Raw genomic sequence first — 56,106 nt, forward strand, 5'->3', positions numbered from 1 at the left:
TCGATCACCCAGCAGCCGCGACGGACACCCGGGCCAGGAGGTGACGGTGATATCCATCGCCTAGCTCCCCATCGTTAGTCTGGCGCACATGCGAACCGCGGTAGTGCGCGTCAACGTGGATCCTTCCGGCGTCCTCACGGCCGAACAGCTAGGACACGGCATGACCGCACTCCTCGAGCTTGCCGGCGAGCTGGGCCTGCAAGTCGTCGAGAACAACCTCTCGGCCATGCCGGCCGGCCGGCGCGAGGTGGAGGTGCTCGTCGCCGGCGAAGACGCCGATGCCGTCAAGCGCGTCGGACTTGAGTTGTGCGGCAGAGCTTTTGGCGGTTTCAACGTCGCGCCGGTGGCCGGCGTGGTGACATTCATCAGCCGGGGAACCGACGACGACGCGCACGGCGTGCTGTCCGGTTTCGGGCTCACCGGCGAGATCGTCCGGACGCCCGGCGACGACGGTTTAGACATCATCCACGTGACCTTGCGCGAGGCGGATCTGGATCGCGTTCCGGAAAGCCGGATTCACACCGCCCTCGAGGCGTCGCTCAACTGCGAGGTTCGCATTCGCACCGTGTGAACGCATCAGGAGCCCAAGAATTCGAGGATGGCGGGGGCGGCCTGCACCCAGGTGTCGAACATGTTGAAGTGCTTCACCCTGCCCGCCGCGCGGTCTTCGGACGCCCGCTCCCAGGCGTCCTCCGGCCAGGGCGGGTCGATCAGCTTGGAGCCCTTGATCAGGCAGCTGACCTCCAGCGACGTCCGCTTCGGGTGATCCATGTCGTTCTCGCCGCCACGAATGATCAACGTGGGGACCTTGATTCGATCGAACATTTCGTCCTCGACACCCGGAATCGTCTGTCCGGGCTTGGAGACGAACGCATTGAGCCAGCGCAGCATCACCTTGAGAAACTCGTCGGAGTCGAGGTCAAGGAACCGCTGCTTGTTGGCGGGGTTCTGCTCGATTCGCTCGCGCCATTCCTGCACTTTCATCACGCCGTCCATTCCGGTGCCGCGCACCGCGAGAATGCTCGGGATGATGTAGAAGGAGCCCAGCACGAAAGTGCCGTAGATGCCGCCGACGATGTTCCACACCACGAGTTTGGTGACCATCTCGGGGTAGAGCATCGTCGTCAGCATGGAATCCCTTGCGCCGCCGGAGCCCCCGGCGAGGATGCAGCGCTCGAAGCCCAGACCCGTCACCAGCTTGTGCAACGTCTCGGCCCGCATGTGCGACTCGCTTTGGCCGTAGAACTGCACATCCGAGGCCCCGCAGTTGGGCCGGTCCCACAGCAGCACCCGATAGCCGCCGGCGGCCAACGCATCGGCCAGCGGGCGCAGGCCCTCGATCTCCTTGCTGAACCGCCCGCCCGGCGTCAGGGCAATGAGATCGCCTGTGTCACCGAGGATTTCGTAGACAACGTTTCCGCCATTCACCTCGAATGTCGACACAGATGCTCCCGTCACGCCATCACCAGAACGTCGTTGCCGACGACTCGCACCGGGTAGGTGCGGATGCTCCACTCCGGCTTGACCGCGGTCGTGCCGGTCGCGAGCTCGAAACCCCATTGATGCCAGGGGCAGTAAATGAACTCCAGGTCGCGCACCATGACCGAGTCGCCGGCGGCGGTCTCGTCGACGATCGTGCGTCCGCGGGCGCGCCCCGAGCACAGCGGACCGCCCTGGTGTGGGCAGTAATTCGCGATGGCGTAGAAGGCGCCGTTGACGTTGTAGACGCCCACGCCGTGTCGCCCGATGGGCACCAGTTTGTGGGTGCCGGGGGGGATTTCGTCCACGGTTGCCACGACGTGTTCGCGCCCCTGAGCGAGGCGGGGCTGGGGCGGCCTGGTGGTTGCCCCTTCTTGTTCAGACGCCAACTCAGAACACCCGGGTCTGACCCTCGAGGACCGGCACGGTCTCCGGGAGGTGGTAGGTCGCGATCCCGTTCTTGTACATCACCGCGTCCCGGGCCGCCTTCGGAAGGTGCTTGACCAACCAGCGCGGGTCGTCGAACGTCCAGTGCGGGTAGTCGGAGGAGAACAGCAGGATCTTGTCGCACTCCATCCACTCCAGGGCGCGGGTCAACTCGGTCTTGTCTTCCGGGTAGTCGAGCGGCTGGGTGGTGAACTTGATGTGTTCCTTGACGTATTCCGATGGCTTGCGCTTGATCTCGACCCGCGACTTGCGGGCTTCGTAGAGCGCGTCCATCCGCCACATCAGCGGCAGGATCCAGGAGAACGCGTGCTCGACGAACACGATGCGCAGCGTGGGGAAGCGGTCGAAGACGCCGTCGAAGATCAGGCTCATCACCTGGTTGGCGGCCAGCAGCGAGTAGGTCACCATGAAATCGTGGTTGTAGCTCGGCAAACCCACCGGCGGCGTCGGCAGCATCTCGTAGTTGCTGCGCGACAGGTGGCAGCTCACCGTGATGTCGTGCTTGGTGGCGGCCTCCCAGATGGGGTTGTACTTCGGGTGGCCCCATGACGGTCGCGGCTCGGCCTTGATCAGGATCTGCGCCATGTACGGATGGCCGGCCCACGTCTCGATCTCGCGCGCCGCCCCCTCCGGATCCTCGATCGCCGCGCAGATCGAACCGCGCCAGCGCTCGTGCCAGTTGTTGTGGCTGTCGAGCCAGTGGTTCGCCTGCCAGTGGTTGAGCGCGGTCGAGAACGCCTGGTGCGCCTCGGCCAGCCGCGGTGTGCGGCCGCCCGGTTCCAGGATCGCGATGTCGGAGCCCGCTTGCATGATCAGTTGCCGGAAAGCCATGTCCGGGTCGCTGCAGGCGAACTCGCCGTCCGGCGGGAAGGCGTCGGCGCGCATCGCGAAGGTGTGCGCGTAGTCGGGGGCGTCGTAGTAGATCAGCTCGCCGACCTTGTGGTCCAGGAAGAACTTGCTGCGCCACGGCTCGGGGATGTACTGGGTGAGCTCGCCGCGCCGGGGCACCGGGTGGATGTCGGAGTCGACGCACCGGACGGCTATGCGCTCGGCGGCGGGAACCCGTTCGTGTATGTGAGTCAGCGTCATCTCTGTCTCCTCAGTCTCCCCTTGTCCCTATTCTGCGACTAGCCCGCTGCCAGGTCGACCGAAATGTCGATCCCGTACAAGTTGGCCGCGTTGCGCCAGCACAGCTTGTCGCGCTGTTCGGCGGACAGCGATGCGGGCACCCGGCCGACGTCGTTGCTCTGCCAGTGCGGGTAGCTGGAGCCGAACATCACCATGTCTTCCTTGCCGGTGAAGGCGAACCACTCGCCGGCGAAGTCGGCGTCGGGCGGACCGTCGAGGCTGCCCTGCACGAAATAAACGTGGCCGGGGATGTAGTCGCTGGGGATGCGCGGTGCCCAGGGCGTCTGTTCCAGGTGGGGCCGGCCAAACGTGTCCATCCGCCAGATGAATGGGGTAAGGAAGTCGGCGGCGCCGTCGGCCCAGACGAACTTCAGGTTCGAGAAGCGCTCGAACACACCCTCGGCGATCATGTTCATCAGGTGATACAGGTAGTTCAGCGCCATGAAGCTGACGTACTGCTCGTAGGTCAGGGTGTGCCCGGACGGCGTCGGAGGGAAGCCGATGCCCTCGCCCGTTTCGATGTGCACGGCGACCGGAAGCCCCGCGTCGGCGGCGGCCTCCCAGAGCGGCCAGAACTGGGGCTTGCCGTACAGCTCGCGGGATTGCAGCGGGACGCCGATCTGGACGATGCGGGGGTCGGCACGCCATTTCTCGATTTCGCGCAGGGCGCCTGCGATGTCGTCGGGGTTGACCCGGATGGTGCCGCGGAAACGCTCGCCGAACTCGGCGGAGTCCAGCCAGCGCGACACCATCATCTCGTTGTGGGCGGCGTGCAGCGCGGTGCCCAGGTGACGGTCGGGCATGATGCCGCGCCCCATCGGATGCAGGATCGCCACGTCCACACCGCGCTTCGAAAACAGTTCGTTGCCAACGAATTCCGGATCCGAGCCGGGATACTGGCGGTCCGGCCCCTCGGTGTTCGGCGCGTATTCGCCGCCCGGCGCGCCGTACCAGTCCATCTCGTAGTCGGGGAAGCCACGGCTCTTGAACGGCTCGCGCAGGAAGGAGCGCAGGTCCTTGTTGGACGAAAAGAAGACGTGCACGCTCGCGTCGATCAGCGGGGTGCGGGTTCCGTCGGCGTGTTCGATCACGTAAGCCGCCCCCCGGCTCGGGAAGCCAAAGTGAGCCCGATGAGGGCATCTGATAGATAAGCTAACATTCTCGGCGGTCGCCAATCAACGGTATTTCGGTAAGCATTTCGGTTAAACATCGGCCCTGGTAGCCATCGGTATTGCCGTTATCCGGGTAAGTAGCGTTCTTGATTGAGGATAATAGCATTCTCGCTCTTGTCGGTGAATGCCGACCGGTGCCCGCCGGACGCCGAACCGATTCTGCAAACGGCCGGTACGATCCGTCGCGTGGTGAGGGCCGTGCACGCGTCCATGGTGCGCTGGATCGGCCTCCTGTTCGTGGTCGGCGCGGTACTGTTCGCGCTCGGCGTCCTGCTCTCGCTGCTTCCCGCGTCACCACCGCTGCTCTCGGCGTTGACCTACGCGGTGGGGGCGGTGTTCTTCACCGCCGCCGCAACGCTTCAGCTGATCCTCGCTCGCCGCGAGCTGCCCGAGGCCGAGCAGCACTCCCTGCCGTTGCGGGCGCGCACCACCGACTGGCTGGCCGCAGCCATTCAGTTGGTGGGCACGGTGCTGTTCAACGTCAACACGATCGACGCCGCGGTGACGATCGGTGCCCGCCCGGAGCTCATCGACGTCGACGTGTGGGTGCCCGACATCGTCGGCTCCGTCGCGTTCCTGGTCTCGTCGGCGATCGCGATCGTTCCCGAGGTCCGGGCCCGGCGGCACTCCCACGTTGCCAGCGCCTCGCAGCGCATCGCGTTCCTCAACTTCGCGGGATCCGTCCTGTTTTTCGCCTCGGCCGTCGGCGCGCTGGTGCTGCGCTCGGGCGCCGACGTCAGCCTGGTGTGGGCCAACATCGGCACGTTCTTCGGCGCGCTGTGCTTCCTCGTGGCGGCCTGGCTTTTCGGCTGGCCCCCGCGCCAACCACAGAGCCAAATTCAGTGATCGCCAAGTGGATTCAAGCGCTAGCCGGGCCTTCGGGCGTCGCGTGTGAACTGTGCGCCTGGCCTGTGAATCGTGGCAGGAGAAATCGCCGAATTCCCTCCGCCGGTACACAATCAAAGCCATTACTGCACACTCAACGCGATTAGCCCGGAAGCGGCTTCACCGGACCCACGGTGACACCGGCGGCCCTCTCGAACGGCTTGATCACCGTCGTGAAATCGGAGTCCGGGCCCTCCTCGAGCGCGGCCGCCTCCCAGAGCCGGGCCACCGTTTCGGCGACGTCGGCCGGGGCGCCGAGCGCTTTCGCTTCGTCGAGATACAGCCGCACGTCCTTGACCATCAGCCCGGTGGCGAAGCCGTAGTCGAAGGTGCGCGGCAGGATCGCGCGGGGGAACTTGTCGCGGCTCGCGCTCGTCGCACCCGAACCCGCGTTGAGCACTTCGATCATCACGCCCGGGTCGAGACCGGCCTTCACGCCCATCGCGACGACCTCCGCCGTCGCGATCAACACGTTGGCCGCCAGGATGTTGTTGGCGAGCTTCATCGTCTGCGCCGAGCCGGGTTTCTCCCCGATGTAAAGCGGTCGCCCGATCGCCTCGAGAACGGTTCGTATCAAGCCGAATTCGCCGCGCGGCCCGGACACCATGACGGCGAGCGAACCCTTCTCGGCTCCGCCCACGCCGCCGCTGACCGGGCTGTCGATCGCCACGATGCTCCGTTTCGCCAGCGCGTCGCGGATGTGCACCGCCGTTCGGCTGCCGACGGTTGAGAAGTCGACATAGCGCTTGACGCGTGAACCCTCGATCACGCCCGCGGCCCCGGTGGCCACCTCCACGGATGCGGCCGGCGTCGGCAGGCTGGCCATGACAGTCTCGACCCGATCGGCGACCTCTTTCGAGGACGACGCGCCGTGCGCGCCGGCGGTGACGAGGCGATCCAGCGCCGCGGCGTTCATGTCAAAGGCGACGACGTCGTGGCCTTGTTGGATGAGGCGACGTGCCATGGGAAAGCCCATATTTCCCAGCCCGATGAATCCGACCTCCATCGCCGACCCCTAGCCCTGATCCACTTCGGCGAACGCCTCACGCGCGATGCGGAAGCTGTCGACGGCGGCCGGTACGCCGGCGTAGATCGCGACCTGGAGGAATATCTCGCGGATCTCGTCGCGCGTGACACCGTTCGTCAGCGCCGCCTTGACGTGCGTCCGTAATTCGTTGGGGCGGTTCAGGACCGAAATCATCGCTAGGTTGAGCATGCTGCGGGTCTTGAGGGCCAGGCCGTCGCGGCCCCAGACCGCACCCCAGCAATACTCGGTGACGAGGTCTTGCAGCGGCTTGGTGAAGTCGTCCGCGTCCGCCAACGCTTGGTTGACATACGCCTCGCCCAACACCGCCGAGCGGATCTCGAGTCCGCGCTGGTACATTTCGCCGTCCAATGGTCTTCTCCTTTACGCCGCGTGCTCCTAATAGACCCTCCTGATAGACCTTGTGTAACAGCCCAGCCTCGAGGGAGACGCAATGACCGGTGCAAGCAGTGACGTCTGGGAAGTCATGGCGACCGCCCGGACGATCCGGCGGTTCACCGACGAGCCGGTCGACAATGCCACCCTCACGCGTTGCCTCGAAGCGGCCCGGTGGGCACCCTCGGGCGCCAACGCGCAGGGCTGGCGCTTCGTCGTGCTGCGCTCGCCCGAGCAACGGGCCGTCGTGGCCCAGGCGGCCGCCCACGCCCTGGAGGTGATCGAACCCGTCTACGGGATGAGCCGGCCCGCCGACGGCGACAACAGCCGCCGCGCCCGAACTTACCGCGCCATGTACGAATTGCACGATCGTGCAGGCGAGTTCACCTCGGTCCTGTTCGCGCAGCAGCACTATCCGACGGCCTCCGAGCTGCTGCTGGGCGGGTCGATCTTTCCCGCCATGCAGAACTTCCTGCTGGCCGCGCGCGCCCAAGGGTTGGGGGCATGCCTCACCAGTTGGGCCTCTTACGGCGGCGAGCGGCCGCTGCGCGAAGCCATCGGCATACCCGAGGATTGGTTGGTCGCCGGCCACGTCGTGGTCGGGTGGCCCAAGGGCAAGCACGGGCCGCTGCGCCGACGACCGCTTTCCGAGTTCGTGAACCTCGATCGCTGGGGCCAGCCGGCCGATGCACTGCTGGGTGCCGGCTAGGCGTTCGGACACCTCGTAACCGCTTTTCGAGATTATTACTTCCGACAGGGAGAATGCTATTCTCGCGATTGGCGGTGACGACAGGAGGCGGCCCGGATGCTGTTGGAGTTCGATGCTGATCAGCGGCTGTGGCAGCAGACCGTTCGCGACGTCGTCGCCAAGCAGTGCCCGCCGTCGCTGGTGCGCAGCGTGGCTGAGGACGGCGTGGATCCGAGCCCGCTGTGGAAGTCCTATGTCGACCAGGGCTGGACGGAGCTGAACGATCCGGCCAGCGCCGTCGAGCTGGCCATCGTGCTCGAGGAGTTGGGGCGCGCGACCGATCCCACCACGTTCCTGGCGACGATGAGCCAGTTCGCCCCGCTGGCCGAGGATCGATTCGACCCGCACGAGGCCGGAACCGCGGTGTACGGCGGGGTGTGGGCGCACCGGGACGCCGACGGCTGGGTGCTGGACGGCACGGCGCGACATGTTCTGGACGGCGATCGCGTCGACCGGCTGGCGGTGGTGACCGACGCCGGGGTGTTCATCGTCGCGGCCAACCAGGTTTCGGCGCGCCGCTCGGCGGTGTTCGACCCCCTCCTGCACGTCGCCGACCTCTCGTTCGGCGAGGTCCGGGTTCCCGACAGCGCGCGGCTCGCCGTCGACGCGGAACGGGCCCAGCACGTCGCGCTGACGGGCATGGCGATCACGATGGTCGGCGCCTGCCAGCGCATCCTCGACCTGGTCCTCGAGCACGTCCGCAGCCGGCAGCAATTCGGGGTGCCGATCGGTTCGTTCCAGGCCGTCCAGCACAAGGCCGCCGACATGCACGTCGCGGTCGAACGCGCCCGGGCGCTGGCCTACTTCGCCGCGCTGACGATCGCGGCCGACGATCCGCGGCGCCGGCTGGCGGCCGCGATGGCCAAAGCGTCCGCGGGGGAGTGCCAGTCGCTCGTATTCCGGCATGGCTTACAGCTTTTCGGCGCGATGGGCTTTACCTGGGAGAACGACCTGCAGTTCGCGCTGAAGCGGGCCAAGGCGGGCGAGCTCATGCTCGGCGGCGCGGCGCAACACCGGGCGCGCATCGCAGAGGAATACCGTGCAGCTGACTTTTGATCCCGACGTCGAGGCGTTCCGGGCGGAGTTCGCGGCCTTCCTCGACGAAAACCTGCCCGACGCAAGCGAAACGCTGGAGCGCCCGCGGTCGGTGTCGCACATGCCGCAGTGGGCGCGCGACTGGCAGCGGCTGCTTTTCGACAACGGCTGGCTGTTGCCCAGCCAGCCGCCGGAATTCGGTGGTCGCAACGCGACGGTGATTCAGCAGTTCGTGTACCTCGAGGAACTCAGCCGCCGCCGGATCTATCACAGCTTCAACCCGCAGGGCGTAAATATCGTTGGGGCGTCGCTGCTTTCGTTCGGCAGCGACGATCAGAAGCGCCGCTGGGCGGTGCCGATCCTGCGGGCCGAGATCACCGCATCGCTCGGGATGAGCGAACCCAGCGCGGGCTCCGACCTGGCGTCGTTGCGCACCCGCGCGGTACTGGACGGCGATCACTTCGTGGTCAACGGGCAGAAGGTATGGACCTCGGGCGCCCACGATGCCGACGTCCTGCTGACGTTCGTGCGCACCAACCCGGATGCGCCGAAACACAAGGGAATCAGCGCGCTGATCATCCCCACCGACACCCCGGGTCTGGTGCGCCGGCCTTTTCCCTCGATCTGCGGTGCCGACGACCTGGATTTCAACGAGGTGTTCTTCACCGACGTGCGGGTGCCGGCCGAGAACCTGGTCGGTGAGCTGGACCAGGGCTGGCGGGTGGCCAACGGGTCGCTGGGGCACGAACGCACGATGATGTGGCTGGGTTTCGCCGACCGACTCGACAACATGATCGACGACTTTCGCCCGAGCACCGAAGTCGAGCGCGACCAGTACGCGAGCACGATCATGGACAAGCAGGCGCTGCGCCTGTTGGGTTCGGTTGCCCTGGCGCGTGCCTCGCGCGGCGAAGACGATGTGGCCGCGATCTCGGTGCTCAAGCTGCTCGGGTCCGAGGCCGAGCTGCGCGGCATGGAGCTCGCGCTGACGTCGGCGGGATCGGACGGGCTGATCCACCCCGGGCAGACCGGCCCGTACGCGCACATGAACCTGGACCACTACTTCGCCAGCTGGTTCGAGCGTTATGCCCGAAGCTTTTCCGGCACCATCGCCGGCGGCACCTCGGAGATCCAGCGCAACATCATCGCGCAGCGCGTGCTCGGCCTACCCCGCGGCTAGGTTTGTGCGTCGAGCGTGCGGCCAGCCGCACGCTCGTTGTCGAATGTGCGGCCAGCCGCACGTTCGCGGGACTAACCCACTAGCTCTGGTCGTGGCCCACCACCTCGGTGTGGTTGGGGTGTGCGGTGCCGGGCAACGGGATGCGGGCCACGTCCGGGGTACCCAGCCGGCCGGCCAGCCAGGGCAACGCGGTGGCGAAAGCTGCGCTGGCGGTGGGCCAGTCGTGCCTGCCCGGCTGGGCGACCACCGCGCAGTCGATGCCGTTCGCCCGGCCGAGGCCGCACAGGGCTGCTGCTGCGGCGGCCTGGTTACCCGGGTCGGTGGCGGCGCCGCGACCGGCGACTGCCATCGCGGTGCTGTCGACGACGGTGAGATCGCGATGGGGCGCCGGGGCACCGCCCGACGTGATCGCGAACCAACCGGACACGCCGGTGTAGCGGCCGTGGCGGCTGATCACCGTGGTCGGGTCGAATGCCGCCCAGGCGTCGGCATTTCCGCCGAACAGCCCGGCGATGGTTTGCGACTTGCTGCCCGTGTTGGGGGTCAGGTCGCCTTCGATGTCGACGAACGTGCTGAACAGCGTGGGGTGCATGACGGTCAGGTCCACCGCGCAGGTCCCGCCCATCGAGAAGCCCACGATGCCCCAGCGCGACGGGTCGGGGCTGACTCCGAAATTCGAGACCATGTAGGGCACAACGTCTTTGGTGAGGTGGTCGGCGGCGTTGCCGCGGCTTCCATTGACGCACTCGGTGTCGTTGTCGAATGCCCCGCCCGGGTCGACGAACACCAGCACCGGCGCGTTGCCTCCATGCGCGGCAGCGAAGGCGTCGATGGTGTCCACCGCGTTCCCGGCGCGCACCCAGTCGGCGGGCGTGTTGATCATGCCGCCGATCATCATCACCGTCGGCAGCTGCGGCGGCGGAGAGCTCGAGAACCACGCCGGCGGCAGGTACACCAGTTCCTCGCGATGCTTGAAATGCGACGCGTCGGAAGGGATTTGCACCGGCACCAGGCGGCCGCGGGATGGCCTGGCGCCGCTCGCCGCCATCGCGGTGACGGTGGCCTTGTCGGTCTGGCCGGGTAGCGGAGCGGAGGTGAGCTGGTCCCACCCGCTCTGCACCGTCTGCACGTACCCGAACCACTGGTTCAGCACCAGCAGCGAGCAGAGCGCACACAGCGGCAGGCACAGGATCGATACGGCGCGGCGCCACCAGCGAGCGCCGCGCCAGCCCAGGATCACGACGGCCGCGGCCGTGCCGGCCAATGCGATCCACACATACAGCGCGGCCGGCGCCGGCTCGGTTGCCACCCGGCCGATGTACCAGTGCGCCCCGAAGGCCGCCACGCCGCCCGCGACGACGGCCACGGGCAGCCAGCACAGGAGCCAACGGCGTGATCGTCGCCCGATGGCGAGCCCCAGCGCGAGAGCGGTGGCGGCATCGACCGTCAACGGCAGCCAGCCGTGCATCAACGAGATGTGGTTACTCAGGAGCTGCATCGTGATTCCTCCTCCCGGCGGCCAGCGATCGGCGCGTGTGAGAGAAGGATTAGACGTCGGCCTCTACGAAGCCTCTACGGATTCTTGGAGGCGCGGTCCAGACGGCGAGCAGACACAAAAGCCCCTCACCACGCGGCGTGTCGGGGGCTTTTGCGTCTGCTCGCGAGGGGAACGGGGCCACCTAGTCGATGACGGCGGCTTCCTTGCGCTCGGTGATCGGCCTGGCCAGCTCCTGCTCGTCGCAGATGCGTTGCAGCTTGTCCAGCGTCTCGTCCAGGCCGGCGCCGACCCGTCGGCCGGGCGTGAAGGTGGCCGGCAGCTTCCGCATCCCCTGGATTACGCCGATGGTCTCGTAGTGGACGGTCCCCTCGGGGTCGCACGTGTAGTCGGGCATCCGGTCCAGGACCGCGGTCAGCATGGACTTGAACACCGTGCGCGCCACGTTCGATCCGGCGCAGCGGTGCACGCCGAGCCCAAAGCTGAAGTGCCGGTTGCCTTTGCGGTCGAGGATGATCTCGTCCGGGTCGTGGAACACCGAGCGGTCGCGGTTGGCCATGGCCCACGAAATCCACAGCCGCTCGCCCTCTTTGAAAGTGGTGCCGTCGAGCTCGACGTCATCGGAGAAGGTCCTGCCGTCGCCAGGGGCGGGGGTGAAGTAGCGCAGGAACTCTTCGGTCGCGGGATCGAGCAGCGTCTCACGCTGCTTGCTGAGCAGCTCGCGCTGATCGGGATGCTGCGAAAGCCATTCCAGCGAATGGGCCGTCAGCGCCGTGGTGGTGTCGAAGCCGCCGCCAATGATCAACCCGAGATTTCCGATGATTTCCAGATCGGGCGCGGGCTCGCCGTCGATCCGCATTTCGAGCAGGGCATTGACCAGGCCGGGCCGCGGATTTTCGCGGATCTCGATCATGTTGTTGATCAGGTCGATCCCCATCTGCCGGTGCATTTCGGTGACCCGCTGGATGTCCGGCGAATGCTCCGGGGTGTACACCGCGGCGTGGGTCGGCTCGCTGTACATCTGCCAGTTCTTCAGCGGGATGCCCATCATCGCCAGCGTCAGCACGGCCGGCACGATGTTGGCGAGGTCGTCGACGAAGTCGATGCGGCCCTCCTCGATCTTCTCGTCGACGCAGGCGCGCGTCACGTCGTCGATGAACGGCTCCCAGCGCTTGACCGCGGCCGGTGAGAGGTAGGGGTTGAGCACGGCGCGGTAGGTTTTGTGCTCGGGGTTGTCCATCTCCAGGATGCCGCCCCGGATGCCGTTGATGCGGCTGGCGGTCGGGATCGAAATGCCTTTGTAGCCGCGGCGTTCATTGTTCACATCGTGGTCGTTGGACACCGCCGGGCAGCGGGCGAGCTCGAAGACCTCGTGGCTGCCGGCCGCCACCCAATGTCCGCCGTAGGTGTCGCTCCAGGCCATCGGGCACCGGGCGTGCATCTCCTCGGTGATGTCTTTGAACCGCGACCGGTACTCCGGGGAGTGCCGATCGAAGTGATACCGGTTCCGCTTACGGTCGCTGTCGCTGACCTGGTCATCAACGCTGTCGTCGACGCTCAAGGCACTGTCTCCCTTTACGTTTCATCCGTGATGATGATGGCCTGCTCAGGGCAGGAGTGGACGGCTTCGCGGACCTGATCCTCTTTGTCGGCCGGCACCACCTCGTCGATCGCCGACGAACTGCCGTCGATGTCGCTGAGCTGGAACGAATCCGGCGCGATCATCGCGCAAAGGGTGTGGCCCTGGCAGCGTTCCGAATCGACCCAGACCTTCACGGTGTCTCCTTGCGAGTTGTCTTAATTCTCGTAGTCGTACCACTTGAGGTAGCCGCCGGCATCGACGCGCAACTGCACGCCGGTGACGTAGCGGGCCTCGTCGGAGGCCAACCACAGGACGGCGTTGCTGATGTCCTCGGGTTCGACGTAGGGGATTTTCATCGCCTGCTGCACGCCGAAAACCGGCTCGGCGTCGGCCCGCGTCGGGCGCTCCAGGTCCGGCCGGAACGAGCGGTACATCGGCTCGCTCTGCAGCATCGGGGTGTTGGTGTTGGTCGGGTGGATCACGTTGGCGCGGATGCCCAACGGCGCAAGCTCCGTTGCCAGGTCGTGAACGTAACGCGACAGCGCCCGCTTGGAGTGGATGTAGGCCATGCCGCCCGGGTCGGTGCCGGGGTTGTCCTTCTTGGCGGTGTCCATCAGCGCCGCGGTGGATCCGGTGGCGACGATCGAGGCGCCCTCGCGCAGGTGCGGCAACGCGACCTGGATGGCGTTGATGGTGCCGATCAGGTTGGTGTTGATGACGTCGCACCACGCCTGCAAAGGCGGCTGGCCCTTCATGCCGGCGACTCCGGCCTGCGCCACGACGATGTCGAGCCTGCCGAACTCCGCGACCCCTTGCTCCAGGGCCGCGCTCAGTTGCCCGGCGTCGCGCACGTCGGCCTGGGCGATCACCGCGCCCTGCCCGGTCTTCTCGATGAGCCGCGCGGTCTCCTCGAGGTCCTCGGGTGCCGCCATGGGGTAACCGATGGTGTCGAGGTCACGGCACAGGTCGACGGCGATGATGTCCGCGCCCTCCTCGGCCAGCCGCACCGCGTGGCTGCGGCCCTGCCCGCGCGCCGCGCCGGTGACGAAGGCGACCTTTCCCTTCACGCGCCCTGGTGCGCCGTCTGCCACACTCTCTCCTTTTGTGTCGCTGCTCAGGTGTTTCGGCCGCCGTTGACGCCCAGTATCTGACCGGTGATGTAGCCGGCCTCCTCGGAAATCAGAAAGGCGCACGCGGCCGCGATGTCTTCCGGCCTGCCCATCCGGCGCACCGGGGTCCGGGCGATGGTCGCCTCGATGTCGCCGAGGTATCCGTGTTGTTCCGCGGCGCGCAGCATCGGGGTGTCGATGAACCCCGGCGGTACGGCGTTCACGGTGATGCCGTTGGGCCCGTATTCGAGTGCCAGCGACTTGGTGAGGCCATTGACCGCGGACTTGGCGGCGACGTAGTGACTCATGTAGGGCGCACCGGAATGGGTGCTCGACGACGAGATGTTGACGATCCGTCCCCACCCGGCCTCGACCATGTCGGGCAGCACCGCCTGGGTCACGTGAAAGACGCCGTTGAGGTTGACGTCGACCACCCGCCGCCACTCCTCGAAGGTGATGTTGGTGAAGCGCTTGAAGCCGTCCAGCCCGGCCGCGTTGACCAGGACCGTCACGGGGCCCAGTTGGGCGCGGATGGCCGCGAGCGCGGCATCCACCTGCGGCCGGTCGGTGACGTCGGCGGTGAAGGCGAAATCGGCTTCCGACGGCCTGAGGTCGATCGTGGCGACGTCAAGGCCGTCGGCGCGCAGGCGCTGCGCGACCGCTTGACCGATGCCGGATCCGCCGCCGGTGACCACCGCGGTCTTCACGTCGAGGCCTCGCCTGCAAATGGGGCCGTCTCAGTCACAAAGAATCTCCCTTACAATTATGAGAACCTTACTCTCGCGGCGAAGCGCCGTGCAACATGGCCGTGAAACCGCGCGCGGCCTGCGCTGAGACGCTCGTTACCCCGACACATGCGCAACAACGCCCCTGGTCGGCGGCCCGGTCCCATTCCTGAGACTTTCTTGAATTATCGAGACCCGAATGTAAGATTCGCCGGGGAAGAGAATGAAATTTTCGTGACCGTCACCACATGAGGGAGTAGGCGATGCCAGTGCAGGACACGGCAGAGACCACCGCGAAGACGATCGCGGATGCCGCGCCCGAGTCACAGGTCGATCGCCGACTGCTGATTGACGGCCGGCTCGTCACCGCCGACAAGACGTTCCCCTCGATCAACCCCGCCACGGGCGCGGTCATCGGGCACGCTCCAGACGCCCGCGTCGAGCAGGCCGAAGCGGCGATCTCGGCGGCCCGGCACGCCTTCGACACGACCGACTGGTCGACCGATGTGGAGTTGCGGATCCGCTGCCTCGACCAGTTGCACACGGCGCTGGTCGAGCACGCGGAGGAGCTGCGGGAGCTGACGATCGCCGAAGTCGGCGCGACCCGGGCGCTCACCCAGGGCGCTCAGCTCGACGACCCGATCAAGATCGTGCGCTTCTACGCCGACCTGCTGCGCACCTATCAGTTCTCCGAGGATCTCGGCGAGATCGAATCGCGGGGCATGCGGCACCACCGCTGGGTGGAGAAGGAAGCCGCTGGGGTGGTGGCCGCCATCATCGCCTACAACTATCCGAACCAGCTCGCGCTCGCCAAGCTGGCCCCGGCGCTGGCCGCCGGATGCACTGTGGTGCTGAAGGGGGCGCCGGACACCCCGCTGGTCACGCTGGCGCTCGGCGAGTTGATCGCCAACCACACCGACATCCCGCCCGGCGTGGTGAACGTCCTTACTTCCTCGGACGTGGCCACGGGGGTCGCGTTGACCACCAGCCCCGACGTCGACGTCGTCACCTTCACCGGATCGACGGCCGTCGGACGCAAGATCATGGCCGCCGCGAGCGACACCGTCAAACGCGTCTTCCTGGAGCTGGGTGGCAAGTCGGCCGTGATCATGCTCGACGACGCGGACTTCACAGCAGCGAGCATGTTCGCGGCGTTCAGCATGGTCACACACGCGGGACAGGGCTGCGCGCTCACGTCCCGACTGTTGGTGCCCAGGTCACATCATGACGAGATCGTCGAGCTGATCGCGCAGAACTTCGCCAAGGTGCGCCACGGCGACCCGGCGGATCCGAAGACACTCATGGGTCCGCTCATCAACGAACGCCAGCGCGACAAGGTCGACGGCATGGTCCAGCGAGCCGTCGCCGCGGGCGCGACCTTGGTCACCGGCGGCAAGCGGTTGGATCCCGGCTACTTCTATGCGCCCACGCTGCTCACCAACGTCGACCCGGAGAGCGAGATCGCCCAGGACGAGGTCTTCGGCCCGGTGCTGGTGGTCATCGCGTTCGAGGACGACGACGACGCGGTGCGGATCGCCAACAACTCGATCTATGGGTTGGCCGGCGCGGTCTTCAGCCGCGACCAGGACCGCGCCCTGGCGGTAGCCCGTCGGATCCGCACCGGGTCGTTCTCCATCAACGGCGGCAACTACTTTGCCGCCGACAGCCCGTTCGGGGGCTTCAAGCAGTCCGGCGTCGGCCGTGAGATGGGCGTCGCCGGGCTGGAGGAGTTCTTGGAAGGCAAGACTTTTGCGGTTCCCGTTGTGGGGGCGCCCGCATGAGGCCGCTGGAGGGCATCCGTGTCCTGGAGGTCGCCATGTACGGGTTCGTCCCATCGGCGGGCGCCGTGCTCGCCGAGTGGGGCGCCGACGTGGTCAAGGTCGAGCACGCCGTGACGGGCGACCCGCAACGCGGGCTGCGGCAGACCGGCATGTTGCGCGTCGAGGGCGACCCGAACCCCAACATCGAACACGCCAACCGTGGGAAGCGCAGCATCGGACTCGACATGTCCGTGCCCGAGGGCAAAGAGGTGCTCTACGAGCTGGCCCGCCGGTCCGATGTGTTCTTGACCAGTTTTCTTCCCGCTCACCGGAAGAAGTTCGGCATCGACGTCGAGGACATTCGTACGGTCAACCCGAAAATCGTCTACGCCCGCGGGAGCGCGCTTGGTCCGCGCGGCCCCGAGTCAGAAAAGGGCGGCTACGACATGACCGCGTTCTGGTGCCGGGCCGGAACCGCCGCGACCATCACGCCGGCAGGGATGCCCGGCATGATCGCGCCCCCGGGACCGGCCTACGGCGACACCATCTCCGGCACCAACCTCGCCGGAGGCATCGCGGCCGCGTTGCTCAAGCGCGAGCGCACCGGCGAGGCTTCGGTCGTCGATGTGTCGTTGCTGGGCAGCGGCTTCTGGGCAATGGGACACACGGTCGCGTTGACCAAGCATCTGGGTCAGCGGCTGGAAGCGCCCCCGCCCGGGGTGCATGGTGCGCCCAACAACCCGTTGGTGGGGCTGTACACCACGTCCGACGGACGCTACATCTCCTTCGTGATGATGCAGCCCACCAAGTTCTGGGCCGACGTTTGCCGGCACGTCGAGCTGCCGGAGCTGGCCGACGACCCCCGCTTCGCGACTGTCGAAGAAATCGCCGCGAATACAACGGAAGCCGTCGAGATCTTGACCAAGGTGATCGCAACCCGCACGCTTGCCGAGTGGAGCGAGCGCTTTGCCACGCTTGCCGGGCCGTGGGCGCCCGTACAGGACACGTTGCAGGCGGTCGACGACGCCCAAATCCGTGCCAACGAGTACCTGGTTCGCGCAGGCGAACTCGATCTCGTTGCCAACCCGGTCCAGTTCGATGTCGCGCGGCCGCATACCGGCCCGGCGCCCGGATTCGCCGAACAGACCGAAGAAATCCTGATGGAAATCGGACTCGATTGGGACCGCATCATCGAGCTCAAGACGGCCGGCGCGGTCACTTGAGTGCTACAGGGACCGGAGCTGTGAGAAATGTGTGAGCCGAACGCCGCTTGTCATGAGAGCTGTCCGATAACGGTTTTGAATTTTCCATTCCACCTGGACACCGCATGAGTCATAATCGCCGGACGCTTCAAGACACGAGGCCCCTCGTTTTGAAGCGCCAACTCACGCGACAGAACGGAGGAGTGGCGTGAGGATGGTAGTGGCAGCGACGCCGGAGGCGAATGCCGGAATGTGGCTGCCCGCTACGCATTTCGACTGTTCCAGCGTACGTTTGTGGCCGTCGGTCCAGCCAAATCTACAGCTTTCCGTTCAGCCGAACAAGACCATCGGTCTCGAAAATGTCGGAAGGAACTGAGGCCGATGGCGATTAAGCGTGCGGGCCCGGAGCGATGGACCGGGGGCATATCGCTCGGCCGCGGCTCCAAGCCCATGGAAGCCGTCGGTGGCTTGTTCGCGATGTCGGCGGACGCGATCAAGTTCGTGTTCCGCCGGCCCTTCCAATGGCGCGAGTTCTTGGAGCAGTCGTGGTTCGTCGCGCGGGTGGCGCTCGCTCCCACCCTGCTGGTCGCCATTCCCTTCACGGTGCTGGTCAGCTTCACGCTCAACATCCTGCTGCGCGAACTGGGCGCAGCGGACCTTTCCGGCGCGGGTGCGGCCTTCGGCGCGGTGACCCAGGTCGGCCCGCTCGTGACCGTGTTGATCGTGGCCGGCGCCGGTTCGACGGCGATGTGCGCCGACCTGGGATCGAGAACGATCCGCGAAGAGATCGACGCGATGGAAGTGCTGGGCATCAACCCCGTTCAGCGCCTGGTGACCCCCCGCATGCTGGCCGCGGGCCTGGTGGCGCTGCTGCTGAACAGCCTGGTGGTCATCATCGGCATCGTGGGCGGCTACGTCTTCTCGGTGTTCGTCCAGGACGTCAACCCCGGGGCGTTCGCCGCCGGCATCACCCTGCTGACCGGCGTGCCCGAGGTCGTCATTTCCTGCGTCAAGGCAGCGCTTTTCGGCCTGATTGCCGGGCTGGTCGCGTGCTACCGGGGACTGACGGTGTCCGGCGGCGGCGCCAAGGCGGTCGGCAACGCCGTCAACGAGACGGTGGTGTACGCGTTCATGTCGCTGTTCGTCGTGAATGTGGTTGTCACGGCTATCGGTATCCGCATGTCGGCCAAGGGTCACTGAGGAGGTGTAGGGGCGAACCGTGATGACGCTGAGAGCCACGTACCCGCGCCTGACGCGGCAGCTCGAAAAGCCGGTCGGCACCCTGAGCCGGATCGGCGATCACACGCTGTTCTACGGAAAGGCGCTTGCCGGGGTCCCCTTCGCGGTCCGCCACTACCGGCGCGAGGTCATCCGCCTGATCGCCGAAATCAGCATGGGCGCGGGAACTTTGGCCATGATCGGCGGCACGCTGGTGATCGTCGGCTTCCTGACGCTGGCCGCCGGCGGCACCCTGGCCGTGCAAGGCTATAGCTCACTGGGCAACATCGGCATCGAGGCGTTGACCGGGTTCCTGGCGGCCTTCATCAACGTGCGCATCGCCGCGCCGATCGTCGCCGGGATCGGTCTCGCGGCCACCTTCGGCGCGGGCGTCACCGCGCAGCTGGGTGCCATGCGGATCAACGAAGAGATCGATGCGTTGGAGTCCATGGCCATTCGGCCGGTTTCGTATCTGGTGTCCACCAGGATCGCGGCCGGGATGATGGCGATCACGCCGCTGTATTCCATCGCCGTCATCCTGTCGTTCTTCGCCAGCCAATTCACCACGGTGGTCCTGTTCGGCCAATCGGGCGGGCTGTATCAGCACTACTTCTCGACGTTCCTCAACCCGATCGACCTGTTGTGGTCGTTCTTGCAGGCCGTCCTCATGGCGATCACGATCTTGTTGATTCACACCTACTTCGGCTACTTTGCTTCGGGCGGACCGGCCGGTGTCGGCGTCGCGACCGGCAACGCGGTGCGAACCTCGTTGATCGTGGTCGTGTCGGTGACGCTGCTCGTCTCGCTGTCCATCTACGGCACCAACGGCAACTTCAACCTGTCGGGCTAGGAAGGTGGTGACAGGACAGTGACGCGTGACTTCGGTCCGGGCCCCATTCACCGGTCCGAAACCACCAGTGCCGCACGGCCCGTCGCGGCCTCGCCCGGGCGGCACTTCGGCGCGCAGTCGTACGCGCGGCCGCTGGCCGGCCTGGCGACCATCGTCCTCATCGGCCTGGTCTTCGCCGTCGCGATAGGCCTGTTCCGCGGTGACTTCACCACGAGCGTGCCCGTCACCGTCGTCTCACCGCGCGCCGGACTGGTGATGAACCCGGATGCCAAGGTGAAGATGCGCGGCGTCGAGGTGGGCAAGGTCGACTCAATCGACGTGCGGCCCAACGGCGAAGCAGTTTTGCACCTGGCGATGCAACCGTCGCAGATGCACCTGATCCCGGCCAACGTGCTCGTCGACATCGCGTCGACGACGGTGTTCGGCGCGAAGTTCATCGAGCTGGTACCGCCCGCCGAGCCGTCGCCGCAGTCGCTGCGCGCGGGTCAGGTGCTGGAGGGCAAGCACGTCACCGTCGAAATCAACACGGTGTTCCAGCAACTCACGTCACTGCTGTCGACGATCGATCCAGCCAAACTCAACGAGACCCTGGGCGGCATAGCCTCTGCGGTCAATGGCCGGGGCCACAAGATCGGCCAGATGCTGCACGATCTCGACTCATTCCTGGCCACCCAGGAACCGAGCCTGCCTGCGCTGAGCCATGACCTCGAAGCCCTGCCCGTGGTGAGCAATGCCTATGGCGACTCGGCACAGGACCTGCTCGCCACCGCCGATAACGCGGTCCGAATCAGCAAGACGATCGTCGACGAGCAACAAAATCTGGATGCCTTCCTGATCAGCTCGATTGGCTTGGCGGACATGGGCAATGACGTAGTGGGCGGCAACCGGCAAGCGCTGACGGACGACCTGCATCTGCTGGTGCCGACCACCGATCTGCTCAACCAGTACCACCAGGCGCTGTACTGCGGCATCGCCGGGTCACTGGGCAACCTGCACGCGCCGGACCTGCCCGAGCCGATGGTCAAGGTGACCGTCGTGCTCGGCCTCGGCGCCGAGCGTTACCGCTACCCGTCCAACCTGCCCAAGGTGGCGGCGACCGGTGGGCCCCAATGTCGGAACCTTCCGGTGGTGCCCTTCGACGTTGCGCCGCCGTTCGTGGTGACGGACAACGGCTCCAACCCCACGGCGTACGGCAACCAGCAACTGCTGCTCAACTCCGATGCGCTCAAGCAGCTGCTGTACGGGCCGATCGATGGTCCGCCGCGCAACACCATGCAGATCGGGATGCCCGGATGACCGGCTCGCGCGGGATGATCATCAAGTTCGGGGCGTTCGCCACCGTGATGATCGTGCTGACCGTGTTCTTGTTCTTCATCTTCGGGCAGTACACCACCGGTTCGACGAACGGGTATTCGGCACTCTTCACCGACGTGTCGCGGCTGAAGACCGGAGAGACCGTGCGCGTCGCCGGCATCCGGGTGGGCACGGTCAACAGCGTCAAGCTGCGCGCCGACAAGAAGGTCGAGGTGAAGTTCGACGCCGACCGCAGCGTCGTGCTGACCACCGGCACCCGCGCGGTGGTGCGCTACCTGAACCTGGTCGGTGATCGCTACCTCGAGCTGACCGACGGCCCGGGATCCACCAAGGTGCTGCCGGCCGGGTCGCAGATCCCGCTCGATCGCACGGCACCCGCCCTTGACATCGATCTACTGCTGGGCGGTCTGAAACCCGTTACCCAGGGCCTCAACCCGCAAGACGTCAACGCGCTGAGCGCGGCGCTCATTCAGGTGTTCCAGGGCGAGGGCGGAACCCTGCAGTCGCTGCTGTCGAAGACGTCGTCGTTCTCCAACACGTTGGCCGACAACAACCAGACGGTGCAGGAGCTGATCGACAACCTCAACACCGTGGTGGCCACAGTCGACAAGGACGGCACCAAGTTCTCCGGCGCCATTGACCGCCTCGAGAAGTTGGTCAGTGGATTCGACCAGGACCGCGACACCATCGGGACCGCGATAACCGCCCTGGACAACGGGACCGCCTCGATCGCGGATCTGCTCACCCGCGCCCGCCCGCCGTTGGCCGCGACGGTGGACCAAGCGAGCCGGCTGGCGCCGCTGCTGGACCAGGACAAGAACCTCCTCGACACCTCGCTGCACAAGTTGCCGCACAACTACCGCAAACTGCTCAGGCTCGGGTCGTACGGTGCCTGGTTCCCCTATTACCTCTGCGGACTGTCGCTGCGGGTGTCCGACTTGCAGTACCGGACGGTGGAAGTGGGCATCAAACACCAGACCACCGGGCGGTGCGCGGAACCGAAGGACCCCGATGAATAAGTACCGCGGAGCGGGCCTCATCAAGGCCGGATTCATCGGCGCCGTCCTCATCGCGCTGGTCATCGCCGTCGGGCTGAACCCCGATCAGCTGGTGCAGCGGGCTACCACGGTCCGTTACCAGGCGCTGTTCGCCGACGCCGGAGGCCTCGCGCTGGGCAACGACGTGACAATCTCGGGGATCAAGGTCGGCAGCGTGACGGGCATGGAGCTGCAGCACGGTGACGTGCTGGTGACGTTCACGGCCAAGGGGAACATCCTGCTCGGCTCGGCCAGCACCGCACACATCAAGACCGGGTCGCTGTTGGGTCAACGGGTGCTCACGGTCGACTCCGCGGGCACCGGCAACCTGCATCCGATGGCGGTCATTCCGGTGTCGCGCACCTCCTCGCCGTACTCGCTGTCCGAGGCCGTCAACGACCTGACGACCGACCTGCAGGGAACCAACACCGAGTCGCTCAACCAGTCCCTGGACACGCTGTCGGCGACCCTGAATCAGGTTGCGCCGCAATTGGGTCCCGCTTTCGACGGGGTCAGCCGGCTTTCCCAGACCCTCAACGCCCGCAACCAGACCCTCGGGCAGCTGCTCAAGGGCGCCGCCGACGTGACGGGCGTGCTCGGGCAACGCAGCCAGCAGCTCAACACGCTGATACTCAACGCCAACGATTTGTTGTCGATGCTGGTCGCGCGGCGCCAGGCGATCGTGCGGCTGCTGGCCAGCACGTCCGCGGTGGCCCGGCAGCTCTCCGGCGTGGTGCACGACAACGAGGCGAAGCTGGCGCCGACGCTGGAGAAGCTGAACTCCGTGACGGCGATGCTGGAAAAGAATCGGGACAATCTCGCCCAAGCGCTTCCCGGATTGGCGAAGTACGAGCTGACGCAGGGGGAGACCGTCTCGAGCGGTTATTACTACAACCCGTTCATCCCCAACCTCTTCCAGCTGGAGTTCTTCCAGTGGTTGTTCGACTACGCCTTCGGGTTCCGCGCTTACGGCGCGCCCGGGCAGCCGCCGGACACCGCCGGGCCGCGCGCGTTCTTCCCGTGGCCGTTCAACCAGGACCCGGGAGGACGGCCATGACGGGGCTCGGGGCGATTCCGCGCAACAAGCTCAAGGTGGGGCTGGCGATCGTGCTGGCGGGTCTGCTCGTGGTCGGCGCGGCGATCGCCATCCGCAACACCTTCTTTCGCCCGACGACGATCACCGCCTACTTCCCCACGGCCACTGCGATCTATCCGGGCGACGACGTGCGGGTGTCCGGCATGAAGGTCGGCACCATCTCGTCCATTCAGCCGCAGGGCACCCGGGCGAAGCTGGTGATGCACGTCGATCGCAACGTGCCCATTCCGGCGGACGCGAAGGCGGTGATCGTCGCCCAAAACCTGGTGGCGGCGCGCTACGTGCAGCTCACGCCGGCCTACCGGACGAGCGGTCCCACCATGCGCGACGGCGGGGTAATCCCGATCGAACGGACCGCGGTGCCCGTCGAATGGGATCAGGTCAAAGAGCAATTGATGCGCCTCGCAACGGAATTGGGCCCCAACAGCAAGGTGTCCACCCCGTCGGTGGCGCGGTTCATCGACAGCGCCGCCGACGCGCTGGGCGACGGCAACGGCGAGAAGCTGCACCAGACGCTGGCTCAACTGTCCGGCGTCGCCCGGGTGTTCGCCGAAGGCAGCGGCAACCTCGTCGACATCATCAAGAACCTGCAGGCCTTCATCGGGGCCCTGCGCGAAAGCAACGTCCAGATCGTGCAGTTCGACAACCGGCTGGCCACGCTGACCAGCGTGCTCGACGACAACAAGTCCGACCTAGACGCGGCGCTCACGGACCTGGCGAGTGCGGTCGGCGAAGTACAGCGGTTCATCGCCGGCACTCGTGATGCGACCTCCGAACAGATTTCGCGGTTGGCCGACCTGACGCAGATCCTCGTCGACCACCAGATGTCGTTGAAAAACGTGCTGCACATCTCGCCGACCGCGCTCGCAAACGCCTACAACGCCTACGACCCGGACTCCGGCAACATCCGCGGCGGCGTGGGCCTGCAGAACTTCAGCAATCCCACGTACGCGTGGTGTGCGGGCATCGGGGCCATCGAGAACGTCACCGCCGTCGAGACGGGCAAGCTGTGCGGCCTGTATCTGAGCCCGGCGCTGAAGGTGTTCAACCCGAACTTCCTCGTCAACTTCAACTACCTCCCGATTCCGGTCAACCCGATCCTGGCCCCGTCGTTCGCCCCGGAAAACGTTGTCTACAGCGAGGACCGGCTGAAGCCCGGCGGGGAGGGTCCCCGTCCCGGCCCGCCTTTGCTGCCGCCGGCCGTCTCCGCGTACACCGGGCTACCGGGCGACCCGGTTGGACCGCCGGGTTCGGTGCCGCTGGGCCGGATCCCCGGCGCCGCGATGCCGCAGCCCCCGCCGACGGAACCGCCGCCCGTCCCACCACCACCGCCGCCGGCGTCGCCGCCGCCGGCCGCCCCGGCGAACGTTCAGGACATGCTGCTCCCGGGTGAAGGGGGGCAACCGTGACCGCCCGGATCGCGACTAGGCGCGTGCTCGGCATCGCCTGCTGCGTCATGCTCGCCGTGAGCGGATGCGCGTTCAACGGCCTGAACTCGCTGCCGCTCCCGGGGGCCGTGGGACGTGGCCCGGGTGCCACCACCTACCATGTGGAACTCGCCAACGTCGTTACGATGGAACCGAATTCGCCGGTGATGATCGACGACGTCATCGTCGGCAGCATCAGCAAGATGACGGTGCGGGGATGGCACGCCGACGTCGAAATCTCGGTGCGGCCGGGCACGGTGATCCCCGCGAACGCGGTGGCCAGCGTCGGCCAGACGAGCCTGCTGGGTTCCATGCATCTGGCGCTGAATCCGCCGCTGGGCCAACAGGGCATCGGCCGGCTGCAGCCGGGCGCCACGATCCCGCTGAACCGGTCGTCCACCTATCCGTCGACCGAACAGACGCTGTCGTCGCTGTCAGTGATCCTCAACGCCGGGGGGCTGGGTCAGTTCGGGGACATCATCCACAACTTCAACGCCGCGCTGTCCGGAAACGAAGGCGCCGTTCGCGATCTGCTCGAGCGCCTCGACCGGTTCGTGGGAACCCTCGACCAGCAGCGCGACAACCTCGTCGCGTCGATCCGCGCCCTCAATCGCCTCGCCGGCACGTTCGCCGCCCAACGCGATGTGATCACCCAGGCGCTGTACAAGATTCCGCCCGCACTGGACGTGCTGATCAAGGAGCGCCCGCGCATCACGACCGCGCTGAACAAGCTCGGGACATTCAGCAATACCGCGACCAGACTCGTCAATGACGCGGGCGACGACTTGGTGAAGAACTTGACGAATCTGGCGCCGGCACTCGGTGCGCTCGCCGACATCGGCCCGGATCTCGACGCCGCCCTCGCGTACGCGCCGACGTTCCCGTGGACCCAGGGCATCATCGACCGGTACATCCGGGGCGACTACCTCAACGGGTATTTCATCATCGATCTGACGAACGCCGGGCTCCGCAAGGGCATCCTCCGCGGCACCCACTGGGAGCGGATCGGCGCCGAGGCCGTGCCCGGACCCGCGGATCCGGAATACCTGCAATTCCGGTATGGCGCACCGCCCGGGGCGCCTGGGGCGCTGAGCAAGCCCGGCCCGAGAGGGGAACCGGCACCGTTCGGACCACCGCCACCCTGGGGGCGGCCGCTGCCGGGACCGCCGCCGTCCGCCGCGCCGGGGCCGGTGAACCAGCAGTCGGCAGACGCACCGCCGCCTGCGCCTCCGCCGCCGCCGGTGTCGCCGTTGATCGCGGGCCTGACGTGGCTCGGCCCGGATGCGCAGAAGTCGCCGACAGCGACGCTGCCCGGACCGCCGCCGGCTGGGGCCGTGCCGCCGGCCGACCAGGGCGCGCCGGTGCCGGGCGCGACGCCGACGACCAGCCAGACGGACGGGGGCTCATAGATGCTGACCCGGTTTGTCCGAATCCAGTTGGCGATCTTCACGATCGTCGGGATCGCCGGTGTGGTGATCATGGCGTTGTGGTACGTCCAAGCGCCGACCCTGCTCGGCATCGGCAAGATGACGGTCACGCTGAAACTGCCCGCCACCGGCGGCCTGTACCGCTTCAGCAACGTGACCTACCGCGGGGTGCAGATCGGCAAGGTGACCGCCGTTGGGCTGACCCCCGACGGAGCGAAAGCCACGCTGTCCCTTGATACTTCGCCGAAGATACCGGCGGACCTGAAAGCGGAGGTGCTGAGCATCTCCGCGGTTGGCGAGTATTACGTCGATCTGCGGCCCCGCAACGACTCGCCGCCCTACCTGCACGACGGCTCGGTCATCGCGATGAACGACGCGACGATCCCGCAGCCGATCGGTCCCGTGCTCGACCAGTCCAGCAAGTTGATCAACAGCATTCCCAAGGGCAAGCTCGGTCAATTGCTCGACGAGTCGTTCCAGGCATTCAACGGCTCAGGTTACGACTTCGGATCGCTGTTCGACAGTTCGTCACGGCTCTCGGGTGACCTCAACGGCGTCGCCGACCAAACCAGGAACCTGACCGAAGACACCGGGCCCTTCCTGGATGCGCAAGCGCAGACCGCGGATTCGATCCGGACGTGGGCGCGCAGTCTCGCCGGATTCAGTGGCCAGCTGGCGAAGGACGACCCACAGTTTCGCACCCTGCTGCAACAGGGGCCTGGAGCCCTCAACGAGGCGTCCCGGCTGCTCGATCAGATCAAGCCGACGTTGCCGGTGCTGCTTGCGAATCTGACCACGATCGGTCAGATCGGCGTGACCTATCACGCGTCAATCGAACAGCTCCTGGTCTTGCTGCCGCCGTTCACCGCGGCGATTCAGTCGTTCGTCGGCACGAAGTCGCCGACGGGATTGGCCACGGGCGCCTTCAATCTGATCATCAGTGACCCGCCGGCATGCACCGTCGGCTTCCTGCCGCCCAGCCAATGGCGTTCCGCGGCCGACACCCGCACCATCGACACGCCGGACGGGCTGTACTGCAAACTGCCGCAGGATTCGCCCATCGCGGTGCGCGGTGCCCGAAACTATCCCTGCATGGGACAGCCCGGAAAACGCGCGCCGACCGTCGAAATCTGCGAGAGCGACAAGCCTTTCCAACCGTTGGCGATGAGACAGCACGTCTTCGGCACTTACCCGCTGGACCCGAATCTGATCGCGCAGGGCATCCCGCCCGACGACCGGATGAACTGGTACCGAGACAGAATCTTCGGGCCGGTGGAGGGAACGCCGCTGCCGCCGGGCGCGGTTCCGCGGGGGACGCCGCCGGCATCGGCGTTGCCGCCGCCCGCCGCGCCGCTCAGCCCGTTGGCGCAGATGGGGGATGTGTCACCGATTGCGCCGATCGACGTTCCCGCTCCTCCCGCCGCGGCGGCGCCCGCGGCGGCGAGCGCCCCGCCGGCGGGGCCGCCCGCGGGGCCTTCGGCAGCGCCAAGTGCGTTCGGGCACAACGAGTCTCAGACCGGTCCATCGGTGGCGATCGCCCAGTACAACCCGCGCACCGGCAGCTATGTCACCCCGGATGGCCAGGTTTACCGGCAATCGGATCTGGTCAAGCCCACGTCGCCCAAGGCGCCGAAAACCTGGAAGGACATGTTCGCCACCTGATGCGTCCGCGGGGCCATCCTCGAGCGAACCGGGTCAGCTGATTTTGTCCAGCCTGAATGGCTGGTCGATGTACAGCGGCTTGTTGGTGCCGCAGGCACCGCTGGGGCCGGACGTCTGTTCCCGTCCCGCAAGGACCGGCGACCCAAGCACGTTCTCGCCGGTCTCCGGGTTCGCCGGATAGAAATGGATGACGTCGTGGCCGACGTATGAGGTGCCGTCGGGACACGTCGTCCAATTGGGGATGTCGCGTTTGACGAACCAGGTTTTCCCTTCGTTCATGAATATCGGCGCGGTCCAGCCCTGGTCGCTGACCACCGTGCCGTCGCACCGGTAGGCCGTGGAGCACGACGTCGTGATGGTCCACGTGCTTCGCACCACCGCCTCCTGGTGGAAAATCTCATTGGTGCGGGCCCAGTCGCCGACCACGGTGGCGGTGTACGTCCCGTTGATCGCGGGGTCGTAGGCCCATGCCGACGGGGCCACGCCCACGCCGCCCGCCACGCCGACGGCTACCAGGGTTGCGCTTATCGCCATATTTGTCGGACGCATCATGTGCTCCTCGAGGCGTTAAATACCGCCAATTCCAAGCGAATCGAATTCACAGACTAACACCGCCCCCGCATGTCACGGAATGGTTTGCTTCGAAGGCTGGGAAGCTCATAGGACGTCGAATTTATCGATGAGCCAGGAGCCTTTGACCTTTTCCATCGCCACCTTCAGGCTGCTCGACGTCACGACCGGTTCCGGCTTGGCCTTGCTCGTGGTCTTCTGTTTTATGAAGACAAGCACGACAGCGGAATTCGGCTGCAGTTCCGATACGGCCGCCTTGACCACGGTGGCGGTCGTCGTGACTTGGCCGCGCTGCGCCGACGGCCCCACGACCTGGTCGGCGAACCGTTGGTAGTAGGCCAGATAATCCTCGGTGAGGCGGGATTTGGCGTTGGCGAAATCGCGATCAAGAGTTTCCGGCGAGTAGGACAACAACGCCACCGCACCATCGCTGGCCGCCCTGATGACCTGGTGCGCCGTCGCGCGGTCGGTCTGCAAATCCGGACGATAATCGAAGTAAAAAATCCGGGCCGCGTTGCTGAGGGCGGCAATAAGCAAAAGCGTCAACAGGATTGACCGCCACCGCGCCAGGCAACGACGCGTCCAGCGCCCGAGCGCGCCGTTGCGGCGGGCCGGCGCCCGATCCTCGGCCGACTCCTCGTGCGCAGCGCTGTCGACCGTCACTGGACGAACTCGAGTCTGGAAATCTTGAGCTGCCCGGCGTCGCGTTGGACGGTGACGACGATCCGCAGCCGGCGCGATTCCGGCTTGGCCTCACCGGGTTTGGTGATCTCGGATTTCGCCGCGATCAGCACAATCGCTGAATCCTGGGTCATGGACTGCACGGCGGCCGCTTGTACCGAGCCCTTGGAGACGACCTTGGACTCCTCCACCGCCTTCACTGCATCCTCGCCGCCCATCAAGATGCTGATTTTGAACGTCCCGGTTGTGTCGTCGGCGAAGCGCTGCAGATCTTCTCTTGCCTTGGTCGGATCGATCGTCATCATCGTCACAATGGCATCGCGGGCAGCCTTGGCGAACTCCGCGCTGCGCAGCTGTTCCTGCTCGACGCCGCGGTGATGCCACACCAAGTACCCGCTGCCCGCCAGCGAGACGCAGCTGACCACAACCGCTGCGATCGCCGCCGTGGCCTTCCGGCTCGGGCGACGGGGACGCAGCCGCCGCCGTCGCGACGGCGCCGCCTCGGTCCCCTCGGTGTCGGCCCGGTTTTCGAGGTCACCGGACGCCGCCTCGAGCTGTTCGCGCAACCGCGCGGCACGGGCCCGGGCGGCCGCGGCACGGGCGTCCGCCTCGGCGACTTCCGCGGCCACCGGAACCTCCGGGGCCAGGGTTGACGGCGGGGTGGATTCGGGCCCAATTCGTCGATTTTGGGCGACGGTCGCCCCAGCGGGAAGCTTGCGCCGAGGCACTGGATCACCTCCTCGTCGCGCCTACAGGAGAGCCACATTATCACTGCCACGCGGGCGGCCCGGCGACGGAGATCGCGGCTTTAGATGCAAGTCTTCTCCGAGTGAGAGAATTCTATTCCCACCGGTGGGCGAAGTAATTTAAAGTAATCCCGTGCGATTCATAGTGGCAGCGGTCGCCGTGCTTTTAGGCCTCTCGCAGGGCCTGGGTGTCGCCGTGGCGCCGCAGGCCACCGCAGCGCCGGTTAATTGCGATTACCCGGATTGCACGCCGGGCATCATGCCGCACCAGGTGCTCGGTGCGCCGTGCGACAACACCACCTACTACGTATTCGGGACCGCCGACTACTACGTGTCTTTCGCCACGCAGCCGGGACGACTGATGTTCTGCGGCTCGCCCCGGAGGTACGAGCCCCGGTGGTTCCGGTCGCCCCCGATGGCCGGCGTCAAGATCGAGGGCTCGTCTTGCGTCGATTTCCCGGAGTACTACGTCGCGCAGGCGCCGGACGGCCTTTTCCTCGTCTGCAATGCGCATGACGGAACACAGATTTGGGAGCGCGGCGACACTTAGGCCGATTCGGCTCGACTCACGGCCGGGTGTTCGGGATCTCCGGCCAATCTTGGAAGGGACTGGGTCCCCAGTAGTCGAAGTTGTGGACAGTGCCGTCCATGTCGCGATGGTGCGCGTCGTGGCACGTGGTCGGGTCCCATTGCGGTCCCCACGACGGATCGAACATCTGGCCCGGGCACCAGTGATAGCCCACGAACGGCCACGGCGGATTGTCGGCGTGAGCGACCGTCGCGGTGCCCAAGCCGGCGCTGACCATGATCGCCGCGGCGGCGACACGCGCGACTTTGCTCATGGGAGAACCGTACCCGAGCGACCGCCGAACCGGACCAAAAAATTCGGTGGAAGTGCCGCGATCAGTCGCCCGCGTCGATCAGCCGGCGAGTGATGCGCCCCAGCTGCGTGCGCAGGGTGTCGTCGTCGATGTCGGCCACCAGAGGCGACACGACCCCGACCGCGATCGCGCCCGACAGCACGGCCGCCGACACCCGCGCGTCCTCGGCCGGGTCGTCCAGCAGCACGCTGTAGAGCCGCTGGATGAATTGCTGGAAGGGTTCGTGTTCGCCCAGCAGTCGCACGACGACGGGGTCGAATTGCAGGGTGCTTGCGGCGCCGCGACGTTCGACGGCGACGTCGATCACCCGGTCGAGCAGTAGCTCCCGTGCGGTGGACCGGTGATCGTGTGCCTCGGCCGCCTCCAAGGCCTCCTCGAGGCCGCCGAGTTCCCGCTCGGTCAACGCGATGACAATCTGTTCCTTCGTCTTGAACTGGTGGTAGACGGCGGCTTTCGTGACCCCGATGGCGTCGGCGATCATCTGCAGCGAGGTTCCGCCGACCCCGTGCTCGGCGATCAACTGCAGCGCTGCATCGAGGATTCGGGTCTGCGCGGCGCTGCGCGTGATGAAGCGGAATCGACTCCGGGTCGGCGGGGAAACCACACCGGAAGCGTAGCCGATCGGCTATTGACCCGAGGATAGCCGATCGGCTAGTTTCGCTGACTAACGGGGTATTGATGCATGCCGTCACAGCGAAGGAGCCAGGCGATGTCCGACGTCGGCGACAACGACGCAGCGGGCCGCCACTCGTCGCGAACGGCGTTGCGGCGCACCGACGGCGAGCTGATCCTGCTGTGGACGTTGCCGGTTACGGTGATCATCTGGATCGCGTGCTTTTTCCTGTTTCCGGGGTTCAATCCGCCGATGTCACCCAGCATGTCGGCCGAGCAGGTGGCCGCGTTCTATCGCGATCCCGCGCACCTGCCGCAGATCCGCTACAGCATGATCGTGTTCAACTGGTTCGGGGTCTGCCTCGTCCCGGTCCTGACTTTGATCGTGCTGCAGATCCGCAGAATGGCGCATCGGACGCCGATCTTCTCCTACGCGATGTTGGGTTGCGTGGCCGGCGGGCCAACGCTGTTTCTCGTCGCCAACGTCTGCTGGCTGCTGGCCGCCTTCCGTCCCGAGAGAAGCCCGGAGCTGACCCAGCTGCTCAACGACTTCGGCTGGATCACGTTCACCATCGTGGTCCCTTTCCTGATCGGGCAAAGCGTAATCCTGGCCGTGGCAATCTATTTCGATGACCAGCCGCAGCCGATATTCAGCCGCTGGGTGGCTCACTTCAACCTTCTGGTGGCGGCTGCCCTGGTGCCCGCCGCCTTCGTCGGTGTGTCGTTGACCGGACCGCTCGCGTGGGACGGCTTCCTGACGTTCTGGGTGAAAAACGTTGCCATCGCCGTGTGGATCATCGTGATGGGCGTGGTTCTCGGCCAAGCCATCTACCGGGAGCGCGCCGAGAACCGTCAGGGCGGCGACGAACTGGTCAGCGCATGAGTGCCCCAGCGGCACAGGCGGTTTCTGAAGCCACGCCACCCTCGGGGCCGCTGCACCACCGGATCGCCTGGCACTTGCGGCGCGGCCCCAAACGCGAGCTTTGGCTGGCGTGGGGAGCGCTTGTCGTCTTCTACAATGTCTTCTTCCCGATGTTCTTCATCGTCGCGCAGGTCCAGCCGCCGCCGCAGCCCACCTGGGATCTCGCTACCCAGGTGCACTGGTTCGGTGAACGCCACCTCGGGATACCCATTGGATTCGGCGTCATCTTCGCCATCAGCGGCCTGATCGCGACCAACAACGCCCTGATCGCCTATTCGATGCGACGAATGTCGGTGAGCCGTGCGTTCGCGTACTCGTATCTGCTCATCTACACGTTCAGTGCGGTTCCGGGGATGCTGCTGCTCAACATCGCGCTGATCGTCGGGACGCTGCGACCGCAGCGAAACCCCGAAGCGATCGGTTGGCTCTACGACTTCGCCTTCCTGTCCTTTGACGGAACCATGGGGGTCTTCCTGATCGGCTCGCTGATCTGGATGCTCGCGATTCTGCTCGATAAGAATCGGATTTTCCCAAAGTGGTTCGGCTATCTCAACCTGTGCAACGCGCTGACCGAGGTCGTCGTGGCGCCGTGCTGGATCTTTCGGCGCGGCGTGCTGGCGTGGAACGGCCAGATCGCCTGGTGGCTGGACATGGTGGTGTTCGGTATCTACCAAGTCACTTTCATCGTCATGCTGTTTCGGATGATCCAGCGCGAGGACTTCGGCGACGGCCCCTTGCCAGACCGCGCGAAGGCGTCGCAATGACCGCGCCGACAGACAAGCGCGTCAGGTTCGTGCCCGGCCAGCCCGACATGTGGGCGTTCGTTTTGTTCGAGACCTTGGTTTTTACAGGCTATTTCGGCTTCTACCTGTTCTACCGCGCCCGAAGCCCCGAGCTCTTTCTGCACTCCCAGGCGCAGCTGGACCTGCGTATCGGGGTGTTCAACACGCTGGTCCTGCTGCTGAGCTCATGGTCGGTGGCGCGGTGCGTCCAGTCGTCCCGCGCCGGGGCCTACCGGGCGGCGTTGCGGGACGCCTTCATCACTGCCGCATTTGCCGCAGTGTTCCTGTCTCTCAAGGTATTCGAGTGGGCCCGGTTGGTCCGCATGGGAAATGGGTTGGACAGCAACGACTTCTTCACCTACTACTTCTTCCTCACCGGAATCCACTTCGTGCACCTGCTGATCGGCTTCGTCGTGCTCGGCGTCATCGTCTACCAACTTCGGAGTACGGCGAGGCGATCCCAGGAAATCGTCGAAACGTGCGCCACGTACTGGCACACCGTCGACTTCCTGTGGGTGCTCATCTTCGCGTTGCTGTACGTGGTGAGGTGATCGACATCAAATTCAACATCAGGCTTTTGATCGTCTGGCTCGTGCTGGCGTCGTTGACGCTCGCCTACCTATGGATCGATCGATCGCTCGACGGAACGCTGAGGGCCAGCGCCGTGGTCACGTCGGCCGTCATCGTGATCGCACTCGTCAAGGTGCGCATCATTTTTCGGGAGTTCATGGAGGTTCGTCAGGCCCCAGCCCTCCTGTGCCGACTCACGGACGCCTGGGTAGTGCTCATGGCCGTCGCACTGCTCGGCTGCTATTTCATCGGCCGGACGCTCCCCTGAGAATTCGGACGCCATTGTCCATACGCTTGACGCGAACGCGCCTAGTGTCATGCAGATATACGCCTTGCATAACGGTTGGATAACGGTTGTCTGGCGGCGCCTTTGGCGTTTCCGCCACGCTCAATAGCATCGGCCAGATCTCGAGTACACCGACGATCGGGTGGCCATGACGTATCTCCTCGCCGCACCGGCGACGGTTGCCGCGGCGGCCACGGAGCTGGCGGGAATCGGTTCGACACTGACCGCGGCCCATGCGCTCGCCGCCGCCGGAACCACCGCGGTGCTTCCTGCCGCCGGCGATGAGGTGTCGGCCGCGATCGCGTCGCTGTTCTCCGGCTATGCCCGGGCCTATCAGTCGGTGAACGCCCGGGCGGCGGCCTTCAACCAGCGGTTCGTGCAGGCGTTGAACACCGCGGGGAATGCCTACGTCGCTGCGGAGGCTGCCAACGCCTCGCCCTTGCAGGCCCTGGAGGCGGACGTGCTGGGTCTGATCAACGCGCCCACCAACGCGATGCTGGGCCGCCCGCTGATCGGCAACGGGGCCGACGGGGCGCCGGGAACCGGGCAGCCCGGCGGCCCCGGCGGGCTGCTGGCCGGCAACGGCGGCAACGGCGGGTCCGGCGCCGCGGGAAAACCCGGCGGCCGAGGCGGTGACGCCGGCCTGTTCGGCAACGGCGGCCGGGGCGGCGCAGGCGGCCCGGGCACGGCCGGTGCCGCCGGCTCGCCAGGTGTGAACGGCGGCAACGGGGGAACGGGCGGCGCGGGCGGCCACGGAGGCCTGCTTGCCGGCGATGGCGGTGCCGGCGGTAACGGCGGCGACGGCGGTGACGGTGCCGTCGGCGGGGTGGGCGGCGCGGGCGGCGCGGGCGGCGCGGGCGGTCAAGGTTCGGCGATGTCCGGCCATCCGGGCACCAACGGCGGCAAGGGCCACGACGGGACCAGCCGCGGCAGCGGCACCGGCGGTCCCGGCACCGGCGGCACTGGGTCGGGCATCTACTCGCCCTACGTCGACATCACGCTCTGGCCCGGCCCCAACGGATACGACTTTGCGACGGCCGCCTACAACGGAGTCAAAAACGCCACGCTTGCCTTCATCAACGCCGACCCGAACGGCAACCCCTCCTGGGGTGGCTACTCGGCGTACGACGTAACGGGCGGCACCCAAAGCGCTTTCATCGATAACCAAATCGCCAACATGAAAGCGGCCGGCATCAACGGGACCATCTCGTTCGGCGGCGCGTTCGGCACCGATCTCTCAGCCGTCAACGGCCAGACCCCGACCGCGCTGGCGCAGCAGTACGCGTCGATTGTGAACACCTACAAGATCTACAACTTCGACTTCGACGTCGAAGGTGCGTTACAGGGCAACACTCAAGCGATGAACACCCAATCGAAGGCCATCGCCATCCTGCAGCAGCAGGAGGCGGCCAATGGCACGCCCGTGACCGTCTCGTACACGCTTCCAGTGCTGCCGACGGGCCTGGTCGAGGGGCAGGGCGGCGGGCTGAACGTCCTGCAGATTGCGGCGACCAATGGCGTGAACGTCTCCCGCGTGAACATCATGGCCATGGACTACGGCAACGGTTTCGACCAGACCGGCAACCCCGGCATGGGCGCGTACGCGATCGATGCCGCGACGGCCACCCATTCCCAGTTGATGACGCTCTACCCCTCGCTGACCAGCCAGCAGACCTGGCACATGCTCGGGGTAACGCCGTTGATCGGAATCAACGACGACCCCAGCGAAATCTTCGGCCTCGCCGACGCGCAACAGCTGACCACCTTTGCCGAGCAGCACGACATCGGCGAGCTGTCGATGTGGGAACTGCCCCGCGACCTCACGGGCACGTTGGGCGCGGTGGACGCCGTCGACGGCAGCGGAATTGCGCAAACCCCGTTCGAGTTCTCCGGGATCTTCGAGCAGATCGAAACCGCGTCGCAACCCTGACGTCCCGGTTGGCGAGCAGTCGCAAAAGCCCCCAATTATGTTGCGATATGGGGGCTTTTGCGACTGCTCGGCGGTGGGGCCGGGACCGCCCTTACCCGTTCGGGGTGAAGGTGAGGTGCAGTTCGCTGAGCCCGCGCAGGATATACGTCGGCTCATAGGTGTAGCGGCGATCGTCGGCGGGGCCGTGCCTGGTCTCGTTGATCTTGATGTCGCTCATCCGGTCCAGGATGCGCTCGATGGAGACTCGGCCCTCCACCCGGGCGAGCGGCCCGCCCGGACACGAGTGCACGCCGCGCGCGAACGCCATGTGCTCGCGGACATTCTTGCGGCGCAGATCGAACTCGTGTGGATTGTCGAACCGGCGCGGGTCGCGGTTGGCCGCGCCCGGCAACACCATGACGACGGTGCCGGCGGGGATGTCGACGCCGCCGACCGTGGTGGCCCTGCGGGCCAGCCGCGAGTCGCTCTTGACAGGGCTGTCCATCCGCAGCGATTCCTCGATGAACCCGGGGATCAGGCTGCGGTCGTCGCGCAGCTGCTGCTGGATGTCGGGCCGCTCGCCGATCACCTGCAGCGCGGCGCTGAGCAGCTTGGCCGTGGTTTCCTGCCCGGCGGCGAAAAGGAATGTGGCGGAACGCACTACCTCGATGACCTCGGGTGTTGACCCGTCGGGGTACTTCGCCGTCGCCAGGGAAGTCAGGACGTCGTTGCGCGGCTCGCGTCGCCGGTCCTCGATGTAGGCGCAGAACTTGTCGTCGAGCCACTCGAGCGGATTGATGCCGACCGACTCGTGGTCAAGGGCGCCCACCCGCGCATCGGGACGGTCGGCGCCCAACACGACGCGGAACTCCTTATGGTCCTCCTCGGGAACGCCGAGCAGGTCGGCAATCACCAACGTGGCGAACGGCTTTGAGTACTCGCTGATGAACTCGCACTCGCCGTTGGTCAGAAACTCGTCGAGCTGACGGTCGGCGAGGCGCCACATGAACTCCTCGTTCTGCTTCAGTCGGCTCGGCGTCAGCAGCTTGCTCAGCACCGAGCGCGCCCGGGTGTGTTCCGGTGGATCCATCGTCACCATGTGCTCGAACATCGGGAAGTAACTGCGGTGCTCGTCGATCTGGGGGCTGATGTCGTCACCCTCGGGCTGGAACGGCAGCGGCGGGAACGGCCCGCCGAGCGCGACGATGTTCGAGAATGTGTCGGGATCCTTGTAGACCTCGCAGGCCTCCTCGTAGCCGGTGACGGCGACGACCCCGTGGTGCGGCAGCCGCAGCACCGGGTTTTGGCTGCGCAGGTAGTCGAAGTAGGGGTGCGGATCGGGCACCAGAGATTGATCGGTGAAGAAGTCGATCGTGTCGAAGGTGGTCATAGGACTGCGTCTCCCTGGGCTGGTCTACCGGTGAGGTTCGGCGGCAAGCGGCACCGCCGCCCAATTCCGAAAGCCAAAAATGTGCTGAGCACCTGCTTAGCATGGCGGTATTGTCAGGGTCAAGGTCGCAACGCGGGGCCGCGATACGATCCGTGGGGTCGGCACCAACGCAGAAATACGGAGCAGGGATATGACTTCGGCCCGCAGGATCGGGGCGCCGGACGCGAAGAATCGCGCCCTGCTGCTCGACGCGGCCGAGCGGCTGATGATCGAAGAAGGCTACGCCGCGGTGACGTCGCGCCGTCTGGCGAGCAAAGCGGGCCTGAAACCACAGCTGGTGCACTACTACTTCCGGACCATGGACGAGCTGTTCCTCGAGGTCTTCCGCCGCCGCGCCGAGGAGGGTCTTCAGGTGCAAGCTCGCGCCCTGGACTGCCCTCAGCCGTTGTGGGCGCTGTGGCGATTCGGCACCGATCCCGCTTTCACCCGCATCTCAATGGAATTCATGGCGCTGGCCAATCACCGCAAGGAGATGCGAGCCGAAATCGCCTACTACGCCGAGCGTTTCCGCGAGGAACAGCGCCAGGCGGTGGCCGCTGCGCTGCAGCGCTACGGCGCGGATGGCAAGTGGGACGGTGGGGACGTGCCGCCGGTCGTGTGGACGGTCCTGATGACCAGCCTGTCGCGGTTTTTGGTGCTCGAGCAGGCGGTCGGCATTTCCGGCGGTCACGCCGAAACGCTAGAGCTGGTCGAAAGTTATCTACGTCGCCTGGAAGGCGAGCCGCGGCCCATTGAGGGCGTGCCGCAAAGCTGGATGGTTCACCAGGTCCGCAGCGAACAGAGCGCGCCCTTGGGGCCGATGTTGGAGACCACGACCTTCCCGTCCACCGACAGGTCGCACTGAATGCCGCCCTGTGCCAGCGGTTCACGACCGGTGGTGGCGGTGACCATCGCCCACTGATCGGGGTTCAACAGGTTCACCGGCTGAACCCACGGCTTACCCGGGGCGACGTCGGCGTGCACCTGCGGGGTGAATGAGTAGTTGTTGTGGCTGTAGTCGGAGAAGAGCGTGGGATCCTGATCCTGGTAGAAGATGTCGACGTAGGCCGGGCTCTTGGCCGAGACGATGTACACGACCTGATGCCAGACCGGGTCGGCATGTGCGTGTCCAGGGCTGACCAACGGACCCGTCAGCCCCAGCAACATCGCCGAGCCGACGCCCAACAGTTTCTTCGCGGTGCTGATCATGTCGCTCCTTCGGCTGCCGGGCGCGGACTGGCGGTGCGGTTCATCACCCGCTCTGCGGCCTGCCAGTGGGCGTCGGCAACCCACAGCCGTGCAAAGGATGCTATCGCTTCGTCCGCGGAAACGCCGCTGATTACCCGCTTTATCTCGGCCGCCGGGTGGCGGGCCAGCGACGTGGCAATCGATCGCCAGCCCTCGTCGAAGGAGGCGCGCGGAATCACCAAGTCCACCAAGCCGATCCGCTCCGCTTCGGCGGCGTCGAGGGCGGTTCCGGTGCCCGCCAACAGCAACGCCTTGCTCTTGCCGACGATCGCGGCCAGCCGTTCGGCGCCGCCCCAGGCCGGCATGATCTCCAACGCCACTTGATTGAAGGCGATCTTGATGTCGTCGGCGGCCACCCGGATGTCGGCCGCCACCGCGACTTCGGCGCCGCCCCCGAAGGCGTGGCCGTTCAGGACGGCGACGACGGGGGCGGGGAAGGCGGCGAGCTGATCGCAGATGGACCGCATCCGTTTCGCCATCGCCGCGGCGTCTTCTTGGGTCCGCAGGGCGCTCAGCTCCTTGAGGTCGCCGCCCGAGACGAACGCCCGGTCGCCGGCGCCCTTGATGACCAGGGTTCGTGCGCCGGCCGCGGCATCGATCGCCTTCTCCAGCTGCCCCATGGTGTCGGGCGCGATGGCGTTGCGCGCGTGGGGGCGATCGATGGTGAGCACCGCAAGCCCATCATCGAACTCCAAGTCCACCATGGTTTATCGCTCCAATAAAAGCACAGCCGAAAAGCCGATATTGGCATTCTCTTTCGGGGAGAATAACATCATCGCAGCAGGTCCAGAAGCTCGTCGCCCAGGATCGAGGTGGCCCAGTGGGTAACCGAATGGTGGTCGTCGCCGCCGCCGCGCTCGCCGTCGCCGGCCTCGGCGCCTGCAGCCCCAAGCCGCAAACCCAGCTCTCCAGCACCGCGTCGGTGACCGTCAACGGAAACGACGCGAAGATCAACGTCGTCAAGTGCAACCAGTTGGAGTGGTACCGCACGATCGACATCGGCGGCGACTTCGCCGGGGCCAAGGTCGTCATCGATCAACGAGCGGAGCCGCTCACCGCCCAATCCGTGCGCATCCAAAATCTGGGTGGCTTCACCGGCATGTATTCGAAGGACGACGGCGGCAACGCGGACATGAGCTTGAGTGGCGAGAAATTCACGATTACGGGCACGGCCAACGGCTTCAAGACCGACAAGCCGAACGAACCGGCTTCCGCCTCGTTCAAGATCATCGCCAACTGCTGACCGCGCAGGAAAGAGTGCCCCGAGAGGGGCACGTTGCGAACGGGCGCCTCGAGAGAATAGTATTCTCGCAAATTGCGAAGGAGGATCTCATGGGCCAGTTGTCACACCGGGAGGACGTCCCGTTTCCGATCTTTGACGCGGATAACCATCTCTACGAGCCGCCGGAGGCGCTGACCAAGTTCTTGCCCAAGGCCTACAAGGACTACGTCCAGTACGTGCAGATCAACGGGCGCACCAAGATCGCCATCCGCGGCCACATCAGCAACTACATTCCCAACCCGACCTTCGAGGTCGTCGCCCGGCCGGGCGCCTGGGAGGAGTACTTCAAGTACGGCAACCCGGACGGCAAGAGCAAGCGCGAGCTGTTCGGCGAGCCGATGCGCGCGATCCCGGCGTTCTTCGAGCCCGGCCCGCGCCTGGAGAAGATGAACGAGCTGGGGTTGGACCGCACCCTGATGTTCCCGACCCTGGCCAGCCTGCTCGAGGAGCGGCTGCGCGACGACCCGGTCGCCATCCACGTTCTGATCCACGCGCTGAACGAGTGGCTCGACGAGGTCTGGGGCTTCAACTACCAGAACCGGATCTTCACCACCCCGGTCATCACCCTGCCAATCGTCGAGAAGGCGATCGAGGAACTGGAATGGGCCGTCAAGCGCGGGGCCCGCTGCATCCTGATCCGCCCGGCCCCGGTCCCCGGCTTTCGTGGCCCGCGGTCGTTCGCGCTGCCCGAGTTCGACCCGTTCTGGGAGCGAGTCGTCGCGCACGACGTGCTGGTCGGAATGCACTCCAGTGACAGCGGCTACTCCCGCTACACCTCCGAGTGGGACGGCGCCGAACAGGAGATGTTGCCGTTCCAGACCAACGCGATGGGCATCCTCAACGAGTGGCGGCCGATCCAGGACGCGGTCGGCTCGTGGGTGATCCACGGCGCGCTGTACCGCCACCCGAAGCTGAAGGTCGCGATCGTCGAGGCCGGTTCGAAGTGGATGACCCCGCTGCTGGACGGCCTGGCCGAGGTCTTCCGCAAGGCCCCGGAGGCGTTCCCCAGCGATCCGGTCGAGATGGTGAAGAACCGGATCCACGTGAGCCCGTTCTTCGAGGACGGCATCGACGATCTGATCAACCTCGTCGGAGTGGATCAGGTGCTGTATGGCTCGGACTGGCCGCACCCGGAGGGGCTGGCGGAGCCGACGTACTACGTCAACGCGTTGTCGCACCTGTCGGTCGACGACCAGGCCAAGATCATGGGCGGCAACCTCGGTCGGCTCGTCACGGTGTGACGCCTAGTCGCCGGCCGGCGACGATGCAGAGCGCGAAGCGCGATGAAGAGGAGCCGGCCAATCGAACCTGAGTGGCAGACCATCCCCGAGATGGTCTTGAGCGCGGCGGACCGCTTCGGCGACGCGGAGGCGGTCGTCGACGGTCCGCTGCGCTTGACGTTCAACGAGGTCGTCGACCGGATCCGTTGCGCCGCAGGCGCGTTCGCGAACCTCGGTGTCAACAAGGGTGACCGCGTCGCGATCTGGGCACCCAACTCGGCGGAGTGGATCATCGCGGCGTTCGGGCTGCTGACGGCGGGCGGCGTGCTGGTGCCGGTCAACACCCGGTTCAAGACCGAAGAAGCCGGCGACATCATCGCCCGCAGCCGAGTCAAGGCCGTCCTGGTGCAGAAGGGATTTCTCGGCCAGGACTACACCGCACCGGCGGGGACGCCCGTCATCGACCTGAAATCCGACTTTTTATCCAGCGGTGCCCCGTTCGAGCGGGCGGTCAGCGGCAACGACATCTCGGACATCATTTTCACCTCGGGCACGACCGGCCGCCCGAAGGGCGCGATGATGAATCATCGCCAGACGCTGCGGATGTACGAGGAATGGGCCACGCTCGCCGATCTGCGCCGAGGCGACCGCTACTTGCAGATCAACCCCTACTTCCACACCTTCGGACTGAAGGCAGGACTGGTCACCTCCTTCCTGCGCGGCGCGACGATGCTGCCGGTCGCCTTGTTCGGCGTCGACACGGTGGTGGATTTGATTGCGCGCGAAGGCATCACGATGCTGCCCGGGCCGCCGACGCTGTACCACTCGCTGCTCACGATTCAAGACAAGTCCAAGCTGTCGACGCTGCGGGCCGGTGTGACCGGTGCGGCGGACATCCCCGTCGAGCTGGTCCGTCGCATTCACGACGAATTGCCGTTCCAGACGCTGATGACCGGTTACGGACTCACGGAGGCCGGCAACGTCACGCTGTCGCTGCCCGGCGATTCCTTCGAGGACGTGGCGACGACCGCCGGCGTGCCCTGCGAGGGAGTCGAGGTACGCATCGCCGACGACGGCGAGGTGCTGGTTCGCGGCTACGGCGTCATGCAGGGCTACCTCGACGATCCCGTCGCCACCGCGGAGGCGATCGACGCCGACGGCTGGCTGCACACCGGAGACCTGGGCAACTTCACCGATTTGGGCCGCCTCCGGATCGTCGGGCGCAAGAAGGACATGTTCATCGTCGGCGGATTCAATGCATATCCCGCCGAGATCGAAGGCTTCCTGCTGAACCACCCGGCCGTCGCGCAGGCGGCGGTGATCGGCGTTTCCGACGAGCGGCTCGGCCAGGTGGGCAAGGCGTTCGTGGTCCGCAAAGACGGCGAATCCACCGTCAGCGCCGACGAATTGATCGACTGGTGCCGCGAACGCATGGCGGGCTTCAAGGTGCCGCGTTCGGTGCAGTTTCTGGAGGCACTGCCGCTCAATGCCACCGGCAAGGTGGTCAAAGACTTGCTGCGCTAGCGGCGGGCCGCCTCATCGTATGCTCGATTAGAGAACCCCATTTCCACAGCTTGTTAGGCGTTTGTACAGTGGCGCCGCTGTGGTGCGGGCGGGGCTCTCAGGCGAAGGTGATAACGTGGCTCTCCTGGTCGTCGCGACATTCGCGGCGGAAGAATATCGGCGCAGATGCTCGCCGCTAATGCGCATCCCGAGTATGGTGGCCCAACGGCGACGACGCCCTGCTGGGACGCCGTGGCCAGCGCGGGCAAGCGGTAGAGGAGTTTGGCATTGAGTCACGAGCAGCCTCGTTCTCGGGCTGGTGAACGGTGAGTGGCGGCGCCCGCCAGAATGCCGCTGACACGAAATCGGTTCCGGTGAACGAGGACAAGACCCCAAGCACTGCCGCCGAAATCCGGGCGCTGGCCGAACAGGCCGAGGCGGAAGCTCAAGAAGCGGAAGCCCTTGCCGCCGCCGCGCGCGCCCGGGCTCGTGCCATCCAGTTGCGCCGCGAGGCCGAACTCGCGGAGGCCAAGCTCTCCGAAACCAAGCAAGCAGCCACCGAAGAAGCCGTCGCAGCAGAAGAGGCGCCGGACGCGCCAGAATCCGTCCAGCCCGAGGTGTCCGACGTGGCGCCCGAGGTGAAAGCGGACCAGACCGAGGCCGCCGAAGACGCCGAAGCTGCGGACACCGAAGCTGCCGACACCGAAGAGCCGGTCGCCGAAGCCGACGCCGACGAGGCCGAGGCGCCGGTGCCGGCCGGCCGCCGGCTCCGCCTGGCCCGACGGCTTCGCCGCCCCAAGTGGTCCACCCTCGCCGCTTCCGTGACGATCATCGTGATCCTCGTCGCGCTGGCAGGCAGTGGCTACATGATCAAGGAGCACCGCGACGCGGTCCGGCAGCGACAGCGCGCCGCCGAGTTCGTCGCCGCCGCGCGCCAGGGCGTCGTGACGTTGACGTCGCTGGACTTCAACAACGCCAAGCAAGGCGTGCAGCGCATCCTGGAGAACTCCACCGGCACCTTCAAGGACGACTTCCTGAAGATGGCCGACGATTTCACCAAGGTGGTGGAGCAGTCGAAGGTGGTGTCACAGGGCAGCGTTCAGGCCGCGGCCGTGGAGCTGGACTCGATGACGAAGGATTCGGCGGTGGTGCTGGTGGCCTCGACCTCCGAGGTCACCAATGCGGCCGGCGCCAAACAGGATCCGCGTAACTACCGGCTCATCGTGACGGTCACTCGCGACGGTGGCCAGCTCAAGATATCGAAAGTCGAGTTTGTGCCGTGACCGCAGACGAAAAGTCGGTCCAAGACACCGCGGAAGTCGAGGAGACTACGGAGGCCGAAGAGGCGACCGAGGCGGCAGAACAGGCGCAGCCCGCCGAGGACATCGACGATCACGGTAAAGCGCCCAACCGCTGGAAGCGCCTTGCCGCCCAGGCGAAGAAACGGTCGGCCGGCAAGGTGGTCCCGGCGGTGCTGGCCTTGCTCGTGGCCGCGTCGCTGGCACTGCTGGGCTGGCAGTACTGGTTCTCCTACCGGCCGGACCGCGCGACCGACGCGTCGGCCGCGAAGTCGGCGATCTCGGCCGCCAGCGACGGAACGGTGGCGGTGCTGTCGTATTCGCCCGATACCCTCGACCGCGATTTCTCTTCCGCGAAGTCACACCTGACCGGCGACTTTTTGTCCTACTACGACCAATTCACCCAGCAGATCGTCGCCCCCGCGGCCAAGCAGAAGTCGGTGAAGACCAGCGCCGTGGTGCTGCGCGCCGCGGTGTCAGACCTGCACCCGGATTCGGCCACCGTGCTGTTGTTCGTCAACCAGAGCACGCAGAGCAAGGACAGGCCGGAGCCGACTTTCACCAACAGCAGCGTGACGGTCACGCTGACGAAAGCCAATGGGAAGTGGCTCATCTCGTCGTTCAACCCGGTTTAGGACAACCACGTTGAGCACCGGTGACATTCACTCGATGGTGATCGCATCGGACTATCGCGTCCCGGACCCGACCCGGGTTTGGCCGCTGCTCGAGCGCAACAAGGCGGCGCTCGCCGACATCGGCGCCCACCACGTGCTGGTGTACACGTCCACCCACGAGCACGGGCGCGTCCTGGTGATGATCGGGGTGCACAGTCGTGAGCCCATCGTGGAGCTGCTGCGCTCGCGGGTCTTCTTCGACTGGTTCGACGCCGCCGGCGTCGAGGACATACCCGCGGTCTTTGCCGGCGAGATCATCGACAGATTTGTTCCGCAACCGTCGCCCAAACCGGCCGCGCCCGGCGTGGTGGTGTGCGCGATCGCGTCCGTCGAAGACGTCGCGACCCTGACCGCGGGATTCCGCTCGGCCATGGACGGGCTCGCCGGGGCCGGCGTCCGAAAGACGTCGGTATTCCAGGCTTTTGACGACGACCACGAGGTGCTGATCCTGTCGGAGTTTCCCGACGAGGTCGCCGCCCAGCGGTGGATCGACCATCCCGACGCCGCGGCGCAATGGATGTCGGGCGTGGGCGTCGGCGCCCACCCGCCGGTGTTCGTCGGCCGTCTTTACGACACGATGCGCATCGAGGATGACTGAGCGCGGCTGATGTTCGTCTGCCTGTGCAACGGCGTCACCAGCCATACGGTCGCCGAATGCGTCGCCGCCGGGGCGTCCACGACCAAGGAGGTCGCCCAGGCGTGTGGGGCCGGCGCCGATTGCGGGCGCTGCCGGCGCACCGTGCAAGCGATGCTGCGCTCGTCGACCCCGGACCGGACGGGGCGCTCGCGCTAAGCTTTTGAGCGGCGCGCGTTGCCCTCCGGCGACATGGATCCGACGAGTTGGCCTAGCAGACGCGGGATCTCCAGCCGCGGCAGGACCACCTCGACGAAGACCATGCGTTCCTGATGCTGCGCCGCCGCGGTGAACGCGTCGTCGAGTTCGCCGTAGGTCTGGGCGCGGAACGCCAGGTGGTTGGAAACGCCGAGCGCGCGCGGGACGTCGGTCCAGCTCCAGCTCACGATGTCGTTGTACGGGGCCGTCTTTCCATGAATGGCCCGTTCGACGGTGTAGCCGTCGTTGTTGACGACCACGATGACCGGGGAAAGTCCCTCGCGGGAGAAGATGCCGAGTTCCTGCACGGTCAGCTGCGCCGCACCGTCGCCGATCAGCAGCACCGTCCTGCGGTCCGGATGCGCCACCGCGGCCCCGACCGCCGCGGGCAGCGTGTAACCGATTGAACCCCAAAGCGGTTGGCCGATGAAGGTGACGCCGTGCGGCAACCGATGATCCGCCATTCCGTAAAACGAGGTGCCCTGGTCGGCCAGCACCACGTTGCCCGGCGTGAGCGCAACACACAGCCGGTCCCAAACCATTTGTTGGGTGAGTGGTTGATCGCGCGGCGGGGGCGGTGGCAGGGGCTCGGCCGGCGGGGCCTGCACGGGGGGTGACGTAATCCCGCGCCGGACCAGGATGTCGGCCAGCGCCTCCAGCGCGGCGCCCATCTCCAAGGGCGCGAAAACCTCACCGGCCACACTGCTTTGGTACTGCCCGACGTCGATGGTCCGCGCCGGGTCGATCCGCTGGCTGAAGAAGCCGCTGACCATGTCGGTGAATACCACCCCGGCCGTCACCAGCACCGGCGCGTCCTCGATCGCCGCGCGCACCCCTTCCGCGCTGGCCGAACCGGCGTAGATGCCAAGGAAATTCGGGGAGCTCTCGTCGAGCAGGCTCTTTCCCCACATCAACGTGGCGTGCGGCACCACGTCCGCCGCCAGCAACGCCTCGAGCTCCTTGACGGCTTGCAGCCGGTGTACCAGCAGGTCGGCGAGGACGGTCAGCTGATGATCGCCGATGAGTCGGGTCGCGGCGTCGATGAAGAGCGCCAGGGCGCGGGGGCTGGTGCCACCGGTGTAGCGCGGCAGCGGCGCGTCGGGCGGTTCGGTGGGGAAGCGGGCCACGTCGGTGGACAGCAGCAGGTACCCGGGCCGTTTTTGCTCGCGTACCTCCGAGAGCACCCGATCGATCTCTCGGCACGCGGTGGCCGGCATGAGATTCGCTTGGGCGCAGGTGATTTCGCGGCTGATCCGAAAGAAGTGCTCGAAGTCGCCGTCGCCGAGGGAATGGTGCAGCGCGCGCCGTGCGCCCTGGGCGTCTTTGGACGGACCGCCGACGATGTGTACGACGGGCACGTGCTCGGCGTAGCTGCCGGCGATCGCGTTGGTGGCCGAGAGCTCACCCACCCCGAATGTCGTTACCACGGCCGACATTCCACGCAGCCGTCCGTATCCGTCGGCCGCATAACCGGCGTTGAGCTCGTTGGCGCTGCCCACCCACCGAATGGTCGGATGGGCGACGATGTGGTCCAGGAATTCCAGGTTGTAGTCGCCGGGAACGCCGAAGATCTCGGAGACACCGAGTTCGGCGAGGCGGTCCAGTAGGTAGTCACCGACGGTGTAGACGAGGGGATCAGTCACAAGCACGACGGTACGCCCGGTCCAAACCGTTCCAGCCGACACGCCGCTTCGCCTATTGTGCGGGCATGGCTATCAAAGAATCCCGCGACATCGTCATCGAAGCCAGCCCCGAGGAGATTCTGGACGTCATCGCCGACTTCGAAGCGATGCCGGAATGGTCGGACCCGCACCAGAGCGCGGAGATCCTCGAGACCGGGGACGACGGGCGGCCCAGCAAGGTGAAGATGAAGGTCAGGACCGCGGGCATCACCGACGAGCAGGTGGTGGCCTACACCTGGAGCGGCAACGACGTGAGCTGGACGCTGGTCAGTTCCGGCCAGCAGAAGTCGCAGGACGGCAAGTACACGTTGGTTCCCCAGGGAGAGGCGACTTTGGTCAAGATGGAGATCCGCGTCGACCCGAACGTGCCGCTGCCCGGCTTCGTGCTCAAACGGGCCGTCAAGGGCACGATCGATTCCGCGACCAAGGCCCTGCGCGAGCGGGTGCTCGCGGTCAAGAAGGGCAACTAGTCGCGGTGACGAGCGAGGGCCCCCTGGCCGGGGTGCGGGTGATCGAACTAGGCGGCATCGGGCCGGGGCCGCACGCCGGGATGATGCTCGCCGACCTCGGCGCCGACGTGGTGCGGGTGCGCCGGCCCGGCGGGCTGACGATGCCGCCGGAGGACCGCGACCTGCTGCACCGCGGGAAGCGGATCGTCGACCTCGACGTCAAGTCGCAGCCGCAGGCGCTGCTGGAGCTCGCCGCCAAGGCCGACGTGCTACTCGACTGCTTCCGGCCCGGCACCTGCGAGCGACTCGGCATCGGACCCGAGGACTGCGCGGCGGTCAATCCGCGGCTGATCTTCGCGCGGATCACCGGCTGGGGGCAGCACGGTCCGGTGGCTCACACGGCGGGCCACGACATCAACTACCTCTCACAGACCGGTGCGCTCTCGGCGCTCGGGTATCGGGACCGGCCGCCGACGCCGCCGCTGAACCTGGTTGCCGACTTCGGCGGCGGCTCGATGCTGGTGCTGCTGGGCATCGCGGTCGCGCTGTACGAGCGGGAACGGTCGGGCCGGGGCCAGGTCGTCGACGCCGCGATGGTCGACGGGGTCAGCCTGCTCGCCCAGATGATGTGGACCATGAAGTCGACCGGTTCGCTGCGCGACGAGCGCGAATCGTTCCTGCTCGACGGCGGCGCCCCGTTCTACCGGTGCTACGAGACCTCCGACGGTAAATACGTCGCCGTCGGCGCCATCGAGCCGCAATTCTTCGCGGCGCTGCTCGACGGGCTCGGCCTGTCGCCCGACGAGGTGCCTGCCCAGCTCGACATCGGTTCGTATCAACGGATGTACGACGTCTTCGCGAAGCGCTTCGCCAGCCGGACCCGCGACGAATGGACGGAGATCTTTGCCGGCACCGACGCGTGTGTCACCCCGGTTTTGACCTGGAATGAGGCGGCCGCCGACGAGCATCTGAACGCCAGGTCGACGTTGATCACCGCGCACGGCGCGAAACAGGCCGCTCCCGCACCGCGCTTCTCCCGGACCCCGGCCGGACCGGTCGGGCCGCCGCCGGCGGCAACCACTCCGCTCGACGAAATCGGCTGGTAAGTAGAGATTTACGCGAACCCCACCCGCGTATGGGGCGCTGGGGTTACTTTGTTCTGTAGTGGCCGTAAAAGCATCACGGGAATTCGTCGTTGACGCGCCGCCGGAAGTGGTCATGGAGGCGCTGACAGACGTCGGCGTCCTTTCCTCCTGGTCGCCGCTGCACAAAGACATCGAAGTGATCGACCGTTATCCCGACGGGCTCCCACACCACGTCAAGACCAAGATCAAGATTCTGGGTCTGGTCGACAAAGAGATCCTGGAATACCACTGGGGTCCCGACTGGGTCGTCTATGACGCGAAGGGCACCGCGCAGCAGCACGGCCAGCACATCGAGTACAACCTCAAGCCCGAGGGCCTCGACAAGACGCGGGTGCGTTTCGACATCACCGTCGAGCCGGCGGGCCCCATTCCGGCGTTCGTCGTCAAGCGGGCCACCGAACGGGTCCTCGACGCCTCGGTGAAGGGGCTGAGCGAGCTGGTGGCGGGCGGTCGCGGATCGGGCGGTGCGACTTAGCCAGTGGCCGTACAAGCATCGTCGGAAATCGTCATCGACGCGCCCCCGGAAGTCATCATGGACGCGCTCGCCGACATGGAGAACGTGCCGTCGTGGTCCGCCGTGCACAAGAGGGCCGAGGTCATCGACACCTATCCCGACGGGCGACCGTGCCACGTGAAGGTGACGATCAGGGTGATGGGCATTTTCGACACGCAGTTCCTGGAGTACCACTGGGGCCCGGACTGGATGGTGTGGGACGCCAAAAAGACGATCCACCAACATGGCCAGCACGGCGAGTACAACCTGACCCGCGAGGGCGACGACAAGACCCGGGTGCGATTCGGCATCACCGTGGAACCGTCGGCGCCGCTGCCCGAGTTCGTGATCAGCCGGGCCCGCAAGAAGATCCTGCATGCCGCGCTGGAGGGACTTCGGAAGCGGGTTATGGGCCCCGCAGCGCCGCCAGGCGCCTGATTGCCTCGTCGAGCGTGGCCTCGCGTTTGCAGAACGTGAAGCGCACCAGGTGATTCCACACGTCGGCATGGGGTGCCGCCGGATCGCAGAATGCCGACATCGGGATGGCGGCCACGCCGACCTTCTCCGGTAGCGCCGCGCAGAAGGCGGTGCTGTCGTCGTAGCCGAGCGGGCGCGGGTCGGCGCACAGGAAGTAGGTGCCGTCGCTGTCGTGCACCGCGAAGCCGATCCGGCTCAGCCCGGCGGCCAGCCGGTCCCGCCTGCCCTGCAAGGAGCGGCGAAGCTCGGCGACCCAGGCGTCCTCGGTGTCCAGCGCGAGAGCCACCGCGGGCTGGAACGGCGCGCCGCCGACGTAGCTCAGATACTGTTTGGCCGCGCGCACCCCGGCGATGAGTTGCGCTGGGCCGCAGGCCCACCCGATCTTCCAACCGGTGCAGTTGAACATCTTGGCCGCGCTGGAGATGGTGATAGTGCGCTCGGCCATGCCGTCCAAGCCGGCCAGCGGGAGGTGGCGGTTGGCGTCAAACACCAGGTGCTCGTACACCTCGTCGGTGATCACCAAAAGGTCGGCGGCCACCGCGATCTCGGCGATGGCGGTGAGATCCGTCGCGCTCAGCACCGTGCCGGTGGGGTTGTGCGGCGAGTTGACGATCAGCGCGCGGGTCCGTGGCGTCACCGCGCGCCGCAGGGCATCGGCGTCCAAAGCGAAGCCACGGCCGTCGGGCACCAGCGGCACGGTCACCCGGTGCGCGCCGGCCATCGCGACCACGGGCGAATAGGAATCGTAGAAGGGTTCGATGAGGAGCACCTCCGAGTCCGGCTCGACCAGCCCGATCACCGATGCGGCGATGGCCTCGGTGGCCCCGACCGTCACCAATATCTCGGTGTCGGGGTCGTAGTCGATCCCGAAGTGCCGCCGCCGATGCGCGGCGACGGCCTGGCGCAGCGGCGCGATGCCGATGCCGGGCGGGTACTGGTTGACGCCGGCGGCGATGGCGTCCTGGGCGGCCTTTAGCAATGCGGGTGGCCCGTCCTCGTCGGGGAAGCCCTGGCCGAGGTTCACCGCACCGATCCGCGCGGCCAGCGCCGACATCTCGGCGAACACCGTCGTCGCGTAGGGCCGAAGTCGCGACACCGTCATGGGGGAGGAGCTTAAGGCCGCGCTTTAGCGGGCTTGTCACAGGCGCCACATTGGCCCCTGGCCGGAGCGCCACCGCTTGTGCCCGCCTCAGAGCGACAATGCGCGCGGGTTCTTGGCGGTGTCGCTATGAGGCGGGCAGTTCTGGTATCGGCCGGCGCAGAGAGTGGAGAGACTTGATGTGACTAGCGCGGCCAGTGCGGCCAAGTATCAGCGCCGCGTTGACTGCACCGCCGCGTTCGTGTCCCTATGACCAGGGCGGTCCCGCCCAACCAACAGGTTGGACGGGCGCCCTGTTAGGGTGGCCGGTACTGGACCTAGTGTTTTAGGACGGACCCAAACCAATCTTCGAAGAGGAAGTCGACATGTCCGAAGAAGCCTTCATCTACGAGGCGATCCGCACGCCCCGCGGCAAGCAGAAGAACGGGTCGTTGACCGAGGTCAAGCCGTTGAACCTGGTCGTCGGTCTGATCGAGGAGCTGCGGCGGCGCCACCCCGACCTGGACGAGAGCCTGATCAGCGACGTCGTATTGGGGTGCGTGTCACCCGTCGGTGACCAGGGCGGCGACATCGCCCGCACCGCGGTGATCGCGGCCGGCATGCCCGACACCGTCGGCGGCGTGCAGCTCAACCGCTTCTGCGCCTCCGGCCTGGAGGCCGTCAACACCGCCGCCCAGAAGGTCCGCTCCGGCTGGGACGACTTGGTGCTCGCCGGTGGTGTGGAGTCGATGAGCCGCGTCCCGATGGGCTCGGACGGGGGCGCCATGATGGCGGACCCGGCCACCTCCTATGACGCCTACATCGTGCCGCAGGGCATCGGCGCCGACCTGATCGCCACGATCGAAGGCTTCTCCCGCGACGACGTCGACGCCTACGCCCTGCGCTCGCAGCAGCTCGCGGCCGAGGCGTGGTCGGGTGGCTACTTCGCCAAGTCGGTGGTCCCGGTCCGCGACCAGAACGGCCTGCTGATCCTCGACCACGACGAGCACATGCGCCCGGACACCACGATGGAGGGCCTCGCCAAGCTGAAGCCCGCTTTCGAAGGCCTGGCCGCGATGGCCGGCTTCGACGACGTGGCGCTGCAGAAGTATCACTGGGTCGAAAAGATCAACCACGTCCACACCGGCGGCAACAGCTCGGGCATCGTCGACGGCTCGGCGCTGGTGCTCATCGGCAACGAGAAGGCGGGCACCTCGCAGGGCCTGACGCCGCGCGCCCGCATCGTCGCCACCGCCACCACCGGCGCCGACCCGACCATCATGCTCACCGGCCCGACGCCGGCCACCCAGAAGGTGCTCGACCGGGCCGGGCTGACCGTCGACGACATCGATCTGTTCGAGCTGAACGAGGCGTTCGCGTCGGTCGTGCTGAAGTTCCAGAAGGACCTGAACATTCCCGACGAGAAGCTCAACGTCAACGGCGGCGCCATCGCGATGGGCCACCCGCTGGGCGCCACCGGCGCCATGATCCTGGGCACCATGGTCGACGAGCTCGAGCGCCGCAATGCGCGTCGCGCGCTGATCACACTGTGCATCGGCGGCGGCATGGGCGTCGCGACCATCATTGAGAGGGTTTAAGACCATGGCAGAGAACACCATTCAGTGGGATAAGGACGCCGACGGCATCGTCACGCTGACGCTGGACGACCCCACCGGGTCGGCCAACGTGATGAACGAGCACTACAAGGAGTCCATGCACAAGGCCGTGGAACGCCTTGTCGCCGAGAAGGACTCGGTCACCGGTGTGGTGATCACCAGCGCCAAGAAGACGTTCTTCGCCGGCGGTGACCTGAAGCACATGATCAACGCCGGCCCGGAGAACGCGGGCGAGGTCTTCGCCGAGGTCGAGGACATCAAGCGCGACCTGCGCACCCTGGAGACCCTCGGCAAGCCGGTGGTGGCCGCCATCAACGGCGCTGCGCTCGGCGGCGGCCTGGAGATCGCACTGGCCTGCCACCACCGCATCGTCGCCGACGTCAAGGGCGTCCAGATCGGGCTGCCCGAGGTCACGCTGGGTCTGCTGCCCGGCGGCGGCGGCGTCACCCGCACCGTGCGGATGCTGGGCATCCAGAACGCCTTCGTCAACGTGCTGAGCCAGGGCACCCGCTTCAAGCCGGCCGCGGCCAAGGACAACGGCCTCGTCGACGAGATCGTCGGCAGCGTCGAGGAACTGGTGCCCGCCGCCAAGGCGTGGATCAAGGCCAACCCCGAGGCGCACACCCAGCCTTGGGACGTCAAGGGCTACAAGATTCCCGGCGGCACCCCGTCGTCACCGGCGCTGGCGGCGATCCTGCCGTCGTTCCCGTCGCTGCTGCGCAAGCAGCTCAAGGGCGCGCCGATGCCGGCGCCGCGGGCCATCCTGGCCGCGGCCGTCGAGGGCACGCAGGTGGACTTCGAGACCGCCACCCGCATCGAGAGCCGCTACTTCACCGAGCTGGTCACCGGCCAGGTCGCCAAGAACATGATCCAGGCCTTCTTCTTCGACCTGCAGCACATCAACGGCGGCGGGTCGCGGCCGGACGGCATCGAGCCGGTCAAGATCAACAAGATCGGCGTGCTGGGCGCGGGCATGATGGGCGCCGGGATCGCGTACGTGTCGGCCAAGGCCGGCTTCGACGTGGTGCTGAAAGACGTCAGCATCGAGGCCGCCGAGAAGGGCAAGAATTACTCGGAAAAGCTCGAGGCCAAGGCGCTGGAGCGGGGCAAGACCACCGAGGAGAAGAGCAAGGCGCTGTTGGACCGCATCACGCCGACGGCCGACCCCGCCGACTTCAAGGGTGTCGACTTCGTGATCGAGGCGGTGTTCGAGAACCAGGACCTCAAGCACAAGGTGTTCCAGGAGATCGAGGACATCGTCGAACCCGACGCGCTGCTCGGGTCGAACACCTCCACGCTGCCGATCACCGGTCTGGCGACCGGCGTGAAGCGGCAAGAGGACTTCATCGGGATTCACTTCTTCTCCCCGGTCGACAAGATGCCCCTGGTCGAAATCATCAAAGGCGAGAAGACTTTTGACGAGGCGCTGGCCCGCGTGTTCGACTACACGCTGGCAATCGGCAAGACCCCCATCGTCGTCAACGACAGCCGCGGCTTCTTCACCAGCCGCGTCATCGGCACGTTCGTCAACGAGGCGCTCGCGATGCTCGGCGAGGGTGTCGAGCCGGCGTCCATCGAGCACGCCGGTACGCAGGCCGGCTACCCGGCGCCGCCGCTGCAGCTGTCCGACGAGCTCAACCTCGAGCTGATGCACAAGATCGCCACGGCCACCCGCAAGGGCGTCGAGGATGCCGGCGGCACCTACGAGCCGCACCCGGCGGAGGCCGTCGTCGAGAAGATGATCGAGCTCGGCCGCCCGTCTCGGTTGAAAGGCGCGGGCTTCTACGAGTACGTCGACGGCAAGCGCACCCAGCTGTGGCCGGGCCTGCGCGAGACGTTCAAGTCCGGCTCGTCGCAGCCGCCGCTGCAGGACATGATCGACCGGATGCTGTTCGCCGAGGCGCTGGAAACCCAGAAGTGCCTCGACGAGGGCGTGCTGACGTCGACCGCCGACGCCAACATCGGGTCGATCATGGGTATCGGGTTTCCCCCGTGGACCGGTGGTAGCGCGCAGTTCATCGTCGGCTATGAGGGGCCGGGCGGGGTCGGCAAGGACGCCTTCGTGGCCAGGGCCCGTGAGCTGGCCGCCAAGTACGGTGACCGCTTCCTGCCGCCGGACTCGCTGACGTAGCTCTGCCGACCAGACGCAAAAGCCCCCAAAACCTAGTGTTTTCGGGGGCTTTTGCGTCTGCTCGCGGTCAGAGGGCCGCGGCGATTCGGCGCCATTGCTCGCGCGGGAATTCCGTCGGGTCGGCCGTCAGCACCTGGATGCAGACGTGGTCGGCGCCGGCCGCTCGATGCTCGGCGACCCTGCGCATGACGGCGCCTTCGTCGCCCCACGCGATGATCGCGTTGAGGAGCCGATCGCTGACCCGCGTCAGGTCGTCCTCGGAGAACCCGCTGCGCAGCAGGTTGTTCGCGTAGTTGGGCAGCGCCAAACACGCGCGCAGCCAATCGGTTCCGATGCGGCGCGCCTCGTCGGCGCTGTCACACAGGATCACGGTCTGCTCGGGCAGCAGCAGCGGGCCCTCACCTAAAGTCGAACGGGCGGAAGCGGTGTGGTCGGGGGTGACGAGGTAGGGGTGCGCCCCGCGAGCGCGGGTCGCCGACAGTTCGAGCATCTTCGGACCGAGCGCGGCGAGCACACGGGCTGCGGCGGGCACCGGATGCGGTGCGGCGTCCAGCCCGTCGAGGAACGACGCCGTCGCCGCCAGCGGCTTGCGATATCGACCGGGCTGGCCGGCGTCGATCAGCATGGCGTGGCTGACCCCGATGCCCAGCAGGAAGCGGTCCCCATGCTCGTCGGTCAGGGCCGCATACGAGTCGGCGACGTCGCCGGCCGCGTGCATCCAGAGATTGAGGACGCCCGTGGCGATCACCGTGCGCTTGGTCGCGCCGAGCAGGTGGCCCACCGCGTCGAACACCGGACCGCCCACGTCGGGGATCCACAGCGCCGTAAAGCCGAGGTCATCCAATTCCGCTGCCGCGTCTGCGATTTCGGATGCATCACCATAGCGCAGTTGACTGCTCCACACCCCGATACCGACAAGGTCCATCGGCCGTCATTCCCTTCGTGTCAAACGTCGATTTCGCTGTAGTCGGGCACCCGCATCGAGTCGTACATGCGCACGCCCTTGGTGTTCAGCCTCGCCAGCCCCCTGGACAGCGACCCGGGCATCAACGAGATCAGTTGAACCCCACGAGTTAACGCCCAGACACCGGCTCGGGAGCCGGGGATGACGGTCCTGGCGGCGCCCCGCGCGAAGGACCGGCTGCGATGCACCGGTTCGCGCATCTCCAGCTCGTAGGCCGCGAACGCGCGCAGGTGATCGCCGTTGGCCCGGGCGAGTTCGCCGGCCAGCACGTAGGCGCCCAGGACGGCGAGGCTGGTGCTGCCGCCGACAGCGGGGCCGGGGCAATATCCGGCGTCTCCGACGAGGGTGACCCGTCGGCGCGACCAGATGTTCATCCGCAGTTGGGTGATCGCATCGAAGTAGAACGTCGGAATCCGGTCGATTTCGCCCAGCCAGTCGTCCACCTGGGGATGCATGCCTGCGAAGGCGTCGCGCAGTAATTCCTTCTGCCGCAGCGCATCCCGATAGTCGTAGGCGAGCTCTTCTTTGCTGCGGAACATGAACACCAGCCGGGCGTCGTCCAGATGATCCGCGGTGTAGACGGCTACGAGTCGACCGACGCCGATGTGGCCGAGCATTTCGCCGGGGACGGCCAGCGTCTTGGGCGCCGACACCACCGCCAGGTAGCCACCGATGAAGCGGGTGAGGCCGGCCTCCTCGCCGAACACCAGGCGCCTGACGTTGGAGTGCAGCCCGTCGGCGCCGACGATGACGTCGAAGCTGCGGGCAGGCGAGCGCTCGAAGGTCACCTCGCCGTCGGGCTCGATCGCGGTGATGGAGTCGCCGAAGAGGTACTCGACGTCGTCGCGGCCGGCGTCGTAGTAGATCTCGCTGAGGTCGTCGCGCATGATCTCCACGTGCCGGTCCGATGCGATGCCCACCAGCTTGGTGAGGTCGACCTCGGTGGGGCTGGGCCTGCCCTCCCGATACATCGTCAGGCGGTCGGTTCCGGTGGCGAGCTCCTCGATGCGGGGCAGGACGCCCATCTTGGCCGAGATTTCCATCGCGGGGCGGAACAGGTCGACGGCGTGGCCGCCGGTCTTGCGCAGCGTCGCCGCGCGCTCGACGACGGTGACGTCGAACCCGTGGCGGGTAAGCCAGTACGCCAGCACCGGCCCGGCGATGCTGGCGCCGGAGATCAGAACCCGCATAGCGGGTAAGCCTATCCGCCGGTATTTACGCCCAAGCA

The 56,106-nt window shown here is 66.5% G+C and carries 59 protein-coding genes (1 of these 59 cut by a window edge); 35 read left to right on the plus strand and 24 right to left on the minus strand.

Annotated elements, in window-relative coordinates:
• A protein-coding gene (locus AWB92_RS04560) for an NADH-ubiquinone oxidoreductase-F iron-sulfur binding region domain-containing protein (protein WP_085184246.1) crosses the window boundary here: on the minus strand, positions 1-57 show its 5' portion. Its footprint begins 1,224 nt before the window's first position; only the first 57 of its 1,281 coding nucleotides appear in the window; it begins with the start codon at positions 55-57; the stop codon falls past the left edge of the window.
• A 31-nt stretch (positions 58-88) separates the two neighbouring features.
• On the opposite strand from AWB92_RS04560, the gene AWB92_RS04565 reads away from it, so the two are divergent.
• Positions 89-571: a hypothetical protein gene (locus AWB92_RS04565; protein ID WP_085184247.1), complete on the plus strand. Its 483-nt coding sequence runs from the start codon at positions 89-91 to the stop codon at positions 569-571.
• Positions 572-576: 5 nt separating this feature from the next.
• Here the strand turns inward: AWB92_RS04565 and AWB92_RS04570 are convergent, their stop codons facing one another.
• The 4 genes from AWB92_RS04570 to AWB92_RS04585 are packed head-to-tail and all read right to left on the minus strand — an operon-like array spanning position 577 to position 4,145.
• On the minus strand, positions 577-1,443 hold the full coding sequence (locus AWB92_RS04570; RefSeq protein ID WP_085184248.1) for an alpha/beta hydrolase: 867 nt from the start codon (positions 1,441-1,443) through the stop codon (positions 577-579).
• 11 nt (positions 1,444-1,454) lie between these two features.
• Positions 1,455-1,868 carry a Rieske 2Fe-2S domain-containing protein gene (locus tag AWB92_RS04575; RefSeq protein ID WP_068138314.1) on the minus strand — a complete coding sequence of 138 codons (414 nt, stop codon included), beginning with the start codon at positions 1,866-1,868 and terminating at the stop codon, positions 1,455-1,457.
• A 1-nt stretch (position 1,869) separates the two neighbouring features.
• The gene (locus AWB92_RS04580) at positions 1,870-3,015 is read right to left on the minus strand and encodes an amidohydrolase family protein (protein WP_085184249.1); all 1,146 of its coding nucleotides are present in this window, start codon (positions 3,013-3,015) and stop codon (positions 1,870-1,872) included.
• A gap of 38 nt (positions 3,016-3,053) precedes the next feature.
• Entirely contained in the window at positions 3,054-4,145 is a 1,092-nt protein-coding gene (locus tag AWB92_RS04585) for an amidohydrolase family protein (RefSeq protein WP_085184250.1), read from the minus strand.
• A 267-nt stretch (positions 4,146-4,412) separates the two neighbouring features.
• Here AWB92_RS04585 and AWB92_RS04590 point away from each other — a divergent pair, with 267 nt between their 5' ends.
• Positions 4,413-5,072 (plus strand): hypothetical protein, encoded by a 660-nt coding sequence (locus AWB92_RS04590; protein ID WP_142281932.1) that lies wholly within the window; start codon positions 4,413-4,415, stop codon positions 5,070-5,072.
• Between the two features lie 142 nt (positions 5,073-5,214).
• Here the strand turns inward: AWB92_RS04590 and AWB92_RS04595 are convergent, their stop codons facing one another.
• Positions 5,215-6,117 carry an NAD(P)-dependent oxidoreductase gene (locus AWB92_RS04595; protein WP_085184252.1) on the minus strand — a complete coding sequence of 301 codons (903 nt, stop codon included), beginning with the start codon at positions 6,115-6,117 and terminating at the stop codon, positions 5,215-5,217.
• 9 nt (positions 6,118-6,126) lie between these two features.
• Complete coding sequence (locus AWB92_RS04600; protein ID WP_085184253.1) at positions 6,127-6,507, minus strand: carboxymuconolactone decarboxylase family protein; 381 nt, start codon at positions 6,505-6,507, stop codon at positions 6,127-6,129.
• A gap of 82 nt (positions 6,508-6,589) precedes the next feature.
• Here AWB92_RS04600 and AWB92_RS04605 point away from each other — a divergent pair, with 82 nt between their 5' ends.
• The 3 genes from AWB92_RS04605 to AWB92_RS04615 all read left to right on the plus strand — a co-directional run bounded on the left by AWB92_RS04605 (position 6,590) and on the right by AWB92_RS04615 (position 9,494).
• Positions 6,590-7,240, plus strand: coding sequence for a nitroreductase family protein (locus AWB92_RS04605; protein WP_085184254.1), 651 nt, complete (start codon positions 6,590-6,592; stop codon positions 7,238-7,240).
• 96 nt (positions 7,241-7,336) lie between these two features.
• Entirely contained in the window at positions 7,337-8,335 is a 999-nt protein-coding gene (locus AWB92_RS04610; protein ID WP_085184360.1) for an acyl-CoA dehydrogenase family protein, read from the plus strand.
• Entirely contained in the window at positions 8,319-9,494 is a 1,176-nt protein-coding gene (locus AWB92_RS04615) for an acyl-CoA dehydrogenase family protein (protein WP_068109848.1), read from the plus strand. The genes AWB92_RS04610 and AWB92_RS04615 overlap by 17 nt, the downstream gene beginning before the upstream one ends.
• 79 nt (positions 9,495-9,573) lie before the next feature.
• Here the strand turns inward: AWB92_RS04615 and AWB92_RS04620 are convergent, their stop codons facing one another.
• The 5 genes from AWB92_RS04620 to AWB92_RS04640 all read right to left on the minus strand — a co-directional run bounded on the left by AWB92_RS04620 (position 9,574) and on the right by AWB92_RS04640 (position 14,387).
• Positions 9,574-10,992 (minus strand): alpha/beta hydrolase-fold protein, encoded by a 1,419-nt coding sequence (locus tag AWB92_RS04620; RefSeq protein ID WP_085184255.1) that lies wholly within the window; start codon positions 10,990-10,992, stop codon positions 9,574-9,576.
• 181 nt (positions 10,993-11,173) lie between these two features.
• The gene (locus AWB92_RS04625; RefSeq protein WP_085184256.1) at positions 11,174-12,550 is read right to left on the minus strand and encodes a cytochrome P450; all 1,377 of its coding nucleotides are present in this window, start codon (positions 12,548-12,550) and stop codon (positions 11,174-11,176) included.
• 14 nt (positions 12,551-12,564) lie between these two features.
• Entirely contained in the window at positions 12,565-12,765 is a 201-nt protein-coding gene (locus AWB92_RS04630) for a ferredoxin (protein WP_085184257.1), read from the minus strand.
• 21 nt (positions 12,766-12,786) lie between these two features.
• Positions 12,787-13,662: a mycofactocin-coupled SDR family oxidoreductase gene (locus tag AWB92_RS04635; protein WP_085184258.1), complete on the minus strand. Its 876-nt coding sequence runs from the start codon at positions 13,660-13,662 to the stop codon at positions 12,787-12,789.
• Positions 13,663-13,685: 23 nt separating this feature from the next.
• Entirely contained in the window at positions 13,686-14,387 is a 702-nt protein-coding gene (locus AWB92_RS04640; protein ID WP_068138339.1) for an SDR family NAD(P)-dependent oxidoreductase, read from the minus strand.
• A 281-nt stretch (positions 14,388-14,668) separates the two neighbouring features.
• Between AWB92_RS04640 and AWB92_RS04645 the strand changes: the two genes are divergently transcribed.
• The 10 genes from AWB92_RS04645 (at position 14,669) to AWB92_RS04690 (ending at position 27,398) form a co-directional block, all read left to right on the plus strand.
• Entirely contained in the window at positions 14,669-16,186 is a 1,518-nt protein-coding gene (locus AWB92_RS04645; protein WP_085184259.1) for an aldehyde dehydrogenase family protein, read from the plus strand.
• Positions 16,183-17,388, plus strand: coding sequence for a CoA transferase (locus tag AWB92_RS04650; RefSeq protein ID WP_085184260.1), 1,206 nt, complete (start codon positions 16,183-16,185; stop codon positions 17,386-17,388). The genes AWB92_RS04645 and AWB92_RS04650 overlap by 4 nt, the downstream gene beginning before the upstream one ends.
• A gap of 360 nt (positions 17,389-17,748) precedes the next feature.
• Complete coding sequence (locus AWB92_RS04655) at positions 17,749-18,567, plus strand: ABC transporter permease (protein WP_067011023.1); 819 nt, start codon at positions 17,749-17,751, stop codon at positions 18,565-18,567.
• Between the two features lie 22 nt (positions 18,568-18,589).
• Positions 18,590-19,435, plus strand: a complete 846-nt coding sequence (locus AWB92_RS04660) for an ABC transporter permease (protein ID WP_067011277.1) — start codon at positions 18,590-18,592, stop codon at positions 19,433-19,435.
• Positions 19,436-19,453: 18 nt separating this feature from the next.
• Positions 19,454-20,731, plus strand: a complete 1,278-nt coding sequence (locus AWB92_RS04665; RefSeq protein WP_085184261.1) for an MCE family protein — start codon at positions 19,454-19,456, stop codon at positions 20,729-20,731.
• Positions 20,728-21,768: an MCE family protein gene (locus AWB92_RS04670; RefSeq protein WP_085184262.1), complete on the plus strand. Its 1,041-nt coding sequence runs from the start codon at positions 20,728-20,730 to the stop codon at positions 21,766-21,768. Before AWB92_RS04665 ends, AWB92_RS04670 begins: the two co-directional genes overlap by 4 nt.
• On the plus strand, positions 21,761-22,843 hold the full coding sequence (locus AWB92_RS04675) for an MCE family protein (RefSeq protein WP_068138354.1): 1,083 nt from the start codon (positions 21,761-21,763) through the stop codon (positions 22,841-22,843). The genes AWB92_RS04670 and AWB92_RS04675 overlap by 8 nt, the downstream gene beginning before the upstream one ends.
• Positions 22,840-24,291 carry an MCE family protein gene (locus AWB92_RS04680; RefSeq protein WP_085184263.1) on the plus strand — a complete coding sequence of 484 codons (1,452 nt, stop codon included), beginning with the start codon at positions 22,840-22,842 and terminating at the stop codon, positions 24,289-24,291. Before AWB92_RS04675 ends, AWB92_RS04680 begins: the two co-directional genes overlap by 4 nt.
• Positions 24,288-25,718 carry an MCE family protein gene (locus AWB92_RS04685; RefSeq protein WP_241523358.1) on the plus strand — a complete coding sequence of 477 codons (1,431 nt, stop codon included), beginning with the start codon at positions 24,288-24,290 and terminating at the stop codon, positions 25,716-25,718. The genes AWB92_RS04680 and AWB92_RS04685 overlap by 4 nt, the downstream gene beginning before the upstream one ends.
• Positions 25,719-27,398, plus strand: coding sequence for an MlaD family protein (locus tag AWB92_RS04690; RefSeq protein WP_085184264.1), 1,680 nt, complete (start codon positions 25,719-25,721; stop codon positions 27,396-27,398).
• A 33-nt stretch (positions 27,399-27,431) separates the two neighbouring features.
• On the opposite strand, the gene AWB92_RS04695 is transcribed toward AWB92_RS04690, so the two are convergent.
• From AWB92_RS04695 to AWB92_RS04705, 3 genes are all read right to left on the minus strand, one after another.
• On the minus strand, positions 27,432-27,947 hold the full coding sequence (locus tag AWB92_RS04695; RefSeq protein ID WP_085184362.1) for a hypothetical protein: 516 nt from the start codon (positions 27,945-27,947) through the stop codon (positions 27,432-27,434).
• 108 nt (positions 27,948-28,055) lie between these two features.
• Positions 28,056-28,631 (minus strand): twin-arginine translocation pathway signal, encoded by a 576-nt coding sequence (locus AWB92_RS04700; RefSeq protein ID WP_241523359.1) that lies wholly within the window; start codon positions 28,629-28,631, stop codon positions 28,056-28,058.
• Complete coding sequence (locus AWB92_RS04705) at positions 28,628-29,377, minus strand: hypothetical protein (RefSeq protein WP_142281934.1); 750 nt, start codon at positions 29,375-29,377, stop codon at positions 28,628-28,630. Before AWB92_RS04705 ends, AWB92_RS04700 begins: the two co-directional genes overlap by 4 nt.
• A 151-nt stretch (positions 29,378-29,528) precedes the next feature.
• Here AWB92_RS04705 and AWB92_RS04710 point away from each other — a divergent pair, with 151 nt between their 5' ends.
• Positions 29,529-29,945, plus strand: coding sequence for a hypothetical protein (locus AWB92_RS04710; protein WP_085184266.1), 417 nt, complete (start codon positions 29,529-29,531; stop codon positions 29,943-29,945).
• Between the two features lie 16 nt (positions 29,946-29,961).
• Here the strand turns inward: AWB92_RS04710 and AWB92_RS04715 are convergent, their stop codons facing one another.
• Both AWB92_RS04715 and AWB92_RS04720 read right to left on the minus strand, forming a co-directional pair.
• A complete protein-coding gene (locus AWB92_RS04715) occupies positions 29,962-30,237 on the minus strand; it encodes a hypothetical protein (RefSeq protein ID WP_068138371.1) in 276 nt (91 codons plus the stop codon).
• Positions 30,238-30,298: 61 nt separating this feature from the next.
• Positions 30,299-30,880 (minus strand): TetR/AcrR family transcriptional regulator, encoded by a 582-nt coding sequence (locus AWB92_RS04720; protein WP_085184267.1) that lies wholly within the window; start codon positions 30,878-30,880, stop codon positions 30,299-30,301.
• Positions 30,881-30,985: 105 nt separating this feature from the next.
• Here AWB92_RS04720 and AWB92_RS04725 point away from each other — a divergent pair, with 105 nt between their 5' ends.
• From AWB92_RS04725 to AWB92_RS30990, 5 genes are all read left to right on the plus strand, one after another.
• Positions 30,986-31,771, plus strand: a complete 786-nt coding sequence (locus AWB92_RS04725) for a hypothetical protein (protein WP_085184268.1) — start codon at positions 30,986-30,988, stop codon at positions 31,769-31,771.
• Complete coding sequence (locus tag AWB92_RS04730) at positions 31,768-32,574, plus strand: hypothetical protein (protein ID WP_085184269.1); 807 nt, start codon at positions 31,768-31,770, stop codon at positions 32,572-32,574. Before AWB92_RS04725 ends, AWB92_RS04730 begins: the two co-directional genes overlap by 4 nt.
• On the plus strand, positions 32,571-33,143 hold the full coding sequence (locus tag AWB92_RS04735; protein WP_085184270.1) for a cytochrome c oxidase subunit 3 family protein: 573 nt from the start codon (positions 32,571-32,573) through the stop codon (positions 33,141-33,143). The genes AWB92_RS04730 and AWB92_RS04735 overlap by 4 nt, the downstream gene beginning before the upstream one ends.
• Positions 33,143-33,430: a cytochrome C oxidase subunit IV family protein gene (locus AWB92_RS04740; RefSeq protein WP_142281943.1), complete on the plus strand. Its 288-nt coding sequence runs from the start codon at positions 33,143-33,145 to the stop codon at positions 33,428-33,430. Before AWB92_RS04735 ends, AWB92_RS04740 begins: the two co-directional genes overlap by 1 nt.
• A 166-nt stretch (positions 33,431-33,596) precedes the next feature.
• A complete protein-coding gene (locus AWB92_RS30990) occupies positions 33,597-35,378 on the plus strand; it encodes a PE domain-containing protein (RefSeq protein ID WP_085184272.1) in 1,782 nt (593 codons plus the stop codon).
• Between the two features lie 91 nt (positions 35,379-35,469).
• Here the strand turns inward: AWB92_RS30990 and AWB92_RS04750 are convergent, their stop codons facing one another.
• Positions 35,470-36,747 carry a cytochrome P450 gene (locus AWB92_RS04750; RefSeq protein WP_085184273.1) on the minus strand — a complete coding sequence of 426 codons (1,278 nt, stop codon included), beginning with the start codon at positions 36,745-36,747 and terminating at the stop codon, positions 35,470-35,472.
• Between the two features lie 190 nt (positions 36,748-36,937).
• Between AWB92_RS04750 and AWB92_RS04755 the strand changes: the two genes are divergently transcribed.
• A complete protein-coding gene (locus AWB92_RS04755) occupies positions 36,938-37,651 on the plus strand; it encodes a TetR/AcrR family transcriptional regulator (protein ID WP_085184274.1) in 714 nt (237 codons plus the stop codon).
• Here AWB92_RS04755 and AWB92_RS04760 read toward each other — a convergent pair.
• Both AWB92_RS04760 and AWB92_RS04765 read right to left on the minus strand, forming a co-directional pair.
• Positions 37,567-37,953, minus strand: coding sequence for a hypothetical protein (locus AWB92_RS04760; protein WP_173817353.1), 387 nt, complete (start codon positions 37,951-37,953; stop codon positions 37,567-37,569). The genes AWB92_RS04755 and AWB92_RS04760 overlap by 85 nt on opposite strands.
• A 38-nt stretch (positions 37,954-37,991) precedes the next feature.
• Positions 37,992-38,738 carry an enoyl-CoA hydratase/isomerase family protein gene (locus AWB92_RS04765; RefSeq protein ID WP_085184276.1) on the minus strand — a complete coding sequence of 249 codons (747 nt, stop codon included), beginning with the start codon at positions 38,736-38,738 and terminating at the stop codon, positions 37,992-37,994.
• Between the two features lie 116 nt (positions 38,739-38,854).
• Between AWB92_RS04765 and AWB92_RS04770 the strand changes: the two genes are divergently transcribed.
• The 7 genes from AWB92_RS04770 (at position 38,855) to AWB92_RS04800 (ending at position 44,804) form a co-directional block, all read left to right on the plus strand.
• Positions 38,855-39,277: a lipoprotein LpqH gene (locus AWB92_RS04770; protein WP_085184277.1), complete on the plus strand. Its 423-nt coding sequence runs from the start codon at positions 38,855-38,857 to the stop codon at positions 39,275-39,277.
• Positions 39,278-39,366: 89 nt separating this feature from the next.
• Positions 39,367-40,557: an amidohydrolase family protein gene (locus tag AWB92_RS04775; RefSeq protein ID WP_085184278.1), complete on the plus strand. Its 1,191-nt coding sequence runs from the start codon at positions 39,367-39,369 to the stop codon at positions 40,555-40,557.
• A gap of 42 nt (positions 40,558-40,599) precedes the next feature.
• Positions 40,600-42,060: a FadD3 family acyl-CoA ligase gene (locus AWB92_RS04780; RefSeq protein ID WP_085184279.1), complete on the plus strand. Its 1,461-nt coding sequence runs from the start codon at positions 40,600-40,602 to the stop codon at positions 42,058-42,060.
• 353 nt (positions 42,061-42,413) lie between these two features.
• Entirely contained in the window at positions 42,414-43,322 is a 909-nt protein-coding gene (locus tag AWB92_RS04785) for a hypothetical protein (protein ID WP_241523361.1), read from the plus strand.
• A 101-nt stretch (positions 43,323-43,423) separates the two neighbouring features.
• Positions 43,424-43,972 (plus strand): twin-arginine translocation pathway signal, encoded by a 549-nt coding sequence (locus tag AWB92_RS04790; protein ID WP_085184364.1) that lies wholly within the window; start codon positions 43,424-43,426, stop codon positions 43,970-43,972.
• A 10-nt stretch (positions 43,973-43,982) separates the two neighbouring features.
• Positions 43,983-44,609 carry a fatty-acid--CoA ligase gene (locus AWB92_RS04795; protein WP_085184281.1) on the plus strand — a complete coding sequence of 209 codons (627 nt, stop codon included), beginning with the start codon at positions 43,983-43,985 and terminating at the stop codon, positions 44,607-44,609.
• Positions 44,610-44,618: 9 nt separating this feature from the next.
• Positions 44,619-44,804: a (2Fe-2S)-binding protein gene (locus AWB92_RS04800; protein ID WP_068186955.1), complete on the plus strand. Its 186-nt coding sequence runs from the start codon at positions 44,619-44,621 to the stop codon at positions 44,802-44,804.
• Here the strand turns inward: AWB92_RS04800 and AWB92_RS04805 are convergent.
• Positions 44,801-46,486 carry an alpha-keto acid decarboxylase family protein gene (locus AWB92_RS04805; protein WP_085184282.1) on the minus strand — a complete coding sequence of 562 codons (1,686 nt, stop codon included), beginning with the start codon at positions 46,484-46,486 and terminating at the stop codon, positions 44,801-44,803. The genes AWB92_RS04800 and AWB92_RS04805 overlap by 4 nt on opposite strands.
• A gap of 65 nt (positions 46,487-46,551) precedes the next feature.
• Between AWB92_RS04805 and AWB92_RS04810 the strand changes: the two genes are divergently transcribed.
• The 4 genes from AWB92_RS04810 to AWB92_RS04825 are packed head-to-tail and all read left to right on the plus strand — an operon-like array spanning position 46,552 to position 49,050.
• The gene (locus AWB92_RS04810) at positions 46,552-46,995 is read left to right on the plus strand and encodes an SRPBCC family protein (RefSeq protein WP_068186951.1); all 444 of its coding nucleotides are present in this window, start codon (positions 46,552-46,554) and stop codon (positions 46,993-46,995) included.
• A gap of 5 nt (positions 46,996-47,000) precedes the next feature.
• Positions 47,001-48,080, plus strand: a complete 1,080-nt coding sequence (locus tag AWB92_RS04815; RefSeq protein WP_085184283.1) for a CaiB/BaiF CoA-transferase family protein — start codon at positions 47,001-47,003, stop codon at positions 48,078-48,080.
• 58 nt (positions 48,081-48,138) lie between these two features.
• The gene (locus AWB92_RS04820) at positions 48,139-48,594 is read left to right on the plus strand and encodes an SRPBCC family protein (RefSeq protein ID WP_068113331.1); all 456 of its coding nucleotides are present in this window, start codon (positions 48,139-48,141) and stop codon (positions 48,592-48,594) included.
• A gap of 3 nt (positions 48,595-48,597) precedes the next feature.
• Entirely contained in the window at positions 48,598-49,050 is a 453-nt protein-coding gene (locus AWB92_RS04825; protein WP_085184284.1) for an SRPBCC family protein, read from the plus strand.
• Here the strand turns inward: AWB92_RS04825 and AWB92_RS04830 are convergent.
• Positions 49,019-50,191 (minus strand): pyridoxal phosphate-dependent aminotransferase, encoded by a 1,173-nt coding sequence (locus AWB92_RS04830; RefSeq protein WP_085184285.1) that lies wholly within the window; start codon positions 50,189-50,191, stop codon positions 49,019-49,021. The two genes, AWB92_RS04825 and AWB92_RS04830, sit on opposite strands and share 32 nt — an antisense overlap.
• Before the next feature lie 362 nt (positions 50,192-50,553).
• Between AWB92_RS04830 and AWB92_RS04835 the strand changes: the two genes are divergently transcribed.
• Entirely contained in the window at positions 50,554-51,765 is a 1,212-nt protein-coding gene (locus AWB92_RS04835; RefSeq protein ID WP_068107482.1) for an acetyl-CoA C-acetyltransferase, read from the plus strand.
• 4 nt (positions 51,766-51,769) lie between these two features.
• Positions 51,770-53,914 (plus strand): 3-hydroxyacyl-CoA dehydrogenase NAD-binding domain-containing protein, encoded by a 2,145-nt coding sequence (locus tag AWB92_RS04840; RefSeq protein ID WP_085184286.1) that lies wholly within the window; start codon positions 51,770-51,772, stop codon positions 53,912-53,914.
• A gap of 67 nt (positions 53,915-53,981) precedes the next feature.
• Here the strand turns inward: AWB92_RS04840 and AWB92_RS04845 are convergent, their stop codons facing one another.
• Both AWB92_RS04845 and AWB92_RS04850 read right to left on the minus strand, forming a co-directional pair.
• The gene (locus tag AWB92_RS04845) at positions 53,982-54,839 is read right to left on the minus strand and encodes an LLM class F420-dependent oxidoreductase (RefSeq protein WP_085184287.1); all 858 of its coding nucleotides are present in this window, start codon (positions 54,837-54,839) and stop codon (positions 53,982-53,984) included.
• A 20-nt stretch (positions 54,840-54,859) separates the two neighbouring features.
• Complete coding sequence (locus AWB92_RS04850; protein WP_085184288.1) at positions 54,860-56,068, minus strand: FAD-dependent monooxygenase; 1,209 nt, start codon at positions 56,066-56,068, stop codon at positions 54,860-54,862.
• Between the last annotated feature and the right edge of the window lie 38 nt (positions 56,069-56,106).

The sequence above is a fragment of the Mycobacterium sp. IEC1808 genome, from assembly GCF_002101935.1.
Lineage (GTDB): Bacteria > Actinomycetota > Actinomycetes > Mycobacteriales > Mycobacteriaceae > Mycobacterium.

Excerpts from the sequence above, each read along its gene's own strand:
- AWB92_RS04670 (WP_085184262.1), top strand. The coding sequence starts at position 20,728 with ATGACCGGCTCGCGCGGGATGATCATCAAGTTCGGGGCGTTCGCCACC.
- AWB92_RS04760 (WP_173817353.1), bottom strand. The coding sequence starts at position 37,953 with ATGTTGCTGGGGCTGACGGGTCCGTTGGTCAGCCCTGGACACGCACAT.
- AWB92_RS04595 (WP_085184252.1), bottom strand. The coding sequence starts at position 6,117 with ATGGAGGTCGGATTCATCGGGCTGGGAAATATGGGCTTTCCCATGGCA.
- AWB92_RS04725 (WP_085184268.1), top strand. The coding sequence starts at position 30,986 with ATGTCCGACGTCGGCGACAACGACGCAGCGGGCCGCCACTCGTCGCGA.
- AWB92_RS04605 (WP_085184254.1), top strand. The coding sequence starts at position 6,590 with ATGACCGGTGCAAGCAGTGACGTCTGGGAAGTCATGGCGACCGCCCGG.
- AWB92_RS04580 (WP_085184249.1), bottom strand. The coding sequence starts at position 3,015 with ATGACGCTGACTCACATACACGAACGGGTTCCCGCCGCCGAGCGCATA.
- AWB92_RS04755 (WP_085184274.1), top strand. The coding sequence starts at position 36,938 with ATGACTTCGGCCCGCAGGATCGGGGCGCCGGACGCGAAGAATCGCGCC.
- AWB92_RS04735 (WP_085184270.1), top strand. The coding sequence starts at position 32,571 with ATGACCGCGCCGACAGACAAGCGCGTCAGGTTCGTGCCCGGCCAGCCC.
- AWB92_RS04850 (WP_085184288.1), bottom strand. The coding sequence starts at position 56,068 with ATGCGGGTTCTGATCTCCGGCGCCAGCATCGCCGGGCCGGTGCTGGCG.
- AWB92_RS04650 (WP_085184260.1), top strand. The coding sequence starts at position 16,183 with ATGAGGCCGCTGGAGGGCATCCGTGTCCTGGAGGTCGCCATGTACGGG.
- AWB92_RS04695 (WP_085184362.1), bottom strand. The coding sequence starts at position 27,947 with ATGCGTCCGACAAATATGGCGATAAGCGCAACCCTGGTAGCCGTCGGC.
- AWB92_RS04690 (WP_085184264.1), top strand. The coding sequence starts at position 25,719 with ATGCTGACCCGGTTTGTCCGAATCCAGTTGGCGATCTTCACGATCGTC.
- AWB92_RS30990 (WP_085184272.1), top strand. The coding sequence starts at position 33,597 with ATGACGTATCTCCTCGCCGCACCGGCGACGGTTGCCGCGGCGGCCACG.
- AWB92_RS04680 (WP_085184263.1), top strand. The coding sequence starts at position 22,840 with ATGACGGGGCTCGGGGCGATTCCGCGCAACAAGCTCAAGGTGGGGCTG.
- AWB92_RS04715 (WP_068138371.1), bottom strand. The coding sequence starts at position 30,237 with ATGAGCAAAGTCGCGCGTGTCGCCGCCGCGGCGATCATGGTCAGCGCC.
- AWB92_RS04780 (WP_085184279.1), top strand. The coding sequence starts at position 40,600 with ATGAAGAGGAGCCGGCCAATCGAACCTGAGTGGCAGACCATCCCCGAG.
- AWB92_RS04810 (WP_068186951.1), top strand. The coding sequence starts at position 46,552 with ATGGCTATCAAAGAATCCCGCGACATCGTCATCGAAGCCAGCCCCGAG.
- AWB92_RS04840 (WP_085184286.1), top strand. The coding sequence starts at position 51,770 with ATGGCAGAGAACACCATTCAGTGGGATAAGGACGCCGACGGCATCGTC.
- AWB92_RS04765 (WP_085184276.1), bottom strand. The coding sequence starts at position 38,738 with ATGGTGGACTTGGAGTTCGATGATGGGCTTGCGGTGCTCACCATCGAT.
- AWB92_RS04660 (WP_067011277.1), top strand. The coding sequence starts at position 18,590 with ATGACGCTGAGAGCCACGTACCCGCGCCTGACGCGGCAGCTCGAAAAG.
- AWB92_RS04645 (WP_085184259.1), top strand. The coding sequence starts at position 14,669 with ATGCCAGTGCAGGACACGGCAGAGACCACCGCGAAGACGATCGCGGAT.
- AWB92_RS04610 (WP_085184360.1), top strand. The coding sequence starts at position 7,337 with ATGCTGTTGGAGTTCGATGCTGATCAGCGGCTGTGGCAGCAGACCGTT.
- AWB92_RS04830 (WP_085184285.1), bottom strand. The coding sequence starts at position 50,191 with ATGACGGTGTCGCGACTTCGGCCCTACGCGACGACGGTGTTCGCCGAG.
- AWB92_RS04800 (WP_068186955.1), top strand. The coding sequence starts at position 44,619 with ATGTTCGTCTGCCTGTGCAACGGCGTCACCAGCCATACGGTCGCCGAA.
- AWB92_RS04655 (WP_067011023.1), top strand. The coding sequence starts at position 17,749 with ATGGCGATTAAGCGTGCGGGCCCGGAGCGATGGACCGGGGGCATATCG.
- AWB92_RS04565 (WP_085184247.1), top strand. The coding sequence starts at position 89 with ATGCGAACCGCGGTAGTGCGCGTCAACGTGGATCCTTCCGGCGTCCTC.
- AWB92_RS04620 (WP_085184255.1), bottom strand. The coding sequence starts at position 10,992 with ATGCAGCTCCTGAGTAACCACATCTCGTTGATGCACGGCTGGCTGCCG.
- AWB92_RS04835 (WP_068107482.1), top strand. The coding sequence starts at position 50,554 with ATGTCCGAAGAAGCCTTCATCTACGAGGCGATCCGCACGCCCCGCGGC.
- AWB92_RS04845 (WP_085184287.1), bottom strand. The coding sequence starts at position 54,839 with ATGGACCTTGTCGGTATCGGGGTGTGGAGCAGTCAACTGCGCTATGGT.
- AWB92_RS04750 (WP_085184273.1), bottom strand. The coding sequence starts at position 36,747 with ATGACCACCTTCGACACGATCGACTTCTTCACCGATCAATCTCTGGTG.
- AWB92_RS04675 (WP_068138354.1), top strand. The coding sequence starts at position 21,761 with ATGAATAAGTACCGCGGAGCGGGCCTCATCAAGGCCGGATTCATCGGC.
- AWB92_RS04775 (WP_085184278.1), top strand. The coding sequence starts at position 39,367 with ATGGGCCAGTTGTCACACCGGGAGGACGTCCCGTTTCCGATCTTTGAC.
- AWB92_RS04730 (WP_085184269.1), top strand. The coding sequence starts at position 31,768 with ATGAGTGCCCCAGCGGCACAGGCGGTTTCTGAAGCCACGCCACCCTCG.